64 protein-coding genes and 3 tRNA genes (2 of these 67 cut by a window edge) are annotated in these 54,002 nt (G+C 60.6%); 60 read left to right on the top strand and 7 right to left on the bottom strand.

Features of this window, described 5'->3' with window-relative positions; translation table 11 throughout:
- From glpK to DV520_RS01890, 7 genes are all read left to right on the top strand, one after another.
- Positions 1-513 carry the 3' end of a glycerol kinase GlpK gene (gene glpK, locus DV520_RS01860; protein WP_117141610.1) on the top strand. Its footprint begins 984 nt before the window's first position, so the window shows 513 of its 1,497 coding nt (coding positions 985-1,497); the start codon falls outside the window, past its left edge; it ends in the stop codon at positions 511-513.
- 8 nt (positions 514-521) lie between these two features.
- Entirely contained in the window at positions 522-1,763 is a 1,242-nt protein-coding gene (pepT, locus tag DV520_RS01865) for a peptidase T (RefSeq protein WP_117141611.1), read from the top strand.
- 66 nt (positions 1,764-1,829) lie between these two features.
- A tRNA-Met gene (locus DV520_RS01870) sits at positions 1,830-1,906 on the top strand.
- Between the two features lie 35 nt (positions 1,907-1,941).
- Positions 1,942-2,016 (top strand) — tRNA-Glu (locus DV520_RS01875).
- 3 nt (positions 2,017-2,019) lie between these two features.
- A tRNA-Val gene (locus DV520_RS01880) sits at positions 2,020-2,095 on the top strand.
- Between the two features lie 350 nt (positions 2,096-2,445).
- Positions 2,446-3,540 carry a PfkB family carbohydrate kinase gene (locus tag DV520_RS01885; RefSeq protein ID WP_117141612.1) on the top strand — a complete coding sequence of 365 codons (1,095 nt, stop codon included), beginning with the start codon at positions 2,446-2,448 and terminating at the stop codon, positions 3,538-3,540.
- Entirely contained in the window at positions 3,537-4,454 is a 918-nt protein-coding gene (locus tag DV520_RS01890) for a pseudouridine-5'-phosphate glycosidase (RefSeq protein ID WP_117141613.1), read from the top strand. Before DV520_RS01885 ends, DV520_RS01890 begins: the two co-directional genes overlap by 4 nt.
- A gap of 65 nt (positions 4,455-4,519) precedes the next feature.
- Here DV520_RS01890 and DV520_RS01895 read toward each other — a convergent pair whose 3' ends face one another.
- Entirely contained in the window at positions 4,520-5,413 is an 894-nt protein-coding gene (locus DV520_RS01895; RefSeq protein ID WP_165850016.1) for a LysR family transcriptional regulator, read from the bottom strand.
- A gap of 176 nt (positions 5,414-5,589) precedes the next feature.
- Between DV520_RS01895 and DV520_RS01900 the strand changes: the two genes are divergently transcribed.
- The 5 genes from DV520_RS01900 (at position 5,590) to DV520_RS01920 (ending at position 11,378) form a co-directional block, all read left to right on the top strand.
- Complete coding sequence (locus DV520_RS01900) at positions 5,590-6,906, top strand: aspartate aminotransferase family protein (RefSeq protein WP_117141615.1); 1,317 nt, start codon at positions 5,590-5,592, stop codon at positions 6,904-6,906.
- A gap of 74 nt (positions 6,907-6,980) precedes the next feature.
- The gene (locus DV520_RS01905) at positions 6,981-7,757 is read left to right on the top strand and encodes an N-acyl homoserine lactonase family protein (RefSeq protein WP_165850017.1); all 777 of its coding nucleotides are present in this window, start codon (positions 6,981-6,983) and stop codon (positions 7,755-7,757) included.
- Between the two features lie 48 nt (positions 7,758-7,805).
- Positions 7,806-10,073, top strand: a complete 2,268-nt coding sequence (locus DV520_RS01910) for a pyruvate formate lyase family protein (RefSeq protein WP_021918843.1) — start codon at positions 7,806-7,808, stop codon at positions 10,071-10,073.
- A gap of 17 nt (positions 10,074-10,090) precedes the next feature.
- The gene (locus DV520_RS01915) at positions 10,091-10,387 is read left to right on the top strand and encodes a glycine radical domain-containing protein (RefSeq protein WP_117141617.1); all 297 of its coding nucleotides are present in this window, start codon (positions 10,091-10,093) and stop codon (positions 10,385-10,387) included.
- A 34-nt stretch (positions 10,388-10,421) separates the two neighbouring features.
- Complete coding sequence (locus DV520_RS01920; protein WP_165850018.1) at positions 10,422-11,378, top strand: glycyl-radical enzyme activating protein; 957 nt, start codon at positions 10,422-10,424, stop codon at positions 11,376-11,378.
- Positions 11,379-11,480: 102 nt separating this feature from the next.
- Here DV520_RS01920 and DV520_RS01925 read toward each other — a convergent pair whose 3' ends face one another.
- The gene (locus tag DV520_RS01925; protein WP_117141619.1) at positions 11,481-11,714 is read right to left on the bottom strand and encodes a PF20097 family protein; all 234 of its coding nucleotides are present in this window, start codon (positions 11,712-11,714) and stop codon (positions 11,481-11,483) included.
- 21 nt (positions 11,715-11,735) lie between these two features.
- Positions 11,736-12,122, bottom strand: a complete 387-nt coding sequence (locus tag DV520_RS01930; protein WP_021918839.1) for a hypothetical protein — start codon at positions 12,120-12,122, stop codon at positions 11,736-11,738.
- A gap of 443 nt (positions 12,123-12,565) precedes the next feature.
- Here DV520_RS01930 and rpsJ point away from each other — a divergent pair, with 443 nt between their 5' ends.
- The 38 genes from rpsJ (at position 12,566) to DV520_RS12220 (ending at position 39,536) form a co-directional block, all read left to right on the top strand.
- On the top strand, positions 12,566-12,877 hold the full coding sequence (gene rpsJ / locus DV520_RS01935; protein WP_021918838.1) for a 30S ribosomal protein S10: 312 nt from the start codon (positions 12,566-12,568) through the stop codon (positions 12,875-12,877).
- Between the two features lie 182 nt (positions 12,878-13,059).
- Positions 13,060-13,785, top strand: coding sequence for a 50S ribosomal protein L3 (gene rplC, locus DV520_RS01940; RefSeq protein ID WP_021918837.1), 726 nt, complete (start codon positions 13,060-13,062; stop codon positions 13,783-13,785).
- 19 nt (positions 13,786-13,804) lie between these two features.
- Complete coding sequence (rplD, locus tag DV520_RS01945; RefSeq protein WP_021918836.1) at positions 13,805-14,425, top strand: 50S ribosomal protein L4; 621 nt, start codon at positions 13,805-13,807, stop codon at positions 14,423-14,425.
- Positions 14,422-14,718, top strand: a complete 297-nt coding sequence (rplW, locus tag DV520_RS01950; protein ID WP_021918835.1) for a 50S ribosomal protein L23 — start codon at positions 14,422-14,424, stop codon at positions 14,716-14,718. Before rplD ends, rplW begins: the two co-directional genes overlap by 4 nt.
- A gap of 15 nt (positions 14,719-14,733) precedes the next feature.
- Complete coding sequence (rplB, locus tag DV520_RS01955; protein ID WP_021918834.1) at positions 14,734-15,570, top strand: 50S ribosomal protein L2; 837 nt, start codon at positions 14,734-14,736, stop codon at positions 15,568-15,570.
- 18 nt (positions 15,571-15,588) lie between these two features.
- Positions 15,589-15,861 carry a 30S ribosomal protein S19 gene (gene rpsS, locus DV520_RS01960; RefSeq protein ID WP_021918833.1) on the top strand — a complete coding sequence of 91 codons (273 nt, stop codon included), beginning with the start codon at positions 15,589-15,591 and terminating at the stop codon, positions 15,859-15,861.
- A gap of 15 nt (positions 15,862-15,876) precedes the next feature.
- A complete protein-coding gene (gene rplV / locus DV520_RS01965; protein WP_117141620.1) occupies positions 15,877-16,212 on the top strand; it encodes a 50S ribosomal protein L22 in 336 nt (111 codons plus the stop codon).
- Between the two features lie 15 nt (positions 16,213-16,227).
- On the top strand, positions 16,228-17,061 hold the full coding sequence (rpsC, locus tag DV520_RS01970; RefSeq protein ID WP_021918831.1) for a 30S ribosomal protein S3: 834 nt from the start codon (positions 16,228-16,230) through the stop codon (positions 17,059-17,061).
- The gene (gene rplP, locus DV520_RS01975; protein WP_021918830.1) at positions 17,061-17,504 is read left to right on the top strand and encodes a 50S ribosomal protein L16; all 444 of its coding nucleotides are present in this window, start codon (positions 17,061-17,063) and stop codon (positions 17,502-17,504) included. The genes rpsC and rplP overlap by 1 nt, the downstream gene beginning before the upstream one ends.
- Entirely contained in the window at positions 17,504-17,701 is a 198-nt protein-coding gene (gene rpmC / locus DV520_RS01980) for a 50S ribosomal protein L29 (protein ID WP_117141621.1), read from the top strand. Before rplP ends, rpmC begins: the two co-directional genes overlap by 1 nt.
- Before the next feature lie 14 nt (positions 17,702-17,715).
- On the top strand, positions 17,716-17,979 hold the full coding sequence (gene rpsQ / locus DV520_RS01985; protein ID WP_021918828.1) for a 30S ribosomal protein S17: 264 nt from the start codon (positions 17,716-17,718) through the stop codon (positions 17,977-17,979).
- A 13-nt stretch (positions 17,980-17,992) separates the two neighbouring features.
- A complete protein-coding gene (gene rplN / locus DV520_RS01990) occupies positions 17,993-18,361 on the top strand; it encodes a 50S ribosomal protein L14 (protein WP_021918827.1) in 369 nt (122 codons plus the stop codon).
- Positions 18,362-18,378: 17 nt separating this feature from the next.
- Positions 18,379-18,693 carry a 50S ribosomal protein L24 gene (rplX, locus tag DV520_RS01995; protein WP_117141684.1) on the top strand — a complete coding sequence of 105 codons (315 nt, stop codon included), beginning with the start codon at positions 18,379-18,381 and terminating at the stop codon, positions 18,691-18,693.
- A gap of 26 nt (positions 18,694-18,719) precedes the next feature.
- Positions 18,720-19,259 (top strand): 50S ribosomal protein L5, encoded by a 540-nt coding sequence (rplE, locus tag DV520_RS02000; protein WP_117141685.1) that lies wholly within the window; start codon positions 18,720-18,722, stop codon positions 19,257-19,259.
- A gap of 18 nt (positions 19,260-19,277) precedes the next feature.
- Positions 19,278-19,463 carry a type Z 30S ribosomal protein S14 gene (locus DV520_RS02005; RefSeq protein ID WP_021918824.1) on the top strand — a complete coding sequence of 62 codons (186 nt, stop codon included), beginning with the start codon at positions 19,278-19,280 and terminating at the stop codon, positions 19,461-19,463.
- Positions 19,464-19,640: 177 nt separating this feature from the next.
- Complete coding sequence (gene rpsH / locus DV520_RS02010) at positions 19,641-20,042, top strand: 30S ribosomal protein S8 (RefSeq protein WP_021918823.1); 402 nt, start codon at positions 19,641-19,643, stop codon at positions 20,040-20,042.
- 15 nt (positions 20,043-20,057) lie between these two features.
- The gene (gene rplF / locus DV520_RS02015; RefSeq protein WP_021918822.1) at positions 20,058-20,603 is read left to right on the top strand and encodes a 50S ribosomal protein L6; all 546 of its coding nucleotides are present in this window, start codon (positions 20,058-20,060) and stop codon (positions 20,601-20,603) included.
- Between the two features lie 17 nt (positions 20,604-20,620).
- A complete protein-coding gene (gene rplR / locus DV520_RS02020) occupies positions 20,621-20,980 on the top strand; it encodes a 50S ribosomal protein L18 (protein WP_021918821.1) in 360 nt (119 codons plus the stop codon).
- Positions 20,981-20,998: 18 nt separating this feature from the next.
- Positions 20,999-21,499: a 30S ribosomal protein S5 gene (rpsE, locus tag DV520_RS02025; RefSeq protein ID WP_021918820.1), complete on the top strand. Its 501-nt coding sequence runs from the start codon at positions 20,999-21,001 to the stop codon at positions 21,497-21,499.
- Positions 21,500-21,514: 15 nt separating this feature from the next.
- Positions 21,515-21,697: a 50S ribosomal protein L30 gene (gene rpmD / locus DV520_RS02030; RefSeq protein WP_021918819.1), complete on the top strand. Its 183-nt coding sequence runs from the start codon at positions 21,515-21,517 to the stop codon at positions 21,695-21,697.
- Between the two features lie 13 nt (positions 21,698-21,710).
- Entirely contained in the window at positions 21,711-22,151 is a 441-nt protein-coding gene (gene rplO, locus DV520_RS02035; protein ID WP_021918818.1) for a 50S ribosomal protein L15, read from the top strand.
- Positions 22,151-23,491, top strand: a complete 1,341-nt coding sequence (secY, locus tag DV520_RS02040; protein WP_021918817.1) for a preprotein translocase subunit SecY — start codon at positions 22,151-22,153, stop codon at positions 23,489-23,491. Before rplO ends, secY begins: the two co-directional genes overlap by 1 nt.
- A 13-nt stretch (positions 23,492-23,504) precedes the next feature.
- Positions 23,505-24,137 carry an adenylate kinase gene (locus DV520_RS02045; RefSeq protein ID WP_117141622.1) on the top strand — a complete coding sequence of 211 codons (633 nt, stop codon included), beginning with the start codon at positions 23,505-23,507 and terminating at the stop codon, positions 24,135-24,137.
- Between the two features lie 2 nt (positions 24,138-24,139).
- Positions 24,140-24,901, top strand: coding sequence for a type I methionyl aminopeptidase (map, locus tag DV520_RS02050; RefSeq protein ID WP_021918815.1), 762 nt, complete (start codon positions 24,140-24,142; stop codon positions 24,899-24,901).
- The gene (locus DV520_RS02055; protein WP_021918814.1) at positions 24,898-25,182 is read left to right on the top strand and encodes a KOW domain-containing RNA-binding protein; all 285 of its coding nucleotides are present in this window, start codon (positions 24,898-24,900) and stop codon (positions 25,180-25,182) included. Before map ends, DV520_RS02055 begins: the two co-directional genes overlap by 4 nt.
- A gap of 3 nt (positions 25,183-25,185) precedes the next feature.
- The gene (gene infA / locus DV520_RS02060; protein ID WP_021918813.1) at positions 25,186-25,413 is read left to right on the top strand and encodes a translation initiation factor IF-1; all 228 of its coding nucleotides are present in this window, start codon (positions 25,186-25,188) and stop codon (positions 25,411-25,413) included.
- 29 nt (positions 25,414-25,442) lie between these two features.
- Positions 25,443-25,556 (top strand): 50S ribosomal protein L36, encoded by a 114-nt coding sequence (gene rpmJ / locus DV520_RS02065; protein ID WP_006573428.1) that lies wholly within the window; start codon positions 25,443-25,445, stop codon positions 25,554-25,556.
- Between the two features lie 20 nt (positions 25,557-25,576).
- Positions 25,577-25,945: a 30S ribosomal protein S13 gene (rpsM, locus tag DV520_RS02070; protein ID WP_021918812.1), complete on the top strand. Its 369-nt coding sequence runs from the start codon at positions 25,577-25,579 to the stop codon at positions 25,943-25,945.
- A 17-nt stretch (positions 25,946-25,962) separates the two neighbouring features.
- Positions 25,963-26,361, top strand: coding sequence for a 30S ribosomal protein S11 (rpsK, locus tag DV520_RS02075; RefSeq protein WP_021918811.1), 399 nt, complete (start codon positions 25,963-25,965; stop codon positions 26,359-26,361).
- A 24-nt stretch (positions 26,362-26,385) separates the two neighbouring features.
- Complete coding sequence (gene rpsD / locus DV520_RS02080) at positions 26,386-26,988, top strand: 30S ribosomal protein S4 (RefSeq protein ID WP_021918810.1); 603 nt, start codon at positions 26,386-26,388, stop codon at positions 26,986-26,988.
- A gap of 77 nt (positions 26,989-27,065) precedes the next feature.
- A complete protein-coding gene (locus tag DV520_RS02085; RefSeq protein ID WP_021918809.1) occupies positions 27,066-28,013 on the top strand; it encodes a DNA-directed RNA polymerase subunit alpha in 948 nt (315 codons plus the stop codon).
- Between the two features lie 51 nt (positions 28,014-28,064).
- Entirely contained in the window at positions 28,065-28,406 is a 342-nt protein-coding gene (gene rplQ, locus DV520_RS02090) for a 50S ribosomal protein L17 (protein WP_021918808.1), read from the top strand.
- Between the two features lie 206 nt (positions 28,407-28,612).
- Positions 28,613-29,206 carry an NAD(P)H-dependent oxidoreductase gene (locus tag DV520_RS02095; protein WP_021918807.1) on the top strand — a complete coding sequence of 198 codons (594 nt, stop codon included), beginning with the start codon at positions 28,613-28,615 and terminating at the stop codon, positions 29,204-29,206.
- A 29-nt stretch (positions 29,207-29,235) separates the two neighbouring features.
- On the top strand, positions 29,236-29,832 hold the full coding sequence (locus tag DV520_RS02100) for a cytidylate kinase-like family protein (RefSeq protein WP_021918806.1): 597 nt from the start codon (positions 29,236-29,238) through the stop codon (positions 29,830-29,832).
- Positions 29,833-30,125: 293 nt separating this feature from the next.
- Complete coding sequence (gene rpoB / locus DV520_RS02105; protein WP_021918805.1) at positions 30,126-33,977, top strand: DNA-directed RNA polymerase subunit beta; 3,852 nt, start codon at positions 30,126-30,128, stop codon at positions 33,975-33,977.
- 20 nt (positions 33,978-33,997) lie between these two features.
- Positions 33,998-37,837: a DNA-directed RNA polymerase subunit beta' gene (gene rpoC, locus DV520_RS02110; RefSeq protein WP_117141624.1), complete on the top strand. Its 3,840-nt coding sequence runs from the start codon at positions 33,998-34,000 to the stop codon at positions 37,835-37,837.
- Positions 37,838-37,997: 160 nt separating this feature from the next.
- Positions 37,998-38,930 carry a UDP-N-acetylmuramate dehydrogenase gene (murB, locus tag DV520_RS02115; RefSeq protein WP_117141625.1) on the top strand — a complete coding sequence of 311 codons (933 nt, stop codon included), beginning with the start codon at positions 37,998-38,000 and terminating at the stop codon, positions 38,928-38,930.
- Positions 38,931-38,948: 18 nt separating this feature from the next.
- On the top strand, positions 38,949-39,536 hold the full coding sequence (locus DV520_RS12220; protein WP_165850019.1) for a hypothetical protein: 588 nt from the start codon (positions 38,949-38,951) through the stop codon (positions 39,534-39,536).
- A 106-nt stretch (positions 39,537-39,642) separates the two neighbouring features.
- Here DV520_RS12220 and DV520_RS02125 read toward each other — a convergent pair whose 3' ends face one another.
- From DV520_RS02125 to DV520_RS02140, 4 genes are all read right to left on the bottom strand, one after another.
- Positions 39,643-42,177 carry an ABC transporter permease gene (locus DV520_RS02125; RefSeq protein ID WP_117141627.1) on the bottom strand — a complete coding sequence of 845 codons (2,535 nt, stop codon included), beginning with the start codon at positions 42,175-42,177 and terminating at the stop codon, positions 39,643-39,645.
- Positions 42,174-42,863 (bottom strand): ABC transporter ATP-binding protein, encoded by a 690-nt coding sequence (locus DV520_RS02130; protein ID WP_021919563.1) that lies wholly within the window; start codon positions 42,861-42,863, stop codon positions 42,174-42,176. The genes DV520_RS02125 and DV520_RS02130 overlap by 4 nt, the downstream gene beginning before the upstream one ends.
- 82 nt (positions 42,864-42,945) lie before the next feature.
- Positions 42,946-43,938, bottom strand: a complete 993-nt coding sequence (locus DV520_RS02135) for a sensor histidine kinase (RefSeq protein WP_117141628.1) — start codon at positions 43,936-43,938, stop codon at positions 42,946-42,948.
- Positions 43,925-44,611 (bottom strand): response regulator transcription factor, encoded by a 687-nt coding sequence (locus DV520_RS02140; protein ID WP_117141629.1) that lies wholly within the window; start codon positions 44,609-44,611, stop codon positions 43,925-43,927. The genes DV520_RS02135 and DV520_RS02140 overlap by 14 nt, the downstream gene beginning before the upstream one ends.
- Positions 44,612-44,737: 126 nt before the next feature.
- Between DV520_RS02140 and DV520_RS02145 the strand changes: the two genes are divergently transcribed.
- From DV520_RS02145 to DV520_RS02190, 10 genes are all read left to right on the top strand, one after another.
- Positions 44,738-45,607: a dipicolinate synthase subunit DpsA gene (locus tag DV520_RS02145; protein WP_021919566.1), complete on the top strand. Its 870-nt coding sequence runs from the start codon at positions 44,738-44,740 to the stop codon at positions 45,605-45,607.
- Positions 45,608-45,612: 5 nt separating this feature from the next.
- Positions 45,613-46,200, top strand: coding sequence for a dipicolinate synthase subunit B (locus DV520_RS02150; protein ID WP_021919567.1), 588 nt, complete (start codon positions 45,613-45,615; stop codon positions 46,198-46,200).
- 139 nt (positions 46,201-46,339) lie between these two features.
- On the top strand, positions 46,340-46,927 hold the full coding sequence (locus DV520_RS02155) for a helix-turn-helix domain-containing protein (protein WP_117141687.1): 588 nt from the start codon (positions 46,340-46,342) through the stop codon (positions 46,925-46,927).
- 206 nt (positions 46,928-47,133) lie between these two features.
- Positions 47,134-47,691: a biotin transporter BioY gene (locus DV520_RS02160; RefSeq protein WP_117141630.1), complete on the top strand. Its 558-nt coding sequence runs from the start codon at positions 47,134-47,136 to the stop codon at positions 47,689-47,691.
- The gene (gene bioB, locus DV520_RS02165; RefSeq protein WP_117141631.1) at positions 47,688-48,647 is read left to right on the top strand and encodes a biotin synthase BioB; all 960 of its coding nucleotides are present in this window, start codon (positions 47,688-47,690) and stop codon (positions 48,645-48,647) included. The genes DV520_RS02160 and bioB overlap by 4 nt, the downstream gene beginning before the upstream one ends.
- Positions 48,648-48,651: 4 nt before the next feature.
- Complete coding sequence (bioD, locus tag DV520_RS02170) at positions 48,652-49,335, top strand: dethiobiotin synthase (protein WP_117141632.1); 684 nt, start codon at positions 48,652-48,654, stop codon at positions 49,333-49,335.
- A gap of 18 nt (positions 49,336-49,353) precedes the next feature.
- Entirely contained in the window at positions 49,354-50,553 is a 1,200-nt protein-coding gene (bioA, locus tag DV520_RS02175; RefSeq protein WP_021919571.1) for an adenosylmethionine--8-amino-7-oxononanoate transaminase, read from the top strand.
- A 147-nt stretch (positions 50,554-50,700) separates the two neighbouring features.
- On the top strand, positions 50,701-51,027 hold the full coding sequence (locus DV520_RS02180; RefSeq protein ID WP_117141633.1) for a rhodanese-like domain-containing protein: 327 nt from the start codon (positions 50,701-50,703) through the stop codon (positions 51,025-51,027).
- A 3-nt stretch (positions 51,028-51,030) separates the two neighbouring features.
- The gene (locus tag DV520_RS02185; RefSeq protein WP_117141634.1) at positions 51,031-52,725 is read left to right on the top strand and encodes an FAD-dependent oxidoreductase; all 1,695 of its coding nucleotides are present in this window, start codon (positions 51,031-51,033) and stop codon (positions 52,723-52,725) included.
- A gap of 114 nt (positions 52,726-52,839) precedes the next feature.
- A protein-coding gene (locus DV520_RS02190) for an ATP-dependent helicase (RefSeq protein WP_117141635.1) crosses the window boundary here: on the top strand, positions 52,840-54,002 show its 5' portion. Its footprint extends 943 nt past the window's final position; the window shows 1,163 of its 2,106 coding nt (coding positions 1-1,163); it begins with the start codon at positions 52,840-52,842; its stop codon lies beyond the right edge, outside the window.

Consider the following 54,002-nt stretch of genomic DNA (forward strand, 5'->3'; position numbering starts at 1 on the left):
AGCGACTGTGACAGACTGGCTGAACAGGTGCCGGACAACGGCGGCGTGTACCTGGTCTCCGCCTTTACCGGGCTGGGGGCGCCCCACTGGGACATGTATGCCCGGGGCACGGTGGTGGGACTCACCCGGGGGACCACCCGGGCCCACCTCTGCCGGGCGGCCCTGGAGGGCATTGCCTACCAGACGGCGGACCTCATTGCCGCCATGGAGCGGGACGCCGGGCGGCCCATCCAGTCCCTTCGGGTGGACGGCGGGGCCAGTGTCAGCGATTTTATGATGCAGTATCAGGCCGATCTGCTGGGAGTGCCGGTGGAACGGCCGGCGGTGGTGGAGACCACCGCCTGGGGCGCGGCCTGCTTGGCGGGCCTGGGCGCGGGACTGTGGCACAGCCCCCAGGAGATTGCCCGGGAGGGGGCGCCGGGCAGGGCTTACGCGCCCAAAACCGACCGGAGCCGGGAGTATGCCCGCTGGCAAAAAGCCCTGGAGCGGGCCAAAGCGTGGGAGGAGGCGTGAGAGAACAGATGACAGCATTGGAGCGGTTTTTGAAGTATATTACCTTTGATACCCAGTCCGAGGAGGGGTCGGAGGCGACCCCTTCCACGGAGAAACAGCGGGCGCTGGGCAGGGTTTTGGCCCGGGAGCTGGCGGAGATGGGCCTGGAAGGGGCCTGCCTGGCGGACAACGGCGCGGTCTATGGGTGGCTCCCGGCCACCCCCGGACGGGAGGACGTCCCGGTGATTGCCCTCATCGCCCACATGGACACGGCGCCCCGGGTCCCCGGGGGACCGATGAAGGCCCGGGTTGTCTCCTATGAGGGAGGCGTGCTGGTCCTGAATGAGGAGAAGGGGATTGCCCTGTCTCCGGCGGCGTTTCCCGACTTGCTGGAGCAGGTGGGCAAGCAGCTGGTGGTCACCGACGGGACCACTCTGCTGGGGGCGGATGACAAGGCCGGCGTGGCGGAGATTTTTGCTGCGGTGGAACGTCTGGTCCGTGACCCGCGGCTGGCCCATGGACGGGTGGCGGTGTGCATCACCCCGGATGAGGAGGTAGGCCGGGGGGCGGACTATGTGGACCTGGCGCGGCTGGGCGCCGCGTTTGCCTATACGGTGGACGGGGGTCCGCTGGGGACGCTGGAGTATGAGAACTTCAACGCCGCCGCTGGGACGGTTCTCCTCCACGGGGTGAACATCCACCCAGGGGAGGGAAAAAACAAGATGCGGAACGCCTGCCTGATGGCGGCGCAGTTCATCGCCATGGTACCCCCGGCGGAGGCGCCGGCCCATACGGAGGGATATGAGGGGTTCTATCATCTGTGCGCCATGACCGGGGACGAGAGCCAGGCAAGGCTGGAGTGGATCATCCGGGACCATGACCAGGCCCGTTTCGCGGAGAGAAAGGAGACCCTGACCCGGATCGGCGCCTATCTGGAGAGACAGTATGGGCCCGGTTCCGTGGAGGTTATCCTCACCGACTCCTACTACAATATGAAGGAGCGGATTCTCCCCCACCCCCAGTTGCTGGACTGGGCCCGGGCGGCCTTTCGTAAGGCGGGGGTGGAGCCCCGGGACGTCCCCATCCGCGGGGGGACCGATGGGGCGCGGCTGAGCTATTTGGGCCTGCCCTGTCCCAACCTCTCCACAGGCGGCTATCACTTCCACGGGGTCTATGAGTATATCCCAGTGGAATCTTTGGAAAAAATGACCGAAATGCTGGTGTATCTGCTGACGGGAATTGATGGAACAAAGAAAAATGGAAAAATTTAAAATGCCTCTTGACAAATGGAGGCTTTTTGGGTATACTAAACATCGCTCGTTACGGCGGGCGGACGCGGCGGCATAGCTCAGTTGGCTAGAGCATTCGGTTCATACCCGAAGTGTCACTGGTTCAAATCCAGTTGCCGCTACCATTGGTTTTGGGAGGGTCACCTCCCGGAACCAGCCTGGCCCGTTGGTCAAGTGGTTAAGACACCGCCCTTTCACGGCGGTAACATGGGTTCGAGTCCCGTACGGGTCACCATATGGAGGCATAGCTCAGCTGGTAGAGCGCTCGCCTCACACGCGAGAGGTCACAGATTCGAGTTCTGTTGTCTCCACCAAGAAACGTCTTGAAATTCTAAAATTTCAAGACGTTTCTTTTTTGTGTCCGTTCCCATTCGGGGCGCTGTGCTGTTATTTGTCCGTGCCATCGAAAGCGCGGCCCTTCTCCTCGGAGAAGGGCCGCGCTTACTTGGTACACTGGGGGTCAGAGGGATCAGCCGGTGCGGCGCTTCATGGGTAGGGCAATTTTATGGAGTGATATGAAATGATTATTTTGGGGGCCGGGAAGAAAAGGACGCGGAAGGGCAGATCCTGTCGGGACGGAAGAAATCCCCCTTGACAGGAAGAGAAATTGTGATAAAATAAACAAGTGACGAAAAATAAAACTTTTGCTTATGGAGGTGAGGGGATGACCCAGCGGGAGCAGCAGATTCTGGACTGGATTACAGAGGACCCGATGATCTCCCAGGAGGCCCTGGCCGAGCGGGCGGGGATTACCCGCTCTTCGGTGGCGGTACATATCTCCAACCTGATGAAGAAGGGCCACATTGTGGGCCGGGGTTACATCCTGCCCGCCGGCGGCTACGTGGTGGTGGCCGGCGCGGTGAATGTGGACATCGGGGGACAGTCCGCCGGCCCGCTGGTGGGGCGGGATTCCAACCCCGGCAAGGTTACGGTGAGCATGGGGGGCGTGGGGCGGAACATTGCCCACAACCTACGGCTGCTGGGGGTCAAGGTCTCCCTGCTGACGGCGCTGGGAGAGGACCCCCACGCTGGGCAGGTGATGGACTCCTGCGAGCGGCTGGGGATTGACCTGAGCCGGGCGCTCCACGTGCCGGGGGGGACCACGTCCACCTATCTGTTCCTCAGCGACGAGACGGGGGACATGGCCCTGGCGGTCTCCGACATGGGAATCTATGAGGAGCTCACCCCTGCTTACTTTGCCCGGCACCAGGGGTACCTCAACGGGGCGGCCCTGGTGGTGGCCGACGCCAATCTGCCCGCCGGCGCCCTGGCCTACCTGGCCGACCACTGCACCGCGCCGCTGCTGGTGGACCCGGTGTCCACGGTGAAGGCGGAGAAGGTGAGGCCCATTCTGGGGAAGCTCCACACCCTCAAGCCCAACCGCATGGAGGCGGAATCCCTTTCCGGGGTGAAGATCACCGACCGGGCCAGCGCCCGCCGTGCGGCGGAAAAGCTGCTGGAGACCGGTCTGGAGCGGGTGTTTATCTCCCTGGGCGAGGAGGGCGTTTTTGCCGCCGATCACCAACGGGACGTGTGGTTCCCGTGCTGTCCTGCCCAGATGCACAGCGCCACCGGGGCAGGGGATGCCTTTGCTGCGGCCCTGGGATGGGCATTCCTGGAGGGAAAGGACCTGGCTGACAGCGCCCGGGCCGCCAACGCCGCGGCGGCCATCGCGGTGGAAGGAGAAAAAACCATCAATCCCGCGCTCTCCGCAGACGCGGTACAGCAGCGGATGCAAGAACAGGAGGAAAGAATATGAATCAGTATCTTGACGTGAACCCCGAGGTGGCCCAGGCAGTTGCCCAGGGCAAGCCTGTGGTGGCCCTGGAATCCACCATCATCTCCCATGGCATGCCCTATCCCCAGAACGTGGAGACCGCGCTGCAGGTGGAGCGGATCATCCGGGAGAATGGGGCGGTGCCCGCCACCATTGCCGTCCTGGGCGGCCGGCTGAAGGCGGGTCTGACCAAGGAGGAGATCGAGTACCTGGGCAAGCAGGGCCAGGCAGTGACCAAGGCTTCTCGCCGGGACCTGTCTGTGCTGGTGGCCCAGGGAGCGGACGGCGCCACCACGGTGACCACCACCATGATGATCGCTCACATGGCAGGTATCAAAATTTTTGCCACCGGGGGAATCGGCGGTGTCCACCGGGGGGCGGAGACCACCATGGACATCTCCGCGGACCTGGAGGAGCTGGGCCAGACGGACGTGATGGTGGTCTGCGCCGGCGCCAAGGCCATTCTGGACCTCCCGCTCACCCTGGAGTATCTGGAGACCAAGGGGGTGCCTGTGCTGGGCTACCAGACCAAGGAGCTGCCCGCCTTCTACACCCGGACCTCTGGCCTGGCGGTGGACTACCAGGTGAACAGCCCGGAGGAGCTGGCCAAGGTGCTGAAGACCCACCATACCCTGGGACTGAAGGGCGGTATCCTGGTGGCCAACCCCATTCCCCAGGCCTATTCTATGGACGCCGATGCCATCAACGCCGTTATTGACCAGGCGGTGGCGGAGGCCGACGAAAAGGGCATTCACGGGAAGCAGACCACCCCCTTCCTGCTGGCAAAGGTGAAGGAGATTACCGGCGGAGACAGCTTGGAGGCGAACATTCAGCTGGTCTTCAACAACGCGAAACTGGCGGCGCAGACCGCTGTGGCGTACAGTGCCCTTTCCTAAAGAGAATCTAAAAACAGCCGTTTGGAATGCGTTCCAAACGGCTGTTTTTGTGTGAGAGGAAGTTGTTAAAGAGAAGGATCTGTTTCCTTCTGGGATTCCGCCACGCAAAAATCGAAAAACCGCTCCACGCTGCCCATGGGGTGAGGGGCGCTTCGGCGGACGATGTAGAAGTCACTCTCCTGCACCGGGTGGGTGAGGGGGAGGACCTTTACATCCGGGCGGTGGACAGGCGGGGTGTCCAGCAGGACCGTGATGCCAAAGCCCTGGGCCACCAGCTCCAAAATGAAGTTGGCGTCCTCCACCTGGTAGGCGATGTGCCACCGGTCCCGGACGGGAGCAAAGAGGCGGTCTACCGGGTCGCGCTGCCCGCTGAGCCAGGAATAGGTCACGTGGGGGTAGGGGAGGGTTTCCTCTAAGGTCACGGTGTCCTGGCGGGCCAAAGGGTGGTCCAGAGGGACGGCGGCCACCATGGCCCGGCGCTGGATGGCCGCGTAGACCAGCTGGGGATCGGGGAGGATTTTGGAGCAGAAGCCGATGTCCGCCTTGCCCTGGATCACCGACTGGCAGACCTGGCTGGACATGCCGGTGGAGAACTCAAAGTCGCAGCCGGGGTTGGCCTGCTTGAACTGGCGGCACAGACGGGTCACGGTGGGGATGATGAGCAGAGGAATGGTCTGCAGGCGGAGGGTCCCCACCCCCTCCCGCAGCATCTGGAAGTGCCGCAGGCAGCTGTCAGCCAGGGCTACAATCTGCTGGGCTTGGGAGAGCAGGGCGGCGCCGTACCGGCCCAGGGCAATCCCCCGGCCGCTTTTTTGAAACAGGGAGACCCCCAACTCCTGCTCCAGGGCCGCGATGGCGTGGCTGAGACCGGACTGTGAGATGTTCAGCCGCTGGGCGGCCCGGCTGTAATGCATCTCCTGGGAGAGGACCAGAAAGTAGCGCAGGTGATCGATGTTCAAAAAACGCACCCCCTTTCCAATTAGTATACCACAATTCATGCGAAAAAGGAATGAGTCTATGGGGTTCTGTGCCTTGATTTTCCAGCGGGCGGGGGGTTCAATAGAGGAGAGAAGAGCAAGTGCTTCCCGGCGGGGCGCTCTGTGCGGAAGCTCCAGGGCCGGGGGAGGAGGACGACATGAGGCGGTATCAGACGGAAGGCTCCCGCCGGCTGCATCAGCAGACCGTGCCCTACCTGCTGGACGGGGTGGGGAGTTCCTTCCACGTCAGCAGCTACCGGGACTATCCGGTGGCTATGACCCATGGGAAAGGGTCGAAGTTATACGATGTGGACGGCAACGAATACATTGACTACGTGTTGGGCTTTGGGCCCATGCTGCTGGGCTATTGCCCGCCGGCGGTGGACCGGGCGGTAGCGGAGCAGCTGCGGCGGGGGAGCCATTTCTCCGCCCCCACGGAGGACCTGAAACGGCTGTCTCAACGGCTGGTGGAGATCATTCCCTCGGCGGAGCTGGTGGCCTATCAGAACTCGGGAACCGAGGTGGTGATGTATGCCCTCCGGCTGGCCCGGGCCTACACAGGAAAGTATAAGATTGTGAAGTTTGAAGGGCAGTACCATGGCTGGTCCGATGAGGAGAAGGTCAGCATTGACGCCTCCTGCGTGGAGGAGCTGGGGGACCGGGAGAACCCCCGCAAGATCCTCCATACCAAGGGACAGCGGCTGTCCTCCGCAGAGGACCTGATCGTCCTGCCCTGGAACGACCTGCCGGCGCTGGAGCGCACCCTGGCCGCCCGAGGAGGGGAGATCGCGGCGGTGCTCATGGAGCCCTGTATGTGTGATTCCGGCCCCATCCTGCCCAAACCGGGCTATCTGGAGGGAGTGCGGGAGGTGACCCGGAAGTATGGGGTCCTGCTGATCTTTGACGAGGTGATCACCGGTTTCCGACTGGCATTGGGCGGGGCCCAGGCCTACTATGGGGTCACCCCTGATCTGTCCACCTTTGCCAAGGCCATCGCCAGCGGCTACCCCTTTGGCGCCGTGGTGGGCCGGCGGGAGGTCATGGCCTGCGGGGTCCCCGCCTCGGGGACCTTCAATGGGAATCCCATCGGGGTGGCTGCGGCGCTGGCCACCATTGAAACCCTGTCCCAGCCGGGGGTGTATGCCCATTTGGAGGGGCTGGCCCAGCAGCTGGAGACGGGATTCCGGGCCTTGGCGCGGAAGTACCACAGGCCCCTGTACCTTCGGCATGTGGGCAGCATTTTTATCCTGTACTTTGGCTTTGCAGAGGATGTGGAAGACTTCCGGGACTGGCTGACCCAGGCGGACCTGGCGTCCTACACCCGCTTTGTGGCGGGGTGCGAGGAGTATGGCGTCCGGTTCACCGACCGACGGGGCAGGGAATACCTGTCAGTGGCCCACACCCAGGAGGATATCCGGCGTACCCTGGCTGTGGCGGACCAGGTGCTGGGGGAGATGGAACGAGGAGAGCGCTGACCCGCCGGGGAAACCGGGAAGAGATGGGTTTGAAAACGAAAGAGCTTATTGGGAAGGAAAGGAGCGTGCGTGCCATGGGCATGAAAATCAGCATTCTGTATCTGGGAAAGATGGAGTTTCCCAAGTTTCGCCTGGTGGACTGGAAGGATGAGGGGGCGATGGTGCAATCCCCGGCGGTCGCCATCCTGATCCAGCATCCCACCCTGGGGAATATTCTGTATGACACGGGAAACTGTGAGGATTTTTCGGCGGTTTACACAGAGGAGATGCTCCATGATTACCCCATTACGGAGATGATCTCCATTCAGGAGGCGCTGGCCCAAAAGGGGCTGACCCCGGATGACATCGACTTAATCATCCTCTCCCACCTTCACTTCGACCACGCCGGCGGGCTGAAGCACTTTGTGGGGACCAAGGCCATCCGGCGTGTGCTGGTCTCAGAGGCGGACCTGAAAAACGCCTACTGGAGTGTGATGACCGGCAACGGCGGGGCGTACATCCGGTCTCTGTTCGATGTGGAGGGGATTCAGTTTCAAACCATTCGGGAGACGACCAAGCTGGCGGAGGACTTGGAACTCTTCATTCAGGCTTCCCACACCCCGGGCGTCATCGGTATGGTGCTGAAAACCGACCACCACGGCACCATCCTCACCACCAGTGACACCATTTATACCGCAGAGAGCTATGAAAAAGAGCTGCCCCCCGGCGGGACCATCAACAAGACAACCGATGAGTTTTTTGACAACCTGAAGCGGATCAAGGAGATGGAGAAGGCCTACCACGCCACCCTTCTGTTTGGGCACGACTACGACCAGATCATGGATTGGGTGGCCAAAGGCGTGATTGATTGACGAAGGGGGAGCGGGGATACCCCCTGCTTCCCGGAAGGGAGAAGTGTTATGGCAGTCCATACCAACGCCACCGCCGGCGCCGCCCTGGGCAATGAGCTGCGGGCGGGCACCGTTGCCCAGGTGGGCAGCACCAAACGAATCCAGGCACTCAACGGCATGCTCCATGCCAACCGGCCCAATGTGGACATCACCCGGGCCCGGGCCTACACGAAGATTTACAAACAGACTGAGGGCATGCCCAGTCTCATGCGCCGGTACAAGGCCTCGGCGGAGGTCTACCGGACCCTCAGCGACAACGTCTATGACCACGAACAACTGGTGGGCTGGCCCACCCAAAAGATTCGGGGGGCCAATTTCGCCATTGAGCTCCACGCCCACTGGCTGGCGGAGGACCTGCCCAACCTGCGGGAGCGGACCTATGACCCCTTTGACATCACCGACGAGGACTATCGGGAGTTGGAGGAGGAACTGCTCCCCTATTGGAAGGATAAGACCATGGCGGTCCAGTGGGGCCACTATGTGAGCCAGCGGGAGTGGAACCGGGGACAGTTTGGAGGGGTTTCCGATGTGTCCAACTACCTCTGCGCCAACGGGTCCCATTTCATCCCGGCCTGGACCGATGTAATCCAGCATGGCTTTGTCAAGTACTATGAAAAGGCCCAGCGGCTGCTGGAGGCGCTGGACCCCAATGACCCGGAATCCATTGACAAGCGGATCTTTTACACTGGAATCCTGGAGGTGCTGGAGGCCATCCGGGACTGGGGAGAGCGGCTGTCCGCAGCCTGTGCCCGGCGGGCCCGGGAGGAGAAGGACCCGGTACGGAAGCAGGAGCTGGAGAACATGGCCGCCATGATGAAGCGGGTGCCCTGGGGGCCCGCCACCTCCTTCCATGACGCCTGCGAAACGGCGTGGGCGGTGTGCTTTTTCCTTTTCGTGGAGGGGGCGGGGCCTTCCATCACCTGGGGACGCTTTGACCAGTATATGTATCCTTATTATAAGGAGGATATTGAGAAGGGGATTTTGACCCCGGAGAAGGCCATGGAGCTCATTGAGGAACTGTATGTCCGGGTGACCTCCAACGTGTGGTTCCAGTCCACCCAGATGGCCTATATTTTCGGCGGCTATTACCGCTATCCCCACCTGGATGTGGGCGGCCTGGACGAGAACGGGAGGGACGCCTCCAACGAACTGTCCTATCTCTGCCTGCGGGCCATGCGCTATGCCAAGACCACTTCGCCGGCGGTGAGCCTGCTTCTGCACCAGAAAACCCCGGATTCCCTGCTCTATGAGGCCTGCGAATTGGCCGCAGAGGGGATGGGGCATCCCTCCTTCTTCAACTGCGAGGGGCTCTACTCCATGCTGGAGCACCGGGCTGGAGGGCTGGAGGGGTACTCCCATTATACCCGAAAAGACATCCTGAAGTTCGGCTCTCCCATCGGCTGTGTGGAGCCCGGTGCGGAAGGGCTCCAATATGGCCACACGGATTCGGGGATCATCAATGTGGCCGGGGCGGCCCTGATGGCGGTGACCAATGGGGTGATGCCGGAGGAATCGGACAACATGTTTGCCGGGAAACTGCTGACCTTTGAGAGCGGGGCGCCGGGGTCCTTCCAGACCTTTGAGGCGTTCTATGACGCGGTGAAGGCGCAGATCAAGTACGCCATCGACGAGGCCCATGCCAACCTTCTCATCTGTGAAAAGCTGCTGGCCGAACAGTTTAACCTGCCTACCTTCACCGTTTTGCTGGAGGGGGCGCTGGAGAAGGGGAAGGACGCCACCGCAGGAGGGGCCAAGGTCAATGTGGGGCCCACCATGAACATGTGTGGGTTCGGCACCATGGTGGACTCGGTGGCCGCGATCAAAAAGGTGGTCTTTGAGGACCGGGCGGCCACCCTGGAGGAGGTCTGCGCGGCCTGCATGCAGAACTTTGTGGGCTATGAGGACTTGCGGACCAAGCTCCAGGCCGCGCCCAAATACGGCAACGACGACGACTTTGCCGACGCCATTGCCGCCGACCTGTGGAAGTGGTTCTCCACGTGTACCATGCGGCTGAAGATGTACCGGGGGCATTACTGCGACGCTGCGGTGCAGATGGTCCAGTCCAACGTGGGCTATGGCGCCATGACCGGGGCCACCCCCAACGGCCGCCTGGCGGGTATGCCCCTCTCGGACACCATGTCCGCCACCCAGCAGGCCGACACCCACGGCCCCACCGCCGCGGCCCGGAGCTATGGGAAGCTGGATTTCCCGGCCTATACCAACGGCACCTTGCTGAACATGTGGATCAGCCAGTCTGAGCTGATTGAGCAATCGTAAAGGAAAGGAGAATCGCCATGACAACCATCCGTGACATGCCGCTGGACTGCCCGGAAGCCACCTATGTGGAGCCTGTCTACAAGGAGGCTGGGATGCGGAATTTTACCAATCTGGTCCGCACCATGCTCAATGACTACGGGGTGTACCATGTCCAGTTTAACACCATCAACAAGCAGACGCTGATTGATGCCAAGGCCCACCCGGAGAATTATCCCACGCTGATGGTCCGGGTGGCTGGGTACAGTGTCTATTGGACGGACATTGCCGAGCGGGTCCAGGACGACATCATCAACCGGACAGAGCACACATTCTAAGCACCTGAGACCTGGGGGGAAGGAGGGGGGATCTGTGGAAGAAAAGAAGGCGATTGTTTTTGACATCGGACGGTTCCGAAACACCGACGGGCCGGGGATTCGCACCATTCTCTTTTTCAAGGGGTGCCCTCTGCGATGTCTCTGGTGCAGCAACCCCTTTGGATTCTCGCCGGCGCCCCAGTTGGCGGTCAATCCGGTCAAGTGCACAGGATGCGGCAAGTGTGTGCCGGTCTGTCCCCAGGGGAGAAATACCCTGGTGCCCGGGGAGAAAATCCAGGTGGATTTTTCCGCCTGCCAGGGGTGCGGGGCCTGTGTACCGGTGTGTCCCAGCGGGGCCCGGATGATCACAGGGCGGGCCTACACAGCCCGTGAGCTCTATCGGGAAGCGGCCAAGGATGCGGCGTTTTACCGGAAGGGCGGCGGTGGGGTGACGCTCTCCGGGGGAGAGGTCTTGCTCCAGTGGGAGGTGGCGTCGGAAACCCTGCGGCTGTGCCGGACCAATTATATCAACACCTGTATCGAGACCTCGGCCTTTGCCCCTTGGGCCCATTTGTGGCAGGTGGCCCAGTACTGTCACACGGTGTTTGTGGACCTGAAGCACATGGACAGCGAAAAGCACCGGGAGCAGACCGGGGTACCCAACGAGCTGATCCTGGAAAATATTCAGAAGCTGTGCCAGGCGCTGCCCCAGCGGGGAGGGAGGGTCATTGTGCGCCTGCCCCTGATCCCGGGTTGCAACGACGGGGCGGAGGACGTGGCGGCGGCGGCCCGGTTCGTGGGGAGCCTGCCCAACCGCCCGGAGATGAATCTTCTGCCCTACCACAACTTAGGAGAGAGCAAGTACGGTATGATCGGAGAGACCTGTGCGCTCTCCGGCCTGGAGAGCAGGAAGGGGAGGGACCCGAAGCTGCTGGCGCTTCAAGAGCTCTGCCAGCGGTGCGCCCCGGACAATCGGGTCAGCCTGGGGGGAGACGCCATCGCGCTGGAATAGTATGAAAACTCAGAAGCCCCGCCGCGGCTGCGGCGGGGCTTTCGGGTAGGAAGATGGTTGGGGTTGTCTAAGATGGACCTTGGGGGGCAGATACGCAATGGATCATGGTTCTTTGGCATTCATCCACATTAAAATTTTTTTGCAGTGCGGACAATGCCAAGCGGGAGAGTCTAAAACAGAGGATGCAACGCTGATGGTTTTCTTGGTGAAGAAGCCTTTGATTCCTGTTTTCTTTTTTTCTTCGTCTGAGGTAAATTCATACCAGTGCCCACCGCCCTGTCCGATGCCTTCGACACTGCCGTGTTCCATTTCCGTTCCACAGTCCAAACATTTCATGTCAGGTGTTCCTTTCACATTTTATTCTTCCGCTTTTTCATTGAGAAGAGAATGCACCCGTTCGACGGGGAAGCTGTCCTCTATGTCTATCACATCAAATAAGTGTGAGGGCAATTCCGTGCAGCCGATCAGGCTGAGATATTCACCGACAGCGCGCCGGTCCACGGCAATTTTTCCATGTCCGGCCCAATGGCGGTTACTTTCCCGCTTTTTTAGGCCGGAAATCCAATACGCCTCTCCGCTTTCAATATCTCTGTAATTGGAATATGTCCCTCTGCATTTTTGGAAAGCGTGGTCGTTAAAGTAAAGTGTCTTTCCGCTCTTTGAAGCCTTTACATACCCGATCCACGCAGGGCCATCGTCGGAATAACCGGTCTTTAACTCTATGTACATTAGATCGTGCGCCATTTTGGGCTCCTTTCCTTTATGGATCATCCATTTTTGTCTGTTTCATGATACCATAGAACCGAGAGAATGAAAATGCCCTTTTACAGCGTGTGGAGCGGGCCTGTTTTGTACAAAATTTTTGCAGAAAGCCGAGAAAAAATGATTGACAGAGGGAGAGATTCGTAGTATTATATATGAGCGCCTGAATGGGCGCAGTCTGCGATGATGCGGGAGATTGCGGTGAAAACCGGTAACTTCCGCGGAGTATGTCCGTGAATCGGGCGGCTGGGGAATCTGCTGCATGGCGTATATCGCCATGACAGGAGAGGAAAAAGCCGGCGAAGTATGCCGGTTTTCTTCATGCTTATGGAGTGATACGCACGGTTAAGTGTATCGGATTCCCCACCGTACGGAGCGTGGCAGAGACAATGACACTTCGTATGTTTTAGGAGGAAAGCAGCAACATGGCACAGAATGAAATGATCCGGATTCGACTGAAGGCCTATGACCATCAGCTGATCGACCAGAGCGCAGAGAAGATTGTGGAGACCGCCAAGAGAAACGGCGCCACCGTTTCCGGCCCCATCCCCCTGCCCACCAAGAAGGAGGTTGTCACCATCCTTCGCGCGGTCCACAAGTATAAGGACAGCCGGGAGCAGTTCGAGCGCCGCACCCATAAGCGCCTGATCGACATCAACAATCCCAACCCCAAGACGGTGGAAGCGCTGATGAGTCTGGACCTGCCCGCCGGCGTGGAGATCGAGATTAAGCTGTGAGAACAGCCGGCACCCTGCGGACAGGCAGGGTGAGACAGATCCCAAAGGAACGCTGGCATATTGCATTTGTGTACCCGCTGCCTGTCGCCTTATCGTGAGACAGGCGGGTCATGTTGACAAACCAATGACAGCCCAATGGTCATGTTTGCCAACCAATAACCTATTTAAGGAGGAAAACCAACATGGAAAAGGCCATCATCGGCAGAAAGATCGGCATGTCCCAGATCTTTGACGAAGCCGGTAAGGTCATCCCGGTCACTGTGATCGAGGCAGGTCCCTGCGTCGTGGTCCAGAAGAAGACCGAGGAGAAGGACGGCTACAACGCCGTACAGCTGGGCTTCCAGGACGTTGCGGAACGGAAGCTCACCAAGCCGGAACAGGGCCACCTGAAGAAGGCGGAAGTTCCCATGAAGAAAGTGCTCAAGGAATTCAAGCTGAACAAAGCAGCAGAGATGAACGTGGGCGACGAGATCAAGGCGGATACCTTTGCCAAGGGCGATCACATTGACGTGACCGGCATCAGCAAGGGTAAGGGCTACCAGGGCGTCATCAAGCGCTGGAACGCCGGCCGCGGTCGGATGACCCACGGCGGCGGCCCGGTGCACCGCCATGCGGGCTCCATGGGCTCCGGTACCGATCCTTCCCGGATCTTTAAGGGCAAGATCGGCGCAGGCCACATGGGCGCGGAGCAGGTCACCGTCCAGAATCTGGACGTGGTGAGCGTGGACCCCGAGTTCAACCTGATCGCTGTCTGCGGCGCGGTTCCCGGCCCCAAGGGCGGCATTGTCTATCTGAAGTCCACCGTGAAGACCATCCGCGAGAAGAAGGGCGAGGCCGGCACCAGCGTCAACCCGCAGAAGGCTTCCGCACGTGCCAACCCCCAGAAGGCATCCGCCAGAAACCGGTAAGGAAAGGAGAGTTTGAGAAATGCCTAAAGCAAATGTCTATAATATGGCTGGCCAGCAGGTCGGCGAGGTGGAACTCTCCGAGGGCGTTTTCGGCGTAGAACCCAATGAGCCCGCCGTCCATGCCGTCGTGGTAAATCACCTGGCAAATTGCCGTCAGGGTACCCAGAGCGCCCTGACCCGCGCCGAAGTGTCCGGCGGCGGAAGAAAGCCCTGGAGACAGAAAGGAACCGGCCATGCCCGTCAGGGCAGCACCCGTGCCCCCCAGTGGACCCACGGCGGCATCGTGTTCGCTCCCAAGCCCAGAGATTACAGCTATCGCGTCAACCGCAAGCTGAAGAGACTGGCTCTGAAGTCCGCTCTCTCTGCCAAGGCCGCCAGCGGTGACCTGCTGGTGGTGGATAACCTGGCTCTGGACGCCATCAAGACCAAGAGCATCCAGGCCTTCCTGGACGCTGTGAGCGCCGGCAAGACCATTTTCATTACCCCCGAGGTCAATGTGAATGTTTACAAGTCCGCACGGAACATCCCCGGTGTCTCCACCACCACCGCCAAGATTCTCAGCGTGTATGACATTGTCAACGCCGAGAAGCTGGTCATCGACCAGAAGGCGCTGGCCATCATCGAGGAGGTGTTCGCATGAAGACAGCATACGACATCATCAGACGCCCTGTGATCACCGAGCAGTCCATGGCTGATACCGAGAACAAAAAGTACGTGTTCGAGGTGGCCAAGGATGCCACCAAGATCGACATCGCCAAGGCGGTGGAAGAGGTTTTCGGGGTGAAGGTTGTCAAGGTCAACACCCTGCGCGTCACCGGAAAGCTCAAGCGCACCGGCCGGTATCCCGCCGGACGCCAGCCCAGCTGGAAGAAGGCAGTGGTTACCCTGTCTGAGGATTCCAAGTCCATCGAGTTCTTCGAAGGAATGGCATAAGGAGGTTAATGCACTATGGCTATTAAGAGCTACAAGCCCACAACGCCTGCCCGCCGGAATATGACGGTCTCCGCGTTCGAGGGCATCGATAAGAAGGCCAAGCCGGAGCGTAGCCTGACTGAAACTCTGAAGAAGAACGCAGGACGCAACAGCTACGGCAGAATCACCGTCCGCCACCGCGGCGGCGGCAACAAGCGCAAGTATCGTATCATCGACTTCAAGCGCAACAAGCTGGATATGACCGCGACGGTGCTCCGTCTGGAATACGATCCCAACCGCAGCGCCAACATTGCCCTTGTCCAGTACGAGGACGGCGAGAAGAGATACATCCTGGCCCCTGTCGGCCTGAAGGCTGGCGATCAGGTCCTCTCCTCCGCCAATGCCGACATTAAGCCCGGCAACTGCCTGCCCCTGGCAAACATCCCCACCGGCACCATCATCCACAACATTGAGCTCTATCCCGGCAAGGGTGGCCAGCTGGTTCGTTCCGCCGGCACCTCTGCCCAGCTCATGGCAAAGGAGGGGGATGAGGCGCAGATCCGTATGCCCTCCGGGGAGGTTCGTATCGTGCGCCTGAACTGCAAGGCCTCCATTGGCCAGGTGGGCAACATCGACCACGAGAACATCTCCATCGGCAAGGCCGGCCGGAAGCGCCACATGGGCTGGAGACCCACCGTCCGCGGCTCCGTCATGAACCCCAATGACCACCCCCACGGCGGTGGTGAGGGTAAGTCCCCTGTGGGCCGTCCCGGCCCCGTTACCCCCTGGGGTAAGCCGGCCATGGGCTATAAGACGCGTAAGAAGAAGAACCGCACTGACAAGTTCATTGTCAAGCGCCGCAACGCGAAGTAAGGAGGAGGCAGTAAAACTATGAGCAGAAGCATCAAGAAAGGCCCGTTTTGCGCCCCCGAGCTTCTTAAGCGGGTCAAGGAAATGAATGAGTCCGGCGACAAGAAGGTGCTCAAGACCTGGAGCAGAGCCTCCACCATCTTCCCTGCGTTCGTCGGTCACACCATCGCTGTGCACGATGGCCGGAAGCATGTGCCTGTCTATGTCACCGAGGACATGGTGGGCCACAAGCTGGGTGAGTTCGCCCCCACCCGCACCTTCCGCGGCCACGCCGGCAGCAAGACTGGTAAGTAAGGAGGAGAGAGAACAATGGTAGCAAAAGCTTACGCAAAGTATCTGCGGATCTCTCCCCGTAAGGTGAAGATCGTCGCGGACCTGATCCGCGGGAAGAGCCTGGCCCAGGCCACCGGCATTCTGCTGACCACCCCCAAGGCGGCTTCCGAGCCCCTTCTGAAGCTCCTGAAGAGCGCGGCGGCCAACGCAGAGAACAACCACAAGATGGACCCCGAGAAGCTCTATGTCTCCGAGGTCTTTGCGACCCCCGGCCCCATCATCAAGCGGATCATGCCCCGCGCCCAGGGCCGTGCCTATCGCATCAATAAGAGAACCTCTCACGTCACCCTGGCTGTGGCGGAGAAGGAATAAGGGAGGAGGCAGAATATGGGACAGAAAGTAAATCCCCACGGCTTGCGCGTGGGTGTGATTAAGGACTGGGATTCCCGCTGGTATGCCCGCAATGAAAAAGTGGGCGATCTGGTCGTTGAAGACTACAAGCTGCGGAAGTACCTGAAAAAGACCCTGTACTCCGCCGGTATCCCCAAGATTGAGATCGAGCGCGACAACGCCAAGATCAAGATCTATCTGCACTGCGCCCGCCCCGGCGTGGTCATCGGCAAGGGCGGCGCGGAGATTGAGCGCCTGCGCCTGGAGCTGGAAAAGAAGCTGGGCAAGCCCGTTGCCCTGAACATCGTGGAGGTCAAGACCCCCGATACCGACGCACAGCTGGTGGCAGAGAACATTGCCCAGCAGCTGGAGAAGCGGATCTCCTTCCGCCGCGCCATGAAGAACTGCATGGGCCGCGCCATGAGAATGGGCGCCCGCGGCATCAAGGTGATGTGCTCCGGCCGTCTGGGCGGGGCGGAAATCGCCCGCAGCGAGTGCTACCATGACGGCACCATCCCCCTGCAGACCATCCGCGCCGATATCGACTACGGCTTTGCCGAGGCTGCCACCACCTATGGCCGCATTGGCATCAAGGTTTGGATCTACAAGGGTGAGGTCCTCAGCCAGACCCTCCGCACCACCCCCCGCACCCTGGACACCAAGAACTTTAAGGAACGCCCCGACCGTCCTCGCCGCCGCGATGGCAGAGGCGGCTTCAACCGCGACCGTAAGCCCGGCTATGGCAACCGTCCGCAGGGTGGTTATAACAACAACCGTGGTCCCCGGCCCGCTGCCGGTGGATCTGCTCCCAAGGAAGGAGGCAAAGCCTAATGCTGCTGCCCAAGAGAGTCAAATACCGCCGTGTTCACCGTGGCCGCCTGAAGGGCAAGGCCACCCGCGGCAACACCGTGACCTACGGTGAGTTTGGTTTGCAGGCCACGGAGCCGGCATGGATCACCAGCAACCAGATCGAGGCCGCCCGTGTGGCCATGACCCGTTACACCAAGCGTGGCGGCAAGGTCTGGATCAAGATCTTCCCCGACAAGCCCATCACCGAGAAGCCCGCGGAGACCCGCATGGGTTCCGGTAAAGGTTCCCCCGAGTATTGGGTGGCCGTGGTGAAGCCCGGCCGTGTGATGTTCGAGATCGCCGGTGTTTCCGAGGAAGTCGCCCGCGAGGCACTGCGTCTGGCCAGCCACAAGCTGCCCATCAAGACGAAGATTGTGACCAAAGAAGAAACGGCCCCTGAGAGCGAGAATGGTGGTGAAGCATGATGAAGGCAAACGAGGTACGCAAACTGTCTTCCGCTGATCTGGAAAAGAAGCTGACCGAGCTGAAGAAAGACCTCTTCCAGCTCCGTCTCCAGCATGCCACCAATCAGCTGGAAAATCCTGTCCGCATCAATGAAGTGAAGCGCGACATTGCCAGAGTCAAAACCATTATCCGTGAGCAGCAGCTCGCTGGCCAGTAAGGAGGAACTGAATCATGCCTGAAAACAGAACTTCTTCCCGTAAGACCAGAGTCGGCCTGGTGGTTTCGGATAAGATGGATAAGACCGTGGTGGTGGCCATTGCCGACCGTGTGGCACATCCCCTGTATAAGAAGATCGTCAAGAGAACCTACAAACTCAAGGCCCATGACGAGAACAACACCTGCGGCATCGGGGACAGAGTAAAGGTCATGGAGACCCGTCCTCTGTCCAAGGATAAGAGATGGCGCGTGGTTGAGATCATCGAAAAGGCGAAGTAAGGAGGTGCCGTAAATGATCCAGCAGGAAACCTATCTGAAGGTGGCGGACAACACCGGCGCCAAGGAAATTAAAACCATCCGTGTCCTGGGCGGCTCTTCCCGGAAGTATGCGAACATCGGCGATGTGATTGTCGCCTCCGTCCGGAAGGCCGCGCCCGGCGGCACGGTGAAGAAGGGCGATGTCGTCCGCGCCGTGGTGGTCCGCTCCGCCAAGGGTGTGCGCCGGGCAGACGGCAGCTATGTCCGTTTCGACGAGAACGCGGCCGTTCTGATCAAGGACGACAAAAACCCCAGAGGCACCCGTATCTTTGGCCCGGTCGCCCGTGAGCTGCGTGACAAGGACTACATGAAGATCCTGTCCCTGGCTCCCGAAGTACTGTAAGGGAGGGGACTAAGATGATGAATAAGATGAGCATTAAGAAGGACGACACCGTGGTCGTCATCACCGGAAAGGACAAAGGCCAGCGGGGCAAGGTCCTGACCGTGATCCCCAAGGAAGGCAAAGTGGTGGTGGAGAAGATCAACCTGGTCTCCCGCCACACCAAGCCCCGCAAGCAGGGCGACGAGGGCGGCATCATCCAGAAGGAAGCCCCCCTGTATGCCTGCAAGGTGATGCGTGTCTGCCCCAAGTGCGACAAGCCCACCCGCGCCGCCAGCAAGATGGTGGACGGCAAGAAGGTCCGTGTCTGCAAGCACTGCGGCGCTGAAATCTGAGAGAGGAGGAGTCAATGATGTCTGAAATGCCCAATCTGAAAGCAAAGTACAGAGAAGAAGTTGCTCCTGCCCTCATGCAGAAGTTCAACTATAAGAGCACCATGCAGATCCCCCGCATTGAGAAGATCGTTGTGAACGTGGGCTGCGGGGAAGCCCGGGACAACGCCAAGGTGCTGGACGCTGTGGTCCGTGACCTGGGTGTCATCACCGGCCAGAAGGCCATTGTCACCAAGGCCAAGAAGTCCGTGGCAAACTTTAAGGTTCGTGAGGGAATGCCCATCGGCGCCAAGGTCACCCTGCGCCAGGACAAGATGTGGGAGTTCCTGGACCGCCTGTTCAATGTGGCCCTGCCCCGTGTCCGTGACTTCCGCGGCATCAGCCCCAACTCCTTCGACGGCCGCGGCAACTATGCCCTGGGCGTGAAGGAACAGCTGATCTTCCCGGAAATCGAGTATGATAAGATCGACAAGATCCGTGGTATGGATATCGTCATCTGCACCACCGCGGAGACCGACGAAGAGGCAAGAGAGCTGCTGACCCTGATCGGCGCTCCCTTCGGCAAGTAATTAGGAGGAGAACGATCAATGGCTAAATTATCCATGAAGCTCAAGCAGCAGGCTGAGCCTAAGTTTTCCACCCGCCGCTACAACCGGTGCAAGATCTGCGGCCGTCCCCACGCGTATCTGCGTGACTACGGTATCTGCCGTATCTGCTTCCGTGAACTGGCCCACAAGGGCCAGATCCCCGGCGTACGGAAGGCTTCCTGGTAATCAGTATGGTATCGCCTGACCGGATGCACCCAACCATCCGGTCGGCGTTCCCATAAAGTTTTCTCCGTACCTACGGAGAATGGTCCCCGGCCGGCGGCAATAGGTCGGTTCCTCTGAGACCCGATACCTTGCCGCTGATACAGGCGCTGCCTGTAATCTTATAGGAGGTATTACCCTATGCACATTACAGATCCCATTGCGGATATGCTGACTCGTATCCGTAACGCGAACAACGCCAAGCATGACACCGTCGACATCCCCGCGTCCAACATGAAGAAGGCCATTGCCCAGATTCTGCTGGACGAAGGCTACATCAAGGCCTTTCAGCTGGTGGAGGACGGCGCCCAGGGCGTGATCCATGTTACCCTGAAGTACAACAACCCCGGCAAGGAAAAAGTCATTTCCGGCCTGCGCCGCGTCTCCAAGCCCGGCCTGCGTGTTTATGCCGGTGCTGACGAGCTGCCCCGTGTCCTGCGTGGCCTGGGTGTTGCGATCGTGTCCACTTCCAAGGGCGTCATGACCGACAAGGCGGCCCGCGCGGCCCATGTCGGCGGCGAAGTCCTGGCATTTGTGTGGTAAGGAGGAGAGGTTACTATGTCTAGAATCGGTAGAATGCCCATCTCTCTCCCCAGCAATGTGGAAGTGACTGTGGGCGAAGGCAATCTGGTCACCGTCAAGGGGCCCAAGGGCACCCTGACCCAGAAGCTCAGCGAGAAGATGACCCTGACCCGCGAGGACAACGTCATCCATGTGACCCGCCCCAATGATGAGAAAGAGAACCGCGCTCTGCACGGCCTGACCCGTACCCTGCTCAACAACATGGTGGTGGGTGTCACCGAGGGCTATAAGAAGGAGCTGGACGTCAACGGCGTCGGCTACCGTGTGGCCAAGGAGGGCAAGAAGCTGAACATGAACATTGGCTTCTCCCACCCGGTGATCGTGGAAGAGATCGACGGCATCACCATCGACGTTCCCAGCCCCAACAAGATCGTCATCAGCGGCACCGACAAGCAGAAGGTCGGTCAGTTCGCTGCTGAGGTCAGAGGGAAGAGACCCCCGGAACCCTACAAGGGCAAGGGAATCAAATATACCGACGAGGTCATCCGCCGCAAGGAAGGCAAGACCGGCGTGAAGAAGTAAGAAAGAGGTGTGCCTAAATGATTAAGAGACCCGATACTAACGCTCAGCGTCAGAAGCGTCACACGCGCGTTCGCGGTAAAGTCTCCGGCACATCCGAGAGACCCCGTCTGAACGTGTTCCGCAGCGGAACCAACATCTATGCGCAGATCATTGACGATGTGAAGGGCTGCACCCTGGTTTCCGCTTCCTCCCTGGAGAAGGGATTTGAGGGCCGCGGCAACAACTGTGAGGCCGCAGCCAAGGTTGGCGAGGCCATTGCCCAGCGCGCCAAGGACAAGGGAATCGACACAGTGGTCTTTGACCGCGGTGGTTACCTGTACCATGGACGTGTGAAGGCTCTGGCAGAGGGCGCCCGCAAGGCTGGCCTGGAATTTTAAAGGGAGGAGGAAACGAAAATGCCTAGATTTGAAAGAGAACCCAGCGAGTTTGTTGAAAAAGTCGTTTCCCTGAACCGTGTCTCCAAGACCGTCAAGGGCGGCCGTGTGATGAAGTTCTCCGCTCTGGTCGTCGTGGGCGACGAGAAGGGCAAGGTCGGTTTCGGCCTGGGTAAGGCTGCCGAGGTCCCCGAAGCCATCCGCAAGGGCCTGGAAGCCGCCAAGAAGAACATGTTCACCATCACTCTCTCCGGCACCACCATTCCCCATGAAGTGGTCGGTGAATTCGGCGCTGGCCGCGTGCTGATGAAGCCCGCTGCCCCCGGTACCGGCGTCATTGCCGGCGGTCCGGTCCGTGCTGTGCTGGAAGCTGCCGGAATCAAAGATATTCGTACCAAGTGCCTGCGCTCCAACAACCCCCAGAACGTGGTTTCCGCCACCATGGAGGGTCTGAAGTCCCTGCGTGGTCCTGAGGCTGTGGCCCGGATCCGGGGTAAGAGCGTGGAAGAGATCGTGGGCTAAGGAGGGCTTTGAACCATGGCGAATCTGAACATTAAGCTCGTCAAGAGCCTCAGCGGCCGGATTGCAAAGCATAAGGCCACCGCAGAAGCCCTCGGCCTGCGTAAAATCGGCGATACCACTGTGCAGCCTGACAATGCTGCCACCCGGGGCAAGATCGCCCACATCGGTTACCTGATCCAGGTCACCGAGGAACAGTAAGGAGGTGCGCAACATGAAACTGCATGAACTTTCTCCCGTGCCCGGTTCCAACCCCAAGGCCTATCGCAAGGGCCGCGGCAACGGTTCCGGCAACGGCAAGACGGCCGGCCGCGGACAGAAGGGCCAGTGGGCCCGTTCCGGCGGCGGTGTCCGTGTGGGCTTTGAAGGCGGCCAGATGCCTCTGGCCCGTCGGATCCCCAAGAGAGGCTTTCACAACATCTTTGCAAAGCCCCTGGAAGCTGTGAACGTTTCCGCCCTGGAAAAGTTCGAGGATGGTGCTGTGGTCAGCGCCTGCGACCTGCTGGAAAAGGGTATCCTGTCCAAGTGTGAGCACGGCGTGAAGATCCTCGGCGAAGGCAGCCTCACCAAGAAGCTGACCGTTCGGGCCAGTGCTTTCTCCGCCTCCGCGAAGGCAAAAATTGAAGAGGCAGGCGGGAAGGCTGAGGTGGTCTAATGTTTAAGACCATCCGTAACGCATGGAAGCTGCCGGAGCTGCGCCGCAAGCTCCTGTTTGTGATCTTTGCATTACTGATCTTCCGCGTTGGCGCGGCGATCCCGGTGCCCTATATCAACACCGAGTATCTCCAAGATTATATTGCGGCAAATTCTGGGACGATTTTCGGCCTGCTCAATACATTGAGTGGTTCGGCCCTGTCCCAGGCCACGTTGTTTGCCCTGTCCATCCAGCCCTATATTAACGCCTCCATCATCATTCAGCTGCTGACCATTGCCATCCCGGCGCTGGAGCGGCTGGCCAAAGACGGCGGTGAGGAGGGCAAGAAGAAGATCCAGTCCATTACCCGTTATGCCACCTTGGCCATCGGCCTGCTCCAGGGCTGGGGATACTATACCCTGATCCGGAGCTATGGTCTGCTGACCAACGAAGGTGTTTGGGCGGCTGTGGTGATCGTGGTCTCCTTCACGGCTGGCGCAGTTTTCCTGATGTGGCTGGGCGAACAGATCACAGAGTTCGGCGTGGGCAACGGTATTTCGATCATCCTGTTTACCGGTATCGTCTCCCGTATCCCCCACATGATCATGTCTCTGGTGACCGGCGTGAAGAACTGGGCTGCCAACCTTGACATGACCAACTGGACGGAGCAGCAGATCAACAGCACCATCGTGATGAACCCTGGGATTGTTGCCCTCCTGGTGGTGGGCATGCTGCTGCTGATTATTTTCATCGTCTTTATCACCAATTCTGAGCGGAAAGTGCCTGTCCAGTATGCCAAGCGTGTGGTTGGCCGGAAAATGTACGGTGGTCAGTCCACCCACATTCCCATCAAGGTCAATCTCAGCGGCGTGCTGCCCATCATTTTCGCCCAGTCCATTGCCATGATCCCCGCTACCATCGGCATGTTTGTTCCCTCCTCCCAGCAGGAGGGGTCGGCGTGGCATACCTTCCTTTCGGTGTTCAACTCCACCAGTGCCCTGTACGCGGTGATCTACTTCCTGCTGATCATCATGTTCAGCTACTTCTATGCTACCATCCAGTTTAATCCTGTGGAGGTAGCCAATAACCTGAAGAAGAATGGCGGATTCATTCCCGGCTTCCGGCCCGGCCGTCCCACGGCGGAGTTCTTGGCCAAGGTACTCTCCCGTCTGACCTTCTTCGGCGCCATTTACCTGGGTATCGTAGCCATCCTGCCCATTATTACCGAGAACATCACTGGCATCCAGAACATGTCCATCGGCGGTACCTCCGTCATCATCGTGGTCGGCGTTGCCCTGGAGACAGTCAAGATGCTGGAAGCGCAGATGCTCATGCGGCACTATAAGGGCTTCCTGGAATGAGAGGTAATATAAGATGAAACTGATTCTTTTGGGCCCTCCGGGCGCCGGCAAAGGCACCCAGGCTGAGATTCTGAATAAGAAGCTCAACATTCCCACCATCTCCACCGGCAACATTCTCCGAGCTGCGGTGAAAAACGGGACTCCCGTTGGCCTGCAGGCCAAGGCGTATATGGATGCCGGCAAGCTGGTGCCCGATGAAGTTATCATCGGGGTGATCTCCGAACGCCTGGCGGAAGCGGACTGCCAGAACGGCTTTATCCTGGACGGGGTGCCCCGCACCATTCCCCAGGCCGAGGCCCTGGAAAAGGTGGGCATCACCTTTGACGCCGTGGTCTCCCTGGAAATTTCCGATGAGGAGATTGTGGAGCGTATGGGCGGCCGTCGGGTCTGCGCCTCCTGCGGCGCGCCCTTCCATGTGAAGAACCTGCCCCCCAAGGTGGAGGGTGTGTGCGACGCGTGCGGCGGCAAGCTGGAAGCCCGGGCGGACGATAAGCCTGAGGTGGTCCGTGACAGACTGAAGGTCTATCACAAGGAGACCGCGCCTCTGAAGGATTTCTACGCAGCGCGAAACCTGCTGAAAACCGTAGAGAATCAGCCCACTGTGGCTGAGACGACAACTGCGATTCTGAAAGCACTGGGGCTTTGAGTATGATTTCATTAAAGTCTCCCAGAGATATTGAGGGGATGCGCCGAGCAGGACAAATTACCGCGGCGGCCCGTGCTTTGGCGGGCAAAATGGTACGTCCTGGCGTAACCACTCTGGAAATAGATACTGCAGTTCGTAAATTCATCGAAAGCCAGGGGGCAACCCCCTCCTTCCTGGGGTATGGCGGCTTCCCCGCCTCCGCCTGTATTTCGGTGAACGATGAAGTCATCCATGGGATTCCGAGCAATCAGGTTCTCAAGGAAGGCGACATCGTCAGTGTGGATGTGGGCGCCTACATCGGAGGCTTCCACGGGGACTGCGCGGGCACCTATCCCTGCGGAAAGATCAGCGACGAGGCGGCAAGGCTCATTGCCGTGACGGAGCAGTCTTTCTGGGAGGGGATGAAGTTCGCCCGTTTTGGTTACCGTGTCTCCGACATCTCCCATGCGGTGCAGAAGTACGTGGAAGAAAACGGCTTCTCTGTGGTACGGGACTATGTTGGCCATGGCGTAGGCGCCAATCTGCACGAGTCTCCCGAGGTGCCCAACTATGGGAAACCCGGCCACGGCCCCCGGCTTGCTCCCGGGATGACCCTGGCGGTGGAACCCATGGTGAACCAGGGGGACTGGCGGGTCAAGGTGATGAAGGACGGCTGGACGGTACGGACAGCCGACGGCTCCCTGGCCGCCCACTATGAGAACTCAATCCTCATTACGAAGGGTGAGCCTGAAATCCTCACCCAAGTGGGGGATCTGCGCCTATGACGTTTCTGCGAGGAGACGTGGTACGGTCCGTTGCCGGCCATGACAGAGGAGACCTCTTTCTGGTCCTCCGGGAGGAGGGCGACTTTCTCTGGCTGGTGGACGGAAAATGCAGAAAACTTGAGACTCCCAAAAAAAAACGGCGAAAGCACGTTGTTTCCGCGGGGGTCTGGACGCACCCGGTTGCCGGCCGCTTGCAAGACGGCGAGCCGGTGCTGGACAGTGACATCAGGAGGGCGCTGGCCGCCTTCCGGAATAGGTTCAGTGAGATGAAGGAGGTATGACGCTTGGCAAAAAGCGACATGATCGAGCTGGAGGGAACCGTGGTTGAGGCGCTGCCCAACACCACATTCCGGGTTGACATCGGAAACGACCATATCATTCTGGCTCATATTTCCGGAAAGCTCAGGATGAATTTCATCCGTATTCTGCCGGGTGACAAGGTAACGGTCCAGATTTCCCCGTATGATCTGACACGGGGTCGGATCACCTGGCGAAGCAAATCCACCAAGTAAAGCAACAGGCTTACAGGAGGTAAAAAGTTATGAAAGTAAGACCGTCCGTCAAGCCCATGTGCGAAAAGTGCAAGATCATCAAGCGCAAGGGCAAAGTCATGGTCATTTGCGAAAACCCCAAGCATAAACAGAGACAAGGTTAAGAAGGAGGCGCTGAAGAAGTATGGCAAGAATTTCCGGCGTTGACCTGCCGAAGAATAAGAGAATCGAGATCGCCCTCACCTATATTTACGGGATCGGTCGCACCAGCGCCAACAAGATCCTGGCGGAGACGGGCATTAACCCCGATACCCGGGTCAAGGACCTCACCGAGCAGGATGAAGCTGCTCTGCGTGATGTCATCGGCCATGGCTACATGGTCGAAGGCGACCTGCGCCGCAATGTGGCAATGGACATTAAGCGCCTGACCGAGATTGGCTGCTACAGAGGCCTGCGTCACCGCAAGGGCCTGCCCGTCCGCGGCCAGCGGTCCAAGACCAACGCGCGCACCCGCAAGGGTCCCAAGCGCACCGTTGCCAATAAGAAGAAGTAAGGGAGGGAAGAATCGCTATGGCTAACCCCAAGAAGAAGGTTGTCAGAAGACGCCGTGAACGCAAGAACATTGAGAAGGGCGCCGTCCATATCCGCTCTTCCTTCAACAACACCATGGTCACTGTGACCGATACCAACGGCAATGCCCTGTCTTGGGCTTCCGCCGGTGGCCTGGGCTTCCGCGGCTCCAGAAAGTCCACCCCCTATGCAGCCCAGACTGCGGCCGAGACCGCAGCCAAGGCGGCCATTGAGGCCTGTGGTCTGAAGAGCGTGGAAGTGTATGTGAAGGGACCCGGTTCCGGCCGTGAGGCCGCCATCCGCGCCCTGCAGGCCGTGGGTCTGGAAGTCACCATGATCAAGGACGTGACTCCCATTCCTCACAACGGATGCCGTCCCCCCAAGAGACGCCGCGTCTGATCGAAGGAAAGGAGAAAAGCAACTATGGCAAAGAATACACAGCCGATCGCCAAGCGCTGCAAGGCGCTGGGTATTTCTCCTACCGTTATGGGTTACAGCAAGAAGGAGACCAACCGTAACCCCGGCGGTCAGATGAGAAAGAAAAAGAGCGAGTATGCCCTGCAGCTGACGGAGAAGCAGAAGGTCAAGTTTGTCTATGGCATCCTGGAGAAGCAGTTCCGCTCCTACTATGAGAAGGCAACCCGAATGTCCGGCAAGACCGGCGAGAACCTGCTGATCCTGGTGGAGCGCCGCCTGGACAATGTGGTCTATCGCCTGGGCTTCGCCATGACCCGCCGGGAAGCCCGCCAGCTGGTGAACCATGGCCACTTTACCGTCAACGGCCAGAGAGTGGACATTCCCTCCTATCTGGTGAAGCCCGGTGATGTGGTGGAGGTTGCGGAGAAGAGCCGCTCCTCCGTGAAGTTTAAGAGACTGACCGGTGAGGATGCCGTGATGGTCACCCCGCCCCAGTGGCTGGAGCGGGAAAAGAACGCCCTGAAGGGCACGGTGACCAAGCTGCCCGCCCGTGAAGACATCGACATGCCCATTGAGGAACACCTCATCGTCGAGTTGTACTCCAAATAATACGCTACCCTCGGCAGGAAAACGGAATGACGATACGGCAGGCCGCCGGTCTGCCGACGTAAGAAGGAGGGTAACAAATGGTAGAAATCGAAAAGCCGCGCATCGAATGCATCGAGAAGCCGGGAGACAACTCCTATGGCAAGTGCATTGTCGAACCGTTGGAGCGCGGCTATGGCACCACGTTAGGCAACTCTCTTCGCCGGATTCTGCTGTCCTCTTTGCCCGGCACTGCAGTCACCAGCATCAAGATTGCAGGGGTGCAGCATGAGTTCAGCTCGATCCCCGGTGTGAAAGAGGACGTAACAGAAATCGTCCTGAACGTAAAGGGGATCATTGCCAAGCTGTACAGCGAGGGTACCAAAACAGTGTACATTGAGGCCTCCGGCGAGGGGGTTGTCACTGCCGGTGATATCAAAGCTGACAGCGAGGTGGAGATCCTTAACCCCGAGCATCCCATCGCAACGCTGGGGCCTGAGGCGGTTCTGAATATGGAACTGACCTTGTCCCACGGCAGAGGTTATGTCCCCGCAGACCGGAACAAGACCCCCCAGACGGTGATCGGGGTGATCCCCGTGGACTCGGTCTATACCCCTGTCAAAAAGGTCAATTATACGGTGGAAAACACCCGCGTAAAGGATTTGACCGACTTTGACAAGCTGACCCTGGAGGTTTGGACCAACGGGACCATTGCCGCCCGGGACGCCGTTTCCCTGGGGGCCCGGATTCTCTGCGACCACTTTATGCTCTTTACAGATCTCAGCGAGACCATGGGCAACAAGTCCACGGTGGTGGAAAAGTCTCCCGACATCCGTGACAAGGTGCTGGAGATGACCATTGAGGAGCTGGATCTGTCTGTCAGAAGCTTCAACTGCCTCAAACGTGCCAACATCAACACTGTGGAGGACCTGATCTCCAAGACAGAGGATGAGATGATGAAGGTACGGAACCTGGGCCGGAAGTCTCTGGAAGAAGTTATCAACAAACTGGCCATGATGGGGCTTTCCCTGGCCAGCGACGACAATTGACCCAAGGTTCGGCACTGCTGAACCATCAATACCGAAGGGAGTTGAACCAACATGTCCGGTAATCGTAAGCTTGGCAAGCGGACCGATCAGCGGAAGGCCATGCTCCGCGCTATGGTGACCTATCTGCTGGAGAACGGTCAGATTAAGACCACCCTGGCACGTGCCAAGGAAGTGGCCCCGCTGACAGAGAAGATGATCACGCTGTCCAAGAAGAATGATCTGGCCGCTTACCGTCAGGCTCTGGCGTTCATCACCAAGGAGGACGTGGCACACAAGCTGTTCACCGAGATGAACCAGAAATACATGAGCCGTGACGGCGGCTATACCCGGATCGTGCGCATGGGCCCCCGCAAGGGCGATGCGGCCGAGATGGCTATTATCCAGCTGGTTTAAGAAAAAGAGAAAGAGACCCGTTGCCGAGGCTGTGGCAGCGGGTCTTTTTGCTATACCAAAGCATAACAAAATGGCCATGTGCCCCCTGACAGCGGCGCGGCCAGAAAATTACAGCGCGTGGGCCGGGGCGCTTAGAGTTGCACCGGGGGGAAAACTATGCTAAAATCCCCATAGAAGAAAAACAGGAAAGGAAGGGCGAGACAGATATGAAGGTACTGTTTGTCAACTGCTGTATCCGGGGGGAGGCGTCCCGGACCCTCCGGCTGTGCCGGGTTGCCATCGAGGCGATTCACACCACCTTCCCCACCGCGGAGGTGGAGGAGCTCTGCCTGGACCAGGAGGCGCTGCTGCCCCTGCACAGTGATACGCTGGCCCAGCGCCATGCGCTGGAGGTGGCCCAGGCGTTTGACCATCCCATGTTCCGTTATGCCCGGCAGTTTGCCGCCGCCGATGTGATCCTGGTGGGGGCGCCTTATTGGGAGTACCAGTTCCCGGCGCTGCTGCGGTGTTATGTGGAGCATATCTCCGTTAGTGGGTTGACCTTTGCCTATGGAGAAGACGGACGCCCCCATGGTCTGTGTAAAGGGGATCGTCTGTTTTATCTGACCACAGCCGGCGGACCCATTCTGGACCGGAACTGTGGCTTTGACTATCTGAAGACACTGTTGGGCAATATGATGGACTTCAAAAAAATGGACTATGTGGCCGCTGAGTGCACCGACGTGATCGGCTATCCCGTGGAAGAAGAGCTGCAAAAAGCGGAGGAACAGGTGCGGGCCCAGATTCAAAGCTGGCGGTAACCTGCGCATGCGGGAGAGGAGGTTACGCGGTGGGAGAGTGGAAGCATATCATTACCATCGGCCGGGAATACGGGGCCGGGGGCAGAAGTGTGGCCAAAAGAATTTCCGATCTGCTGGGGATTCCCCACTATGACAAGGAAATCATTCAGCTGGCAGCGGAAAAGACAGGCCTTTCGGAGGAGATGATCCGGGGGACCGAGGAGCATGAGAGCGGAAAAACCCTCCTCAACTGGTTTCTCCCCAGCGGCTCTGCCTCCGCCTATGACCAGGCAATTTTGGCCCAGGCCCAAACCATTCGCAAGATCGCGGAGCAGGGGCCCTGCGTCATTGTAGGGCGGGGGGCGGACTATATCCTCCGGGATTTTCCCCACCTGGTCAATGTCTTCCTGTATGCGGAAAAGAAGGACAAGGTCCGCTATGCCATGGAGACCTACGGGGAAAGCTATGAGCAGGCGGTCCGCCGGGTGCGCCACGCCGACGCGGCCCGGGAGTCCTATTACCATTACCTGACAAAGGCCAAATGGGGCGACTTGAAAAATTACCACCTGACCTTGAACAGCAGCCCAGTGGGCAAGCAGGCCTGTGCGGAGATCATTCTCCAGTATGCCAGCAGGAAAAACGGATGAGGGAAGCGAAAAATACGGCGGCGGCACCCGATCAGGTGCCGCCGCCGTGTTTTCTGACAAAGAAAGGTGTCCCACAAAAAAGACCGAAGAAAGGATTGACTTTCCCCGGCATAAGTGGTAGAATACCTTGATATTATCTGCGGAGAAGGAAGGAATTTCCTCCCACTCTGGGGACAGTATAGCAGAAATCAACGAAAAAGACAACAGGTTGAGAAAAGTTTTTTCCACGCCCCCGCGTGATCGCAAGAAATCAGGATACGACACCTTTTCAACGAAAGGACTGGTCAAGAGCAATGGTAAAGGATGTATACTACGGAAAAACCCTGCGCAAGAGCTTTGCCCGCCATGAAGAAGTGCTGGACATGCCGAATCTTCTGGAAATCCAGAAGAAGTCCTACCAGTGGTTTTTGGACACTGGTCTCCAGGAAGTGTTCCGGGATGTGGCCGCCATTGGTGACTACGCTGGAAATTTGGAGCTCTCCTTCATCGACTTCACCATGGATGAAAAGCCCAAGTACTCTGTGGAGGAGTGCAAGGCCCGGGACGCCACCTATGCCGCGCCCCTGAAGGTGCGGGTGCGCCTGCGCAACAAGGAGACCGAGGAGATCAAGGAGCAGGAGATCTTCATGGGGGATTTTCCCCTGATGACCAAGGGGGGCACCTTTGTCATCAATGGGGCGGAGCGCGTCATCGTCTCCCAGATCGTCCGTTCCCCCGGCGTCTACTATGCCCGCAATGCCGACAAGGCAGACAACATCACCTATGCCGTAACGGTCATCCCTTACCGGGGCGCCTGGCTGGAGTATGAGACCGATCTGTCTGACATTTTCAACGTCCGCATCGACAAAAACCGGAAGCTGCCTGTCACCTGCCTGATCCGGGCGGTGGGTCCCCAGACCGACAGTGAAATCCTGGAGCTGTTTGGAGAGGAGCCCCTGCTGGTGAGCACCCTGGAGAAGGACACCTGCAAGACCCGGGAAGAGGCCATGCTGGAGATCTACCGGAAGCTCCGGCCCGGAGAACCCCCCACTTTGGACTCAGCGGAGTCCCTCATCAACAGCCTTTTCTTTGACGCCCGCCGTTATGACCTGTCCGCAGTGGGACGGTATAAATTCAACAAAAAGCTCTCCCTGTGGCCCCGGCTTTCCGGCCAGAAGCTGGCCGCGCCGGTGGCGGACCCCCGCACCGGTGAGATCATTGCCGAGGCGGGCCAGACCCTGACCCGGGCCCAGGCCCAGGAACTGGAGAACCGAGGGGTGTCTGAGGCCATCGTGGATGTGGACGGGCAGAGCGTCAAGGTTTTCTCCAACCGCATGGTGGACATGGCCCAATTTGTCTCCTTCGACCCTGAGGCGTGCGGCATTACCGAAAAGGTTCGCTTCGAGGTCCTGTGCGAGCTGCTGGACCAGTTCGGCCAGGACGAGGCCGCCCTGAAGGAGGCTGTGGCCGAGCGCAAGGACGACCTGGTGCCCAAGCACATCATTGTGGATGACATGATGGCCTCCATCAACTACCTGTGCTCCCTCTCCCACGGCGTGGGCACCCCGGACGACATTGACCACCTGGGCAACCGCCGCCTGCGCTGCGTGGGCGAACTGCTCCAGAACCAGTTCCGCATCGGTTTTAGCCGGATGGAACGGGTGATTCGGGAGAGAATGACCATTCAGGACCTGGACATTGTCACCCCCCAGTCCCTCATTAACATCCGTCCGGTGACGGCTGCCATTAAGGAGTTCTTTGGCTCCTCCCCGCTGTCCCAGTTCATGGACCAGACCAACCCCCTGGCAGAGCTGACCCACAAGCGGCGTATGTCCGCCCTGGGCCCCGGCGGTCTGTCCCGGGACCGGGCCTCCTTTGATGTCCGAGACGTCCATTACAGCCACTATGGCCGGATGTGCCCCATTGAGACCCCGGAAGGTCCCAACATCGGTCTGATCTCCTACCTGGCCACCTACGCCCGCATCAATCGCTACGGCTTCATTGAGGCCCCTTACCGCAAGGTGGATAAGCAGACAGGGTTCCTCACCAATGAGGTGGAGTACATGACGGCGGATATTGAGGACGAGTTCATGGTGGGCCAGGCCACGGAGCCTGTGGATGAGAACGGCTGCCTGGCCAATCAGCGGATTACCTGCCGCCACCGCAACGAGATCGTGGAAGTGGACCGGGAAAAGGTGGACTACATCGACGTGTCGCCCAAGATGATGGTCTCCATCGCCACGGCCATGATTCCCTTCCTGGAAAACGACGACGCCAACCGGGCCCTGATGGGCGCCAACATGCAGCGGCAGGCTGTGCCGCTGCTCACCACCCAGGCCCCCATTGTGGCCACAGGGATGGAGCATAAAAACTGTATCGACTCTGAAATTGCCGTTCTGGCCGAGGGGGATGGGGAAGTGACCCGGGTCTCCGCCACCAATGTCACGGTTCGGTATGACGGAGGGGATGTGGTGGACTATCCCCTTATTAAGTTCCTCCGTTCCAACCACGGCACCTGCATCAACCAGCGGCCCATTGTGTCCCTCCGGGACCGGGTGAAAAAGGGGGATGTCATCGCGGACGGCCCCTCCACCAACCAGGGGGAGATCTCCCTGGGCAAGAACATCCTCATGGGCTTTATGACCTGGGAGGGCTACAACTACGAGGACGCCATCCTGCTCAATGAGAGAATGGTCAAGGACGATGTCTTTACCTCCATTCACATTGAGGAGTATGAGACCGAGGCCCGGGACACCAAGCTGGGGCCGGAAGAGATTACCCGTGACATCCCCAACGTGGGCGACGACGCCCTGAAAGACCTGGATGAGCGGGGCATTATCCGGGTGGGCGCGGAGGTCCACGCGGGGGACATCCTGGTGGGCAAGGTGACCCCCAAGGGGGAGACCGACCTCACCGCAGAGGAGCGCCTGCTCCGGGCCATCTTTGGCGAAAAGGCCAGAGAGGTCCGGGACACCTCCCTGAAAGTGCCCCACGGTGAGAGCGGCATCATCGTGGACGTGAAGGTCTTTACCCGGGAGGGCGGCGACGAGCTGGGCCCCGGCGTGAACATGGTGGTGCGGGTTTACATCGCCCAGAAGCGGAAAATTTCCGTGGGCGACAAGATGGCCGGCCGCCACGGCAACAAGGGCGTGGTCTCCCGGATCATGCCCCAGGAGGATATGCCCTTCCTCCCCGATGGAACCCCCTTGGACATCGTGCTCAATCCCCTGGGCGTGCCCTCCCGTATGAACATTGGACAGGTGCTGGAGGTTCACCTGGGCCGGGCCGCCCAGGCGCTGGGCTGGAAGGTGGCCACACCGGTCTTCAACGGCGCGGATGAGAAGGACATTATGGAACTGCTGGCCCAGGCGGGCCTGTTCCGGGAGGTCTATCCCAATGAGACCATCGCCGGAAAGCAGCTCTACCTGGTCACAGAGGACGGAACCGATGTGCGCCGCCTGGATCAGGAGGAGATGGCCGATGCACAGCAGATCCGCATTTGGCGGAAGGAAGGCCGGCTCCGCCTGGCCGACGGCAAGACCAAGCTCTATGACGGACGCACCGGGGAGATGTTTGAGAACCCGGTGACCGTGGGCTACGTTTACTTCCTCAAGCTCCACCATCTGGTGGACGACAAGATCCACGCCCGCTCCACCGGCCCCTACTCCCTGGTGACCCAGCAGCCTTTGGGCGGCAAAGCCCAGTTCGGCGGCCAGCGGTTCGGCGAAATGGAAGTCTGGGCCCTGGAGGCATACGGCGCGGCCTATACCCTGCAAGAGATTCTCACCGTCAAGTCCGACGATGTCACCGGCCGTGTGCGGACCTACGAGGCCATTGTCAAGGGACACAACGTGCCCTCTCCCGGCATTCCCGAGTCCTTCAAGGTTCTGGTCAAGGAGCTCCAGGCCCTCTGCCTGGACATCAAGGTGCTCGATGCCCAGGGAGAGGAGATCGAGCTGCGGGACGATGAGGAAGAAGGCTATCAGAATATCAACCAGATTCGGGATGATGATTATGAGCCTTACCGGGAGGACGCGGACGCGCAGTTCTCCGCAGCGGGCTATACCATCAAGGAATCCAGTGACGACGATGACCTCACCGTGGGCGACGACAGTGATAGTGACACCGCTGAAGATGACTACGGCGATGGGGATTATGAAGAATAACGAAAGGGAGGACGATGAATATGAGTTATGCTGAGTTTGACGCCATTCGTATTGGTATCGCTTCCCCGGAACAGATCCGTGACTGGTCCTATGGCGAGGTGAAAAAGCCGGAGACCATCAATTACCGCACCCTGAAGCCCGAGCGGGACGGCCTGTTCTGTGAACGGATCTTTGGCCCCACCAAGGACTGGGAGTGCCACTGCGGCAAGTATAAGAAGATCCGCTATAAGGGTAAAATCTGTGACCGCTGCGGCGTGGAGGTCACCCGGGCCAACGTCCGCCGGGAGCGGATGGGCCACATTGAACTGGCCGCGCCAGTCTCTCACATCTGGTATTTCAAGGGGATTCCCTCCCGGATGGGCCTGCTTCTGGACCTGTCCCCCCGGATTCTGGAAAAGGTGCTCTACTTTGCCTCGTATATTGTGACGGACCCCGGCTATGCGCCGCTGACCAAGAATCAAATTCTCTCGGAGAAAGAGTACCGGGAACTGCGGGAGAAGTATGAGGACGACTTCGACGCCGGAATGGGTGCCGAGGCGGTGAAAAAGCTGCTGGCGGACATCAACCTGGAGGAACTGTCTGTTCAGCTCCGGGAGGAGCTCCAGCACGCTTCGGGACAGAAAAAGGCCCGAATTGTCAAGCGGCTGGAGGTAGTGGACGCCTTCCGGCTGTCCGGCAACAAGCCGGAGTGGATGATCATTGACGTGCTGCCGGTGATTCCGCCGGAGATCCGTCCCATGGTCCAGCTGGACGGCGGCCGGTTTGCCACCTCCGACTTAAACGACCTGTACCGCCGGGTAATCAACCGGAACAACCGGCTCAAGCGGCTGATCCAGCTCAACGCGCCGGACATCATTGTACGCAACGAGAAGCGGATGCTGCAGGAGGCCGTGGATGCCCTCATCGACAACGGCCGCCGGGGCCGTGCGGTCACCGGCGCCAACAACCGGGCCCTGAAGTCCCTGTCCGACATGCTCAAGGGCAAGCAGGGCCGGTTCCGGCAGAACCTGCTGGGCAAGCGGGTGGACTACTCCGGCCGTTCCGTTATCGTGGTGGGTCCTGAACTGAAAATTTACCAGTGCGGCCTGCCCAAGGAGATGGCCATTGAGCTCTTCCGCCCCTTTGTCATGAAGAAGCTGGTGGAGGATGGCCTGGCCAACAACATCAAGTCCGCCAAAAAGATGGTGGACCGGGGCCGCGCCGAGGTCTGGGACGCGCTGGACTTCATCATCAAGGAGCATCCTGTCATGCTCAACCGTGCCCCCACCCTTCACCGCCTGGGAATCCAGGCCTTTGAGCCGGTGCTGGTGGAAGGCCGGGCCATCAAGCTGCACCCCCTGGTGTGTACTGCGTTTAACGCCGACTTTGACGGGGACCAGATGGCAGTACACGTGCCTCTGTCCGCCGAGGCCCAGGCGGAGGCGCGTATCCTGATGCTTTCGGCCAACAACCTGCTGCGGCCCCAGGACGGCGGACCGGTTACGGTCCCCACCCAGGACATGGTGCTGGGCTCCTACTACCTCACCTATGAGAAGGATGCCCCCGCCGACCCCGCCTATATCTATGCCTGTGCGGAGGATGCCGCCGCCGCGTTGGAGGCGGGAACCCTGTGTGAGAGCGACCACATTTGGGTGGAGACCCCGGAACGGCTCCTGCCCACCTCGGCCTATGAGGCCCGCCGGGTCTCCGGCACGGGTGAGCTCCCCAAGGAAGTGCTCCACGCCTTTGCCAGCCCGGAGGAAGCCCGTCTGGCCTATGACGAGGGACAGCTGGAGCTTCACGTGCCCATCCTGGTGCGGATGACCGCCACGGTGGACGGGGAAACGCGCCACAAGCTGGTCCGCACCACCGTGGGCCGCCTGATTTTCAACGAGGGCATTCCCCAGGACCTGGGCTTTGTGGACCGAGATGACCCCGACGGCTGCTTTGAGCCGGAGATCAACTTCGTCTGCGGCAAAAAGCAACTGGGCAAAATCATTGACAAGTGTATCCTCCGCCATGGCTTTACCCAGTCGGCGGAAGTGCTGGATATCATCAAGGCCCGCGGGTACCACTACTCCACCTTGGGCTCGCTGACGGTCTCCATTTACGATATGACCGTTCCCCAGAAGAAGTACCCCCTGATCCGCCAGACGGAGCAGGAGATTGTGAAGATTGAAAGCCAGTTTAAGCGGGGCTTCCTCACCGACGACGAGCGGTACCGCCTGGTGGTCAAGGCTTGGGAGCAGACCACCAAGGATGTGACCGAGGCCCTGCAGGCGGGACTGGACCGGTACAACCCCATCTTTATGATGGCGGACTCCGGCGCCCGTGGCTCCATGGCGCAGATCCGTCAGCTGGCCGGCATGCGCGGCCTGATGGCGGATACCTCCGGCCGGACCATTGAGATCCCCATCAAGGCCAACTTCCGGGAAGGCCTGTCGGTGCTGGAGTACTTTATCTCCTCCAGAGGCGCCCGGAAGGGCTTGGCGGATACCGCCCTGCGGACGGCGGACTCGGGCTACCTGACCCGCCGTCTGGTGGACGTGTCCCAGGAGGTCATCATCCGGGAGCACGACTGCGGCACCACCGAGGGCATCACGGTCCGGGAGATCAGCGAGAACGGGCAGGTCATTGAGACCTTTGCCGAGCGCCTGAAAGGCCGCTACCCCGTGCATGATGTGGTGGACCCCCAGACTGGAGAGCTCCTGTTCTCCAAGGATCACATGCTCACCGGCGAGGACGCCAGCCTCCTGGAGGCGCGGGGCATTGAGAGCCTGGAGATTCGCTCGGTCCTCACCTGCCGGGCCCGGAACGGCGTGTGCTCCCGGTGCTACGGCGTGAACCTGGCCATTGGCGAGCCTGTGGGCGAGGGCGAGGCCGTTGGAATCATCGCGGCTCAGTCCATCGGGGAGCCGGGCACCCAGCTGACCATGCGGACCTTCCACACCGGCGGCGTGGCCGGGGGCGACATCACCCAAGGTCTGCCCCGTGTTGAGGAGCTTTTCGAGGCCCGCAAGCCCAAAAAGATGGCCCAGCTGGCGGAGATCAGCGGCCGGGTCACCTTGGAGGAGAGCAAACGCATCACCATTTGCAACGTCACCATCACCGCCGACGACGGCGAGGTGGTCAGCTATGCCCTGCCGTACAGCGCCGGCATCCGCTGCAAGGACGGCGACTGGGTCCAGAAGGGGGATCAGCTCACCGAGGGTGCGCTGTCTCCCCATGAGGTCCTGCGGATTCGCGGGGTCTCTGCGGTCCACGACTACCTGATTCAGGAAGTCCAGAAGCCTTACCGCCAGCAGGGCGTTGACATCAACGACAAGCACATTGAGATTATCGTTCGCCAGATGATGCGGAAGGTCCGGGTGGAAGAGCCGGGAGACTCCCAGCTCCTCTCCGGCGCCACTGTGGAGCTCATGGAGTATCTGGACGCCAAGGCAGAGGTCCAGGCCCGGATGGATGCGGGCGAGACCCATGAGGACGGCAGTGAGCTGGTCCTTCCCACGGCTACCACCCTCCTGATGGGCATTACCAAGGCCTCTCTGGCCACCGATTCCTTCCTATCCGCGGCCTCCTTCCAGGAGACCACCAAGGTCCTCACCGAGGCCGCCATCAAGGGGAAGGTGGACCATCTCATCGGCCTGAAGGAGAACGTCATCATCGGCAAGCTCATCCCAGCCGGTTCCGGTCTGTCGATGTACCGCCAGGTGAATCCCCGGGAGGAGGAGGCGCCCCGGACCGGTTATGCCGCCGTGGCTGCCGCGGTGCAGGACACACGAGAGGACGGAGCGGTCGAGCTGCCCGAGGACGAGGCAGCCTCCCTGGCGGCCGCCATGGAGGAAGACGAGATCGTCTCCATGTCCCTGGAAGAAGTATAACGGAGGGAATTTCCCTCTCTTGCGAAAACGGTCGCGGAAACTCCGCGGCCGTTTTTTGTCGGGGAAGGCAGGTGGGGAGAATTTTTCAAATGGACTACTATTTCCGGGGGGAATCTGCTATAATACCCATAAAGAATGGAAGAAAAGAGGGAGGGGTCTCATGGAGGAACTAAAGGTACTCCAATCCAAACTCAAAGCACAGCTGCCGGACCTGGAGCTGCGGGAACAAGAGCCGATGCGGCTGCATACCACCTTTCGGGTGGGCGGTCCCGCGTCGCTGATGGCCCTGCCCCGGCGCGAGGCCGACCTGGGACAGCTCCTGCGTATGGCGTTCCAGGCTGGGGTCACCCCCTTCTTTCTGGGGAAGGGCTCCAACCTTTTGGTGGCGGATGAGGGGGTGGACCGCTTTCTCATCAAACTGGCGGGGGGCCTCAACCGGCTGGAGCGGGCGGAGGGGACCGCGATCTATGTGGGCAGCGGGGTTACCCTGGCCCAGGCGGCGGTGTTTGCCGCCCATCACGGCCTGACGGGGCTGGAGTTTGCCCATGGGATTCCCGGGACCATGGGCGGCGGTGTCTTTATGAACGCCGGTGCCTACGAGGGGGAGATGTCCCAAGTCGTTGATTGGGTGGACTGCCTGGACGAGGAGGGTATGCCCCGCCGCCTGTCCAGGGAGGCGTTGGCACTGGGTTACCGCAGCAGCATTTTTCTCCGGCGGCCCTGGCTGATTACCGGGGCGCACCTGACGCTGGCGCCGGGAGACCCTGCGGCCATCCGGGAGAAAATGGCCGACCTGTCCCGCCGCCGCCGGGCCAAGCAGCCCCTGGAGTATCCCAGCGCGGGAAGCACCTTTAAGCGCCCGGCCGGGCATTTTGCCGGGGGTTTAATTGAGCAGTGCGGTCTGAAAGGGACAACGGTGGGCGGCGCCCAGGTGTCGGAAAAGCACGCGGGTTTTGTGATTAACACCGGCCAGGCCACCTGTCAGGATATTTTGACGCTGATCCGTCTGGTCCGGGACCGGGTGTTTCAGCAGACCGGCGTGCGCTTAGAGCCGGAAGTCCGGCTGTTGGGCTGTACCCTGGAGGAACCATAACGCAAAGGAGAAGCAACGATGGGAGATCATTTTTTTTTGCTGATGTATGCCACCAGCGGGGAGGAGCGGAATGTCACCCGCTTCACCAGCTATCGCCGTGTGGAGGATGCAGTGGCCATGGTGAAGGAATGGCTGGAGAAAGCCTGCTGCATGGACTGTTACCCGGCGGCGGAGGAGGCGGCCCTGCGGGAGGCCAACGGCGGCCAACTGCCGGAGACGGCTTTCCTGTGCCCGGAGGTCCGAGAGCCGGCGGACCTGGCCAAGTACAATGGTTTCTATGACTATGAGAGTTTGGGGATGTTTAACCTCTTCCTGACGCCGGTCTACGACACGGAGAGCGCCAGGCAATTCCGGGCCAGCATGAACAAAGAGTTTGGCATCGACCAGGAGTACAGCGGCCGGGCAGACCGCCTGCTGGCCCATCTGGAGACCTTTGTGAACTCTTTTTCCGACCCCGGTTTGGACTATACGGAGGCGGAGGAGGCCATTCGAACCTTCCTGGTCCAGGGCGGGTTCCCTCTGTTTGACCCGGAGGAGGAGGGCGCCTCGGATATCTTCGTCATTCCGGAGGGGGGCTTTGCCCCCAATGAGGACCCGACGGTATAAGCGGGAAATGGGTCCTGGAAAAAACGACCACAAAGCAAGGCCCCCGGGAGGCGTCTTCTTTTGAAGACGCCTCCCGGGGGCCTTTTCAGCGGGAAAAGGGGCCTGGTCAGGTCATCTCGTCTCGGAGGGCATCCAGGATGTTCTCCTGTTTGAGCTGGCGGGCGGCATACCACGTGGTAAGGAAAACCAGGGCAAACACGCCGACTGCGCTGAGGAGGAGACTGGCCCAGGGGAAGAGAAAGGGGAAGTGCTCCAACTGCTCGCTGGATGCCAGACCCCGTTGGATGAGCCAGGCGAAGAGTGTGGCCAGCGGGAGACCGAACAGCAGGGTCCGTCCCCCGTAGAAGAGGCACTCAAACCGCAGCATGCGGTGGAATTCTCCCTCCGCCATGCCCACCGAGCGGAGCATGGCCAGCTCCCGCCGCCGCAGCTTAATATTGGTGGAAATGGTGTTGAACACATTGGCTGCGGCGATCAGGAAGAGGAGCAGAACAAAGACATAGGTGAACACGTCCACCACGAAGGTGGCGTCCTGGAACTGGGCCGCCGCCTCATACAGGTTGTACATGGTATACTGGCCGGCAAAGCCCGCCTCCTGCAGGATGGCCTCCAGTTCCGACACGGTCTGGGCGGGGGTGGCAGAGCGGAAGGTGAGGCCCAGGCTGGTGGGTGCGTCCAGCAGATCAAACTGCGCCTTTTGCTGATAGGGTGCCACCGCCAACAGCACATAAGGGGCAGACTGCGCGGTCTGTGTCGGGAGGGGGTCCTCTGGATAGGTGTCCACAAAGACAGCCTGGATGGTCCGGCTGCCCGACGCTGTGGAGAGGGAGAGGGGCAGGGTGGAGGCGGAAAAAAGGTCGATGGTTCCCGTGGACTGGAATTTCCCCTTGGCAACCACAAGCATACTGTCCTGCTGGGTCATCTGCTCTGCCTGGGCAGGCGTCAGCTGCGCCAGAAAGGCATGGTAGAGGCTGTCCTCAATGAACTGTACCTCCAGCGTCAGGGGAAGGGTCTCCTCCTGGGCTGTGCCGGTAGCCGCCCGGTAGGCGGCAGAGAGGTCTCTGCCCGCCACAGGACAGGAGAAGGTGGACACGGCTTGATAGAAGCTCTCGGTTACACCGGCGGCAGCAGACAGACGGGGATAGAGGGTATGTAGGCCGTCCTCTGGGATGGCCTGGGTGGACAGGCAGAGGTCATAGTCAAAATCCACCGTGTATTGGTCCGCCAGGCGTTTGAGGGTGGTGCTGAAGGTTGTGCCTGCGACAAACAGGACGATGCTCAAGGTCAGTGAGAGGACAACGCTGCGGTAGCGTTTTCGGTTCCGCCGGAAGTTCTTGTGGGCCAGCATGCCCTCCAGGCCATACAGGCGCTGGAGCAGGGGGGCGGCGTTCAGCGCCTTGGCGTCCTCCTTGATCTCCTCCGTCTGCCGAAGCCATACCATAATGGGCTTGGACAGGGCCTTCCTGGCGGGAAGCGCGGCGGAAAAGAGAACGGTTGCCAGACAGATTGCCGCGGCTGCGGCCAGGGCGGGAAGGGAGAGGGAAAGGGTGAGGGGGGCCGAGCTGTGCAGAATCGCACTGAATTTTTGGGAGACTACGGGAAGCAGAAGCCCTGTGCCGCCGATCCCGGCCAGGATGCCCAGGGGAATGCCCACGGCACTCAAGCAGAGCCCCTCAAAGCGGACCGAGCTTCGCAGCTGCTTCTCTGTGGCCCCTACGGAGGCCAGCAGCCCAAACTGCTGCATGCGCTTGCTGAGGGAGATCTGAAAGGAGTTATAGATCAGGAAAAACGCCCCCACCATGACAATGGCCAGCAGGCTGCCGCAGACAGAGACCAAGAGGGTTTGAAATACAGGGCTCTCCGATGCCCCCAGAAAGCGCAGCACGGGCTCATTGTACAAAGCCTGGCCGCTGTACCCGGTGTGGGCGGCGTAGTCCTGCGCCTGGCGGGGGTGATACAGGGTGACGAACAGACGGAGGGAGGTAGCTTGCCCTGGGGGGGCCGCTGTTGTGAGCAGGGTGTATCCCGGGGCGTCGTGGGGTTCCAGGGTGGGCCGTTCGCAGGTCCCCACCACAGTGTAGGTTTTCTCTGTGGTGGAGACCAGGGTTTCCTCTCCCGGGCGGTAGGGATCGGCCTGGCTGAGGGAGATGCCCCCGGCCTGCCGGCTGCCCACAGAAAGGGTCAGGGTATCCCCCACGGAAAGGGAGACACCCCCTTTGACGGCCAGATGGGAGGGTACCAGCACCTCTCCGTCGTTCTCCGGCAGCCTGCCGGAGAGCAGGCGGATCGGGAGCGTATCCCAGGAAGCGGCCGGCAAACCGGCGAGAAAGAGATACGGCTTTTCGGGGCTTTGGACCCCCTCCAGGGTGGCATACCCCAGGTTTTCCAGCACGGCGGTGTGGGCAACCTGAGGGTCCTGGGCTTGGGCCTGGACAAAGGCGGTGTCCACGGCATCGAAGGAGACGTGCCAATCCCCGTACTTATTCTCGGCACTGATGACCAGGAAGTGGAGCAGAGAGGTCCCGAAGGCGGCCACAACGGTCATCAGGGCGGCGGCCAGGGCAATGCCCACGATGGTGACCAGGGTGCGGGCGGGGCTTCGTTTCAGGCTTTGCAGGGCCACGTGGTGAAAGACGTTCATGGGCGGACCACCCGCCTTTCATCCCGGACCACCCGGCCGTCGGCGATGGTGAGGATGCGGTCAGCCTGGAGGGCGATGGAGGCGTCGTGGGTGACCAGCAGCAGCGTCTGGTGGTATTTGCGGTGGCTCTCCTTCAGCAGGCGAAGGATTTCCTGGCTGTTCTGGCTGTCCAGGCTGCCGGTGGGCTCATCCGCCAGCATGACAGCGGGAGAATTCATCAGCGCCCGGCCGATGGCCACCCGCTGCTGCTGCCCGCCGGAGAGCTGGTTGGGCAGGTGGCCTCTGCGGTCCTGGAGGCCCAGGAGGGTCAGCAGCTCCTCCAGCCGTTCCTGGTTGACCTTCCTGTGATCCATCAGGATGGGCAGGGTGATGTTCTCCACCACGTTCAGGGTGGGGATGAGGTTGTGAAACTGGTAGATCATTCCCACCTGCCGCCGGCGGAAAATGGCCAGCTGCTGTCTGTTTTGGGCGTACACGTCCTGCCCGTTGAGGAAAACCGTCCCGCTGGTCGGGATGTCTACCCCGGCAATGATGTGAAGCAGCGTGGATTTGCCGGAGCCGGAGGAGCCGATGATGGCGGTAAATTCCCCCTTCGCAATGGTCAGAGAGACGTGGTCCAGGGCGGTCACTTGATTGTCCCCTTTGCCGTAAGTTTTGCACAGATTTTGGACTTCCAGAAATTCCATACTGTGGACCTCCTTTGCTGGAATCTGTCCCTATCATAGCGCGGTTGCCTGACAATCCTGTGACAGTTTGGTGAGAGATCCGTCACTTAGGGAACCGAATGGTAAAAACCGCGCCGCCCTGGGGGTGGTTGTCCGCGGTGATCTGCCCGCCCTGCTGGGTGATGATGGTTTTGCAGAGGGACAGGCCAATGCCGTACCCTGTGGTGTTGCCTGTACCCGTGCCCCGGTAAAAGCGGTGAAACAAATGGGGCAGGTCCGCCGGGGCAAAGCCGGGGCCGCTGTCGTGGAGGGTGAGCTGGGTGAACAGGAGGGTGTCCTCGCAGCGGATCTGGAGGCAGCCGTGGTCCTGCATGGAGTCCAGGGCGTTTTTCAGGAGGTTTTGCAGGGCCTCTGTGAGCCAGTGCCTGTCTCCCATCCAGGTGGCCCCTGGTGAAAGGTCGGTTTCCAGGGTGATGCTGTGCAGCTCAAAGGAGAGGAGGAAGGGGCGCAGGGCGGCGCGGACCAAGTCGTCCACGGCCACGGGGGCCCGCTGAAAGACCACCATGTCCGCGTCCAGCCGGGACTGCTTGAGAAGCGTATTGAGCAGCCAGTCCATCTGGCGGAACAGGACCTGGGTTTCCCGCAGCAGGGTGCGGCGTTCCTGGGGCTCCTTGGTGGTTTTGAGCAGGGAGAGGGTCAGATTGGCGGCGGTGAGGGGGGTGCGAAGCTGGTGGGCGATGTCCGCCAGGGCATCCGCCAGGTGCCGTTTCTCCCGGCGCAGGGCGGCGTTTTGTTCCCGGAGACGAAGGGTCATCTTGGTGAGCTCGCTGTGCAGGATGGAGAGCTCCCCCTCCTCGGCGTCCTGAATGGACAGGGTGTCGGCGTTGTGGAGAACACGGTCTACCTCCTCCGCCAACTGGGCAATCCGGCGGTAGCGGGCCCGGGTAAACCCCAAAAACACGCCGCCCAGAGCAGCGGAAGAGACCAGAGACAGGAAACCGGCCGCCGGGTGGAGGGCAAAGCCTCCGACGGCGGAGAGCGCGGCGATGACAGCACAGGCGAGGGCCAGCTGCCGCAGTTCCTTATTTCGAACCATGTCCGCCTCCCAGCCGGTAGCCTGTGCCGCGGACGGTCAAAATGATCTGCGGGGCGCTGGGCTCTGGCTCAATCTTCTCCCGCAGCCGTTTGATGTAAACGGTCAGGGTGTTGTTGTTCACAAATTCCCCCGCCGCGTCCCACAGCTCGTCCAGCAGCCGGTCCCGGGTGAGAATCATGTTGGGGTTATTGAGGAAGATCAGCAGTAGGCGGTACTCCAGAGGGGAGAGAAACACCTCCTGCCCCTGCTTTTGCACCATGCCGCTGGCGGTGTCCACCGTCAGGCCATGGAGGGAAAAGACCGAGGGGGCGCGGCCGGATTTCCGCAGGGCGGCGGTGATCCGCGCCAGGAGCTCCTGTGGGCGGAAGGGCTTGGTGATATAGTCATCGCCCCCCAGGCACAGCCCAGTGACGACGCTGTCCTCGTCTGCCGAGGCGGTGAGGAAGAGCACGGGGATCGCCTGGGCCTGCTTGATCGCGGTGCAGACGGCAAAGCCGTTTCCATCGGGCAGGGAGATATCCACCAGGGCCAGGTCCAGGGGGGTCTCCTCCAGACAGGCTACGGCGGCACGCTGGGTGGCGGCATGGACCACGGTGAAGCCCTCCGCCTGAAGCAGGCGGGTGAGATGCCTGGCAAGGGCCTGCTCATCCTCCACCAAAAGAATTCGTTTCATGGAGAGGCACCATCCTTTCTGGACAGGTAGTCTCTCTTATGATACTTCCTCTGGGGAGAGAAAACAAGCGGCGACACCTTTTTCTCCCGCCGGCATAGGATGAACCGGAGGGAAGGAGGCGGTTTCATGGATTGGATGGACCGAGAACGTAATATTTGGGTGGTGGGCGGAGACCTGCGCCAGCGGGCGTTGGCAAGATTGCTCCGGGAAGATGGACACACCGTTCATATTGCCGCGCTGGAAGGCGAGGGCCTGGCGCCGGAGCCGCTGGGTCCTGGGCTGGCGCTGGCTCACTGCGTGATCCTCCCCCTGCCGGTAACCCAGCGGGAGGAGATTTTACACACCCCGCTTAGCGAGGAAGAGGTCACCCTGTCCCAGGTGCTGGATTACATGGAGGCGGGACAGATCCTCTGCGGGGGTCTGGTGTCCCCGGCGGTGAGAGCGGCGGGGGAGCAGCGGGGCCTGCGGGTCTTTGATTACTATGCCCGGGAGGAGTGTATGGTGGCCAACGCGGTGCCCACGGCAGAGGGCGCGGTCCAGGTGGCCATGGAGGAACTCCCCTTTACCCTGCACAGCGCCCGGGTTCTCATCCTGGGATTTGGGCGGGTGGGAAAGTTGACTGCCCATCGGATGGGAGCCCTGGGGGCCAAGGTGACGGTGTCCGCGCAGGGGTATGAGGACCTGGCCTGGGCGGCAGCCTACGGCCACGAGACAGGCCGGCTGGAAACCCTCTCCTGTGAGCTGGGCGGGTTTGACCTGATTGTCAACACCATCCCAGCCCAGGTGCTGGACCGCCGGCGGCTGCAGTGGGTGAACCCAGGGGCCTTTCTGCTGGACCTGGCATCGGCGCCGGGGGGCGTGGACCGGGCAGCGGCCAAGGAACTGGGCCTGCGGGTCCTTCAGGCGCCGGGGCTGCCCGGACGGACGGCCCCTGTCACTGCGGCAGCGGCCATCCGGGATTCTGTTTATCACATTCTTTGGGAATTGGAGGCGTGAGAACCATGGGGGATGCACGGGTGGGATTTGCCCTCACCGGATCATTTTGTACCTTAGAGAAGGCCATCCGGGCCATGGAGGAGACCGCAAGGGAATACCCCAATATGGTCCCGATCCTGTCGGAAACCACGGGGGCCACAGACACCCGGTTTGGCCGGGCGGCGGACTTCCGACAGGCGGCGGAGGAAATCTGCGGCCATGGCGCGGTGGAGTCAGTGCGGGAGGCGGAGCCCATCGGGCCCAAACAGCTGCTGGATGTGCTGGTCATCGCCCCCTGCACAGGCAATACCCTGGCCAAATTGGCCAACGGCATTGCCGATACCTCAGTGACCATGGCGGCCAAGGCGCACCTGCGGAACGGCCGGCCTGTGGTGGTGGCGGTGTCCACCAACGACGGGCTGGGCGGGGCGGCCCGAAACATCGGGGAACTCCTGTGCCGGAAGCATTACTATTTTGTCCCCTTCCGCCAGGATGACCCGGTGGGAAAGCCCACTTCTCTGGTGGCGGATATGACCAAGGTGACCGAAACGGTGACCGCCGCCCTCCGGGGAGAACAGCTACAGCCCCTGCTCCTGGGGCCGGCGGACCAGTGAAGCAAAGCCCGGCAGGGATTGACCTGCCGGGCTTTGCTGTGGGGGTTCTGGGGAAGCACTCTACGGTCCGTAGGTTGCCATGGGGCCGGGGTTGGGGTATCATGGGCCCAGAAACACCAAGGAGGAGGAAGAAGAAACCATGGCGCATTATGTAACAGGGCCTGCCATCAAGGCCCTGCGGGAGAGGAAGGGGCTGACCCAAAAACAGCTGGCGGAACAGATTCTGGTCAGTGACAAAGCGGTTTCCAAGTGGGAGACGGGAAAGGGCTTGCCGGACCTCTCTCTGCTGGAGCCCCTGGCCAAGGCCCTGGGGGTCTCGGTGGCGGAACTGCTGTCCGGGGAGTACCGGACCAACGCCAATCGGGCCGGCAATCTGCTGCGCAGTCAGTGGTATGTCTGTCCTGTCTGCGGCAATGTGGTCTATGCCCTGGGGCAGGGGAGTTTTCACTGCTGTGGGGTGGCGCTTCCGCCGGCGGAAGCGGAGGAGGCGGAAGGGGAGCACGCCATCACCTTGGAGCAGGTGGAGGATGACTATTACGTTACCTTGGACCATCCCATGTCCAAGGGACATTTCCTCTCATTCATGGCCTACCTGACCACGGACCGGGTGCTGCTCCAAAAGACCTATCCGGAGCAGGCGGCGGCGGTTCGCTTCCCCCGTCTGGGACCGGGACAAATCCTGGCGTACTGCAACCGCCATGGGCTGTTTCGGAAGAAAATTTCATAACATTTGTGAGAAAGACTACCCCGGCCGCTGGAGCATAGCTCCGGCGGCCGGGGTGGTCTTTGAAAAATTCTATGGACAATGCGGGGAAAGAGGGGAAGAGAGGATGTAGAATTGTCACCCAATAAAATAATTTAGTTGACGAATGGAGGGGGCTGTGGTATCCTTGTCCCCATGAGCCGGAGAATGGCGAGTGACACAAGGGAGGGATGGTTTTGCACCGGGAAAAGACCAGGACAATGGTGTTGTGCGCCATGTTTGTGGTGCTGATTGCGGCGGGGGCGTGGATCAAGATTCCCGTTCCGGTGGTTCCGTTTACCCTGCAGTATTTGTTTACCATGCTGGCGGGGATTCTGTTGGGGGGAAGGCGCGGGGCGCTGGCGGTCTGCGCTTACCTGGCGCTGGGATTGGCAGGGCTGCCGATCTTTGCCCAGGGAGGCGGGCTGAGCTACCTGCTTCAGCCCAGCTTTGGTTACCTCATCGGATTTGCCGCAGGCGCCTTTGTCACAGGGACAATGGCCCGAAGCGGGCCGGTGACCTTCCGGCGGCTGCTGGCAGCCAATTTAGTGGGGCTTGGGGTTGTCTACCTGTTTGGGATGCTCTATTACTACGGCATCTGTCAGGCGCTGGGCACCCCCATTGGGTTTTGGCCGCTGTTTCTGTATGGATTTGTGCTGGCCGTCCCCGGGGATTTGGTGCTGTGTGTGGTGGGGGCTGTTTTGGGCATGCGCCTGCTTCCCGGCATAGCAAAGGAGAGAAAAGCATGACGGTAACAGAGACTTTGGGACGAAAGGTCCTTGCCGGGGGGCAGCTGACCAAGAAAGAGGCCATGACCTTGTATGGGCAGCCGCTGGAGGAACTGTGCACCATGGCCGACACGGTGCGGGCGCGGTTCCACGCCCAGGCGTTTTCACTTTGCACCATTGTCAATGGGAAGAGCGGCCGCTGCACGGAGAACTGCCGCTTTTGCGCCCAGTCTGCCCACTATCACACAGAGGCGGCGGTGTACCCGCTGTGTGACCAGGAGGAGATTTTGGCCCAGGCCAAGCGGTGGCAGGCCCAAGGGGTACCTCGCTTTGGGATTGTCACTGCGGGCAGGCGCCTGTCCGGCCGGGAGGTGGAGGAGATGTGCCGGACCATCCGGCGGGTGCGCCGGGAGACGGAGATTTCCCTCTGCGTTTCCTTTGGCCTTTTGAGGGAAGAGGAATACCGGGCACTGAAGGAGGCGGGGGTGGAGCGGGTACACAACAACCTGGAGACCTCCCGGTGCTATTTTCCCCAGGTCTGCACCACCCACACCTTTGAGGACAAGCTGACCGCCATCCGCGCGGCCCAGGCCGCGGGCCTGACGGTGTGCAGCGGGGGGATTGTGGGGATGGGGGAGACCCCGGAGGACCGGATTGACATGGCCCTGACCCTGCGGGAGCTGGGAATTTCCAGCGTGCCCCTCAATCTGCTCCAGGGCATACCCGGGACGCCGCTGGCCCAGCAGGAGAGGCTATCGCAGGAGGAACTGCGCCGCATTGTGGCGGTATACCGTCTGGTGCTGCCGGGCGCGGTGATCCGCCTGGCCGGAGGCCGGGGGCTGTTGTCGGACCGGGGAAGGGGCTGTTTTCAATCCGGGGCAAACGGGGTGATCTCTGGGGACATGCTGACCACTGCGGGGATTACTGTGGAGACGGACCGAAACCTGCTGGAAGAACTGGGATACGAGGTGAAGTGAGACCATGGCGAAGAAACTGTTTGTCACAGGGACAGGGACCGATGTGGGAAAAACCTACGTGACCGGGCTGATCCTGAAAAAGCTGCATCAGAGCGGGGAAACGGCGGCCTACTATAAGGCGGCCATGAGTGGGAACGACCGGGGGCCCGACGGCACCTTGTATCCCGGGGACGCACTGCGGGTCAAGGAGCTCTCCGGCATTCCCCAGCCGGTGGAGGAGATGTGCCCCTATGTCTACGAGCAGGCGGTCTCACCCCATCTGGCCGCCCGGTGGGAGGGGAGACCGGTGCAGGCGGAGGTGGTCTATGCCGGGTTTGCACGGCTCTGCGCGGCCTATTCCTGGGTCACCATGGAAGGGTCCGGAGGCATTCTCTGTCCCATCCGCCTGGAGGAGCCCCCCATCTGGCTGCCGGATCTGGTCCAGGGGCTGGGGCTGGGCTGCCTACTGGTGGCAGAGGCGGGGCTGGGCACCATCAACCAGGTTGGCCTGACGGCGGCTTACCTGCACCGGCGGGGGATTCCCTTACAGGGCATCGTGTTGAACCGCTTTCAGCCGGGGAACCCGATGCACGAGGACAACCGGGCCCTGTGTGAGCTGGTGTCCGGGGCGCGGGTGGTGGCCTGTGTCCCGGAAGGGGCCGCGGCACTGGACTGCACCGTGGAGGAACTGAAAGCACTGTATGGATGAGGAGAGGAGAGAAACGCGATGATTTGGTATCCCTACCAGCAGATGAAAACCATGCAGACACCCTATGAGATTGTCGATGCGGAGGGGGTCTATCTGTACACCCGGGAGCGCAGGATGATTGACTCCGTCTCCTCCTGGTGGAGCGTGATCCACGGCTACAAGCATCCGGCCTTGAACCAGGTGCTGGTGGACCAGGCGGGGCGGTTTTCCCATGTTATGCTGGGTGGCCTGACCCATGCGCCGGCCCAGCAGCTGGCGGAAAAGCTGGGGCAATGGCTTCCGGGGGAACTGGCGTACAGCTTCTTTTCCGACTCCGGCAGTGTGGCAGTGGAGGTGGCTCTGAAAATGGCTCTGCAATATTTTATGAACCGGGGACAGACCCAGCGCACCATGATTCTGGCTCTGGAGCACGCCTACCACGGGGACACCTTCAAGACCATGGAGGCCGGGGACGACGCAGATTACCACTTTGTCCTCCAGGCCTACGGACCCAGCCGGCATGTGGTGCACATTCCCACGGAGATTCCGGCGCTGGAGGAGGCCTTTCTGACCTACCATGACCGCCTGAACTGTCTTCTGGTGGAGCCTCTCCTCCAGGGGGCCGGAGGGATGCGGATGTATGATGTGTCCTTTCTCCAGCGGGCCCGGGCCCTGTGCGACCAGTATGGGGTGCTGCTGATCTTTGACGAGGTGGCCACCGGCTTTGGCCGGACGGGAAACCGATTTGTGGCGGACCTGGTCCAGCCGGACATTCTGGTGCTGGGCAAGGCGCTGACCGGAGGATATCTGGGGCATGCGGTGACGGTGGCCAGCCGGAAGGTGTACGAGGGCTTTTATGACGACTGTCCAGAGCACGCCCTGATGCACGGGCCCACCTTCATGGGCAATGCCCTGGCCTGCCGCCTGGCGCTCCAGTCCATCGCGCTGTTTGAGGAGCAGGATTACCTGGCGAAGATTCGCCGCATGGAACAGATCACCCGGCGGGAACTGGCGGGATTCTCCCATCCGAGCATTCGGGAGATCCGCATCATGGGCGGCTGTGTCTGCATAGAGGTGTTTGACCCGGCGGTGCTGCGGGGATACCAGCAGTTTGCCTATGAGCGGGGGGTGTTCAGCAGGCCGTTCTTGCAGTATCTCTATGCTATGGTGCCGTACATCATTGAGGAAGAGGAGCTGGTCACGGTGCTGCGTACGATGAAGGCGTGGTTTCTCCGATAAAAAGAGACCAGCGGCGTCTGTTTCGGTGGGGAAATGGACGCCGCTGTTTTTTTCTGGCCGAAGGAGACTTGATTACAGTTCGTGTCGAAAAAAGGTGGTAAGATAGAACCATCCAAACAGACAGACGCCAGAGAAAGGAGACCACACATGGGATTTCTGGATTTTTTCTTTCAAACGGACATCAATGCCGGCCTGGCACAGTACCAGGCGGACCCCAAGGGAGTTTTGCTGGATGTGCGGACCCGGGAGGAGTACACCCACGGCCACATTCCCGGCAGTCAAAATCTGCCCTTGCAGGAGGTGACCCGGATCGGGACGATGGTGCCCGATCAGAGTACCCCCCTCTATGTTCACTGTTACAGCGGCGCCCGCAGCGGACGGGCGGTGACCGCACTGAGACGGATGGGATATTCCCATGTGAGCAACATTGGTGGAATCCGGGATTACCGGGGAAAGACGGAAGGAGGAAACTGAGCGATGAAAGTCATCATCATTGGCGGGGTGGCCGGCGGCGCCACGGCGGCGGCTCGGATTCGCCGGTTGGACGAGAAGGCGGAGATTGTCATCCTGGAGCGTTCGGGGTTTGTCTCCTATGCCAACTGCGGCCTGCCCTACTATATCGGCGGGGTCATCACGGACCCGGAGGAACTGACCCTGCAGACGCCCCAGGGGTTTTGGAACCGCTTCCGGGTGGACGTGCGGGTGCGCCACGAGGCCACCGCCATTGACCCGGCGGGCAAGCAGGTCACGGTCAAGAACTTAGAGACGGGGGAGGTTACGGTGGAGGGCTATGACAAGCTTCTCCTGGCCCCGGGGGCCGCCCCCACCCGGCCCCCGCTGCCTGGGCTGGACAGTCCCCGGCTGTTTTCCCTGCGGACAGTGGAGGACACGTTCCGGATTCGGTCGTTTGTGGAGCGGAACCGGCCCAAAACCGCGGTGCTGGCCGGCGGGGGCTTCATCAGCCTGGAGATGGCGGAAAATTTGGCGGAGATGGGAGTGGAGGTCACGATTTTGCAGCGGATTCCCCAGCTGATGAACCCGCTGGACTATGATATGGCCACCTTCCTCCACAGCCACCTGCGCCGCAAGGGAATGCATCTGCGGCTGAACACTGCGGTGGCCGGCTTCCGGCAGGAGGGGGAGACCATCTCTGCCTTGGTGGAGGGGGGAGAGGCCATTCCTGCGGACCTGGCCATCCTGGCCATCGGGGTGACACCGGAGAATGCCCTGGCGAAGCAAGCCGGCTTGGCCCTGGGAAGCCGGGGCGGGATTGTGGTCAACCAGCGGATGGAGACCTCCGTCCCTGACATCTACGCTGTGGGGGACGCGGTGGAGATTCCACACCTGGTGACCGGGGAGAACACCCTGATCTCCTTGGCGGGACCGGCCAATAAGCAGGGCCGGGTGGCGGCGGACAACATCTGCGGCGGAGACAGCCGCTACTTAGGCGCCCAGGGGTCCTCCGTTGTGAAAGTGTGTGAGCTGACGGTGGCCGCCACAGGCCTGAATGAAAAGGCGGCCCAGGCGGCGGGCCTGTCCTATGAGAAGATCGTACTGTCCCCGCTGTCCCACGCCGGGTATTATCCGGGAGGAAAACTCATGACCATGAAGGTCCTCTATGAGAAGGGGAGCCAGCGCCTGCTGGGGGCTCAGATTGTAGGCCATGAGGGGGTGGACAAGCGGATTGACGTGCTGGCCACGGCCATGCAGGCCGGGCTGCCGGTCACTGCCCTGAAAGACCTGGACCTGGCCTATGCCCCGCCCTACGCCTCAGCCAAGGACCCGGTGAATCTGGTGGGATTCATGGCGGAAAACCTGGAGCAGGGGGTGGTGAAGCAGTTCCACTGGGAGGACGTGGCTGGGCTGCCCCGGGACGGCAGCGTAACCCTGCTGGACGCCCGGACCCCCGGGGAGTACAGCGGCGGCTGCGCGGAGGGCTTTGTGAATGTCCCGCTGGATGAGCTGCGGGACCATCTGGGGGAGATTGCCCCGGGCAAACCCGTCTACGTGATGTGCCAGAGCGGCCTGCGCAGCTATCTGGCCTGCCGGATTCTGGCCCAGGATGGGTATGACTGCTATAACTTCTCCGGCGGCTACCGCTTCTATGAGAGCGTCCTGCTGGACCGGTGGACCCGGCAGAATGCCTATCCCTGCGGCGTGGAGCGGCCCTGAACAGCAAACACCCCCGTTGGGTTTCCTGCCCGGCGGGGGTGTTTGCCCTCTTTACATCCTGGCGGGAAGTGGGTATAGTAGGAGGGAACGATTTTTGGCAAGGGGGCGGGGCACGTGGACGACGCGGTGTGGAAGCAGACCTGGGGGGAGGCTCTGAATCAGCAGCAGGCGGCGGCGGTCCAGGCTGCCGACGGGCCGGTGCTCCTGCTGGCTGTGCCGGGCAGCGGGAAAACCACGGTGCTCATCCACCGCCTGGGCTATCTGATGGACTGCCGGGGGATTCCCCCGGAGCGGATTCTCACAGTGACCTACACGGTGGCGGCCACCCGGGATATGCGCGCCCGGTTTGCCCGGACCTTTGGAGAGGACCGGGCCAGCCGGCTGGAGTTTCGCACCATCAATGGCCTTTCCGCCCGGATCATTCAGTATTACGAGCGGGCCATGGGCCGACGGGCTTTTCAGCTGGTCACCGACGAGGGGACACTCTCCTCCCTGGTGGGGGAACTGTTCCGGGCGTGCACTGGGACCTTTGCCACAGAGAGCACCATCAAGGGGCTGCGGACCGCCATCACCTACGGAAAGAACCGGCAGATGTCCCGGGAGGAGATGGAGGCGTTGTCCACCGGGGAACTGCCTGTGGCCCAGGTTTATCAGGCCTATTGCCGGGTGCTCCGGCAGCGGGGCTGGATGGACTATGACGATCAGATGGTGTACGCGGCGCAGATTCTCCGGCGGCATGGGGAGATTCTGGCCTACTTTCAGGAAAAATACACCCATCTCTGTGTGGATGAGGCCCAGGATACCTCCCGCATTCAGCATACCATTCTCCGTCTGCTGGCGGGAAGGCGGCGAAACCTCTTTTTGGTGGGGGATGAGGACCAGAGCATCTATGGGTTTCGGGCGGCGGAACCTGGGGCTCTGCTGCGGTTTGAGCGGGATTACCCCGGCGGGCGGGTCCTTTTCCTGGAGAAGAATTACCGCTCCACCCAGACCATTGTGACGGCGGCGGATGGGTTTATCCGCCAGAATCACAACCGGCGGGACAAGCACATGACCGCAGCCCGGGGCCCGGGACCTGCCCTGGAGGAACTATGGGTCTATGACCGGGCGGCGCAGTATGCCTATCTGGCCCGTCTGGCCCGGGACTGCCCACAGGAGACCGCTGTTTTATACCGAAACAATGAGAGCGCCCTGCCGGTGCTGGACCTGCTGGACCGGCAGGGCATTGCCTGCCGGTGCCGGCAGATGGACGGAACCTTTTTCACCCACCGGGTGGT

The sequence above is a fragment of the Evtepia gabavorous genome (assembly GCF_003425665.1).
GTDB lineage: Bacteria > Bacillota > Clostridia > Oscillospirales > Oscillospiraceae > Evtepia > Evtepia gabavorous.

What these genes read in the sequence shown, in the direction of transcription:
- pepT (WP_117141611.1), top strand. Translation starts at nt 522, where the DNA reads ATGACAGCATTGGAGCGGTTTTTGAAGTATATTACCTTTGATACCCAG.
- DV520_RS01885 (WP_117141612.1), top strand. Translation starts at nt 2,446, where the DNA reads ATGACCCAGCGGGAGCAGCAGATTCTGGACTGGATTACAGAGGACCCG.
- DV520_RS01890 (WP_117141613.1), top strand. Translation starts at nt 3,537, where the DNA reads ATGAATCAGTATCTTGACGTGAACCCCGAGGTGGCCCAGGCAGTTGCC.
- DV520_RS01900 (WP_117141615.1), top strand. Translation starts at nt 5,590, where the DNA reads ATGAGGCGGTATCAGACGGAAGGCTCCCGCCGGCTGCATCAGCAGACC.
- DV520_RS01905 (WP_165850017.1), top strand. Translation starts at nt 6,981, where the DNA reads ATGGGCATGAAAATCAGCATTCTGTATCTGGGAAAGATGGAGTTTCCC.
- DV520_RS01910 (WP_021918843.1), top strand. Translation starts at nt 7,806, where the DNA reads ATGGCAGTCCATACCAACGCCACCGCCGGCGCCGCCCTGGGCAATGAG.
- DV520_RS01915 (WP_117141617.1), top strand. Translation starts at nt 10,091, where the DNA reads ATGACAACCATCCGTGACATGCCGCTGGACTGCCCGGAAGCCACCTAT.
- DV520_RS01925 (WP_117141619.1), bottom strand. Translation starts at nt 11,714, where the DNA reads ATGAAATGTTTGGACTGTGGAACGGAAATGGAACACGGCAGTGTCGAA.
- DV520_RS01930 (WP_021918839.1), bottom strand. Translation starts at nt 12,122, where the DNA reads ATGGCGCACGATCTAATGTACATAGAGTTAAAGACCGGTTATTCCGAC.
- rpsJ (WP_021918838.1), top strand. Translation starts at nt 12,566, where the DNA reads ATGGCACAGAATGAAATGATCCGGATTCGACTGAAGGCCTATGACCAT.
- rplC (WP_021918837.1), top strand. Translation starts at nt 13,060, where the DNA reads ATGGAAAAGGCCATCATCGGCAGAAAGATCGGCATGTCCCAGATCTTT.
- rplD (WP_021918836.1), top strand. Translation starts at nt 13,805, where the DNA reads ATGCCTAAAGCAAATGTCTATAATATGGCTGGCCAGCAGGTCGGCGAG.
- rplW (WP_021918835.1), top strand. Translation starts at nt 14,422, where the DNA reads ATGAAGACAGCATACGACATCATCAGACGCCCTGTGATCACCGAGCAG.
- rplB (WP_021918834.1), top strand. Translation starts at nt 14,734, where the DNA reads ATGGCTATTAAGAGCTACAAGCCCACAACGCCTGCCCGCCGGAATATG.
- rpsS (WP_021918833.1), top strand. Translation starts at nt 15,589, where the DNA reads ATGAGCAGAAGCATCAAGAAAGGCCCGTTTTGCGCCCCCGAGCTTCTT.
- rplV (WP_117141620.1), top strand. Translation starts at nt 15,877, where the DNA reads ATGGTAGCAAAAGCTTACGCAAAGTATCTGCGGATCTCTCCCCGTAAG.
- rpsC (WP_021918831.1), top strand. Translation starts at nt 16,228, where the DNA reads ATGGGACAGAAAGTAAATCCCCACGGCTTGCGCGTGGGTGTGATTAAG.
- rplP (WP_021918830.1), top strand. Translation starts at nt 17,061, where the DNA reads ATGCTGCTGCCCAAGAGAGTCAAATACCGCCGTGTTCACCGTGGCCGC.
- rpmC (WP_117141621.1), top strand. Translation starts at nt 17,504, where the DNA reads ATGAAGGCAAACGAGGTACGCAAACTGTCTTCCGCTGATCTGGAAAAG.
- rpsQ (WP_021918828.1), top strand. Translation starts at nt 17,716, where the DNA reads ATGCCTGAAAACAGAACTTCTTCCCGTAAGACCAGAGTCGGCCTGGTG.
- rplN (WP_021918827.1), top strand. Translation starts at nt 17,993, where the DNA reads ATGATCCAGCAGGAAACCTATCTGAAGGTGGCGGACAACACCGGCGCC.
- rplX (WP_117141684.1), top strand. Translation starts at nt 18,379, where the DNA reads ATGAATAAGATGAGCATTAAGAAGGACGACACCGTGGTCGTCATCACC.
- rplE (WP_117141685.1), top strand. Translation starts at nt 18,720, where the DNA reads ATGCCCAATCTGAAAGCAAAGTACAGAGAAGAAGTTGCTCCTGCCCTC.
- DV520_RS02005 (WP_021918824.1), top strand. Translation starts at nt 19,278, where the DNA reads ATGGCTAAATTATCCATGAAGCTCAAGCAGCAGGCTGAGCCTAAGTTT.
- rpsH (WP_021918823.1), top strand. Translation starts at nt 19,641, where the DNA reads ATGCACATTACAGATCCCATTGCGGATATGCTGACTCGTATCCGTAAC.
- rplF (WP_021918822.1), top strand. Translation starts at nt 20,058, where the DNA reads ATGTCTAGAATCGGTAGAATGCCCATCTCTCTCCCCAGCAATGTGGAA.
- rplR (WP_021918821.1), top strand. Translation starts at nt 20,621, where the DNA reads ATGATTAAGAGACCCGATACTAACGCTCAGCGTCAGAAGCGTCACACG.
- rpsE (WP_021918820.1), top strand. Translation starts at nt 20,999, where the DNA reads ATGCCTAGATTTGAAAGAGAACCCAGCGAGTTTGTTGAAAAAGTCGTT.
- rpmD (WP_021918819.1), top strand. Translation starts at nt 21,515, where the DNA reads ATGGCGAATCTGAACATTAAGCTCGTCAAGAGCCTCAGCGGCCGGATT.
- rplO (WP_021918818.1), top strand. Translation starts at nt 21,711, where the DNA reads ATGAAACTGCATGAACTTTCTCCCGTGCCCGGTTCCAACCCCAAGGCC.
- secY (WP_021918817.1), top strand. Translation starts at nt 22,151, where the DNA reads ATGTTTAAGACCATCCGTAACGCATGGAAGCTGCCGGAGCTGCGCCGC.
- DV520_RS02045 (WP_117141622.1), top strand. Translation starts at nt 23,505, where the DNA reads ATGAAACTGATTCTTTTGGGCCCTCCGGGCGCCGGCAAAGGCACCCAG.
- map (WP_021918815.1), top strand. Translation starts at nt 24,140, where the DNA reads ATGATTTCATTAAAGTCTCCCAGAGATATTGAGGGGATGCGCCGAGCA.
- DV520_RS02055 (WP_021918814.1), top strand. Translation starts at nt 24,898, where the DNA reads ATGACGTTTCTGCGAGGAGACGTGGTACGGTCCGTTGCCGGCCATGAC.
- rpmJ (WP_006573428.1), top strand. Translation starts at nt 25,443, where the DNA reads ATGAAAGTAAGACCGTCCGTCAAGCCCATGTGCGAAAAGTGCAAGATC.
- rpsM (WP_021918812.1), top strand. Translation starts at nt 25,577, where the DNA reads ATGGCAAGAATTTCCGGCGTTGACCTGCCGAAGAATAAGAGAATCGAG.
- rpsK (WP_021918811.1), top strand. Translation starts at nt 25,963, where the DNA reads ATGGCTAACCCCAAGAAGAAGGTTGTCAGAAGACGCCGTGAACGCAAG.
- rpsD (WP_021918810.1), top strand. Translation starts at nt 26,386, where the DNA reads ATGGCAAAGAATACACAGCCGATCGCCAAGCGCTGCAAGGCGCTGGGT.
- DV520_RS02085 (WP_021918809.1), top strand. Translation starts at nt 27,066, where the DNA reads ATGGTAGAAATCGAAAAGCCGCGCATCGAATGCATCGAGAAGCCGGGA.
- rplQ (WP_021918808.1), top strand. Translation starts at nt 28,065, where the DNA reads ATGTCCGGTAATCGTAAGCTTGGCAAGCGGACCGATCAGCGGAAGGCC.
- DV520_RS02095 (WP_021918807.1), top strand. Translation starts at nt 28,613, where the DNA reads ATGAAGGTACTGTTTGTCAACTGCTGTATCCGGGGGGAGGCGTCCCGG.
- rpoB (WP_021918805.1), top strand. Translation starts at nt 30,126, where the DNA reads ATGGTAAAGGATGTATACTACGGAAAAACCCTGCGCAAGAGCTTTGCC.
- rpoC (WP_117141624.1), top strand. Translation starts at nt 33,998, where the DNA reads ATGAGTTATGCTGAGTTTGACGCCATTCGTATTGGTATCGCTTCCCCG.
- murB (WP_117141625.1), top strand. Translation starts at nt 37,998, where the DNA reads ATGGAGGAACTAAAGGTACTCCAATCCAAACTCAAAGCACAGCTGCCG.
- DV520_RS12220 (WP_165850019.1), top strand. Translation starts at nt 38,949, where the DNA reads ATGGGAGATCATTTTTTTTTGCTGATGTATGCCACCAGCGGGGAGGAG.
- DV520_RS02125 (WP_117141627.1), bottom strand. Translation starts at nt 42,177, where the DNA reads ATGAACGTCTTTCACCACGTGGCCCTGCAAAGCCTGAAACGAAGCCCC.
- DV520_RS02130 (WP_021919563.1), bottom strand. Translation starts at nt 42,863, where the DNA reads ATGGAATTTCTGGAAGTCCAAAATCTGTGCAAAACTTACGGCAAAGGG.
- DV520_RS02135 (WP_117141628.1), bottom strand. Translation starts at nt 43,938, where the DNA reads ATGGTTCGAAATAAGGAACTGCGGCAGCTGGCCCTCGCCTGTGCTGTC.
- DV520_RS02140 (WP_117141629.1), bottom strand. Translation starts at nt 44,611, where the DNA reads ATGAAACGAATTCTTTTGGTGGAGGATGAGCAGGCCCTTGCCAGGCAT.
- DV520_RS02145 (WP_021919566.1), top strand. Translation starts at nt 44,738, where the DNA reads ATGGATTGGATGGACCGAGAACGTAATATTTGGGTGGTGGGCGGAGAC.
- DV520_RS02150 (WP_021919567.1), top strand. Translation starts at nt 45,613, where the DNA reads ATGGGGGATGCACGGGTGGGATTTGCCCTCACCGGATCATTTTGTACC.
- DV520_RS02155 (WP_117141687.1), top strand. Translation starts at nt 46,340, where the DNA reads ATGGCGCATTATGTAACAGGGCCTGCCATCAAGGCCCTGCGGGAGAGG.
- DV520_RS02160 (WP_117141630.1), top strand. Translation starts at nt 47,134, where the DNA reads ATGGTTTTGCACCGGGAAAAGACCAGGACAATGGTGTTGTGCGCCATG.
- bioB (WP_117141631.1), top strand. Translation starts at nt 47,688, where the DNA reads ATGACGGTAACAGAGACTTTGGGACGAAAGGTCCTTGCCGGGGGGCAG.
- bioD (WP_117141632.1), top strand. Translation starts at nt 48,652, where the DNA reads ATGGCGAAGAAACTGTTTGTCACAGGGACAGGGACCGATGTGGGAAAA.
- bioA (WP_021919571.1), top strand. Translation starts at nt 49,354, where the DNA reads ATGATTTGGTATCCCTACCAGCAGATGAAAACCATGCAGACACCCTAT.
- DV520_RS02180 (WP_117141633.1), top strand. Translation starts at nt 50,701, where the DNA reads ATGGGATTTCTGGATTTTTTCTTTCAAACGGACATCAATGCCGGCCTG.
- DV520_RS02185 (WP_117141634.1), top strand. Translation starts at nt 51,031, where the DNA reads ATGAAAGTCATCATCATTGGCGGGGTGGCCGGCGGCGCCACGGCGGCG.